The sequence below is a fragment of the Henriciella algicola genome (assembly GCF_003576245.1).
GTDB lineage: Bacteria > Pseudomonadota > Alphaproteobacteria > Caulobacterales > Hyphomonadaceae > Henriciella > Henriciella algicola.
Window position 1 is genome coordinate 1 of record NZ_QWGA01000002.1, and the last position, 54,276, is coordinate 54,276.

At 59.7% G+C, this 54,276-nt stretch carries 58 protein-coding genes and 1 tRNA gene (1 of these 59 only partly in view); 29 read left to right on the forward strand and 30 right to left on the reverse strand.

The window, feature by feature from the left end:
* Positions 1-5 precede the first annotated feature (5 nt).
* A complete protein-coding gene (gene tuf / locus D1222_RS00170; RefSeq protein WP_119452236.1) occupies positions 6-1,196 on the reverse strand; it encodes an elongation factor Tu in 1,191 nt (396 codons plus the stop codon).
* A gap of 198 nt (positions 1,197-1,394) precedes the next feature.
* On the opposite strand from tuf, the gene pgl reads away from it, so the two are divergent.
* Both pgl and pgi read left to right on the forward strand, forming a co-directional pair.
* Positions 1,395-2,099, forward strand: coding sequence for a 6-phosphogluconolactonase (gene pgl, locus D1222_RS00175; protein WP_182481815.1), 705 nt, complete (start codon positions 1,395-1,397; stop codon positions 2,097-2,099).
* 14 nt (positions 2,100-2,113) lie between these two features.
* Positions 2,114-3,661, forward strand: coding sequence for a glucose-6-phosphate isomerase (gene pgi, locus D1222_RS00180; RefSeq protein ID WP_119452240.1), 1,548 nt, complete (start codon positions 2,114-2,116; stop codon positions 3,659-3,661).
* A gap of 25 nt (positions 3,662-3,686) precedes the next feature.
* On the opposite strand, the gene nusG is transcribed toward pgi, so the two are convergent.
* From nusG to D1222_RS00200, 4 genes are all read right to left on the reverse strand, one after another.
* Positions 3,687-4,232 carry a transcription termination/antitermination protein NusG gene (gene nusG / locus D1222_RS00185; RefSeq protein ID WP_119452241.1) on the reverse strand — a complete coding sequence of 182 codons (546 nt, stop codon included), beginning with the start codon at positions 4,230-4,232 and terminating at the stop codon, positions 3,687-3,689.
* Positions 4,233-4,256: 24 nt separating this feature from the next.
* The gene (gene secE / locus D1222_RS00190; protein WP_119452242.1) at positions 4,257-4,472 is read right to left on the reverse strand and encodes a preprotein translocase subunit SecE; all 216 of its coding nucleotides are present in this window, start codon (positions 4,470-4,472) and stop codon (positions 4,257-4,259) included.
* 138 nt (positions 4,473-4,610) lie between these two features.
* The gene (locus tag D1222_RS00195; protein WP_119452243.1) at positions 4,611-5,489 is read right to left on the reverse strand and encodes an SMP-30/gluconolactonase/LRE family protein; all 879 of its coding nucleotides are present in this window, start codon (positions 5,487-5,489) and stop codon (positions 4,611-4,613) included.
* A gap of 123 nt (positions 5,490-5,612) precedes the next feature.
* Positions 5,613-5,786, reverse strand: coding sequence for a DUF1328 domain-containing protein (locus D1222_RS00200; RefSeq protein ID WP_119377902.1), 174 nt, complete (start codon positions 5,784-5,786; stop codon positions 5,613-5,615).
* 144 nt (positions 5,787-5,930) lie between these two features.
* Between D1222_RS00200 and D1222_RS00205 the strand changes: the two genes are divergently transcribed.
* The 4 genes from D1222_RS00205 to D1222_RS00220 all read left to right on the forward strand — a co-directional run bounded on the left by D1222_RS00205 (position 5,931) and on the right by D1222_RS00220 (position 8,446).
* The gene (locus D1222_RS00205) at positions 5,931-6,074 is read left to right on the forward strand and encodes an entericidin A/B family lipoprotein (protein WP_119452304.1); all 144 of its coding nucleotides are present in this window, start codon (positions 5,931-5,933) and stop codon (positions 6,072-6,074) included.
* 448 nt (positions 6,075-6,522) lie between these two features.
* Positions 6,523-6,789 carry a DUF7218 family protein gene (locus D1222_RS00210; protein ID WP_119452305.1) on the forward strand — a complete coding sequence of 89 codons (267 nt, stop codon included), beginning with the start codon at positions 6,523-6,525 and terminating at the stop codon, positions 6,787-6,789.
* On the forward strand, positions 6,786-7,640 hold the full coding sequence (locus D1222_RS00215; protein ID WP_119452244.1) for a diacylglycerol/lipid kinase family protein: 855 nt from the start codon (positions 6,786-6,788) through the stop codon (positions 7,638-7,640). Before D1222_RS00210 ends, D1222_RS00215 begins: the two co-directional genes overlap by 4 nt.
* The gene (locus D1222_RS00220) at positions 7,640-8,446 is read left to right on the forward strand and encodes a metallophosphoesterase family protein (RefSeq protein WP_119452245.1); all 807 of its coding nucleotides are present in this window, start codon (positions 7,640-7,642) and stop codon (positions 8,444-8,446) included. Before D1222_RS00215 ends, D1222_RS00220 begins: the two co-directional genes overlap by 1 nt.
* On the opposite strand, the gene D1222_RS00225 is transcribed toward D1222_RS00220, so the two are convergent.
* From D1222_RS00225 to D1222_RS00235, 3 genes are read right to left on the reverse strand one after another with little or no spacing between them, the layout of a single operon-like run.
* On the reverse strand, positions 8,443-10,098 hold the full coding sequence (locus D1222_RS00225) for a sensor histidine kinase (RefSeq protein ID WP_182481816.1): 1,656 nt from the start codon (positions 10,096-10,098) through the stop codon (positions 8,443-8,445). The genes D1222_RS00220 and D1222_RS00225 overlap by 4 nt on opposite strands.
* A 37-nt stretch (positions 10,099-10,135) precedes the next feature.
* Positions 10,136-10,744: a sigma-70 family RNA polymerase sigma factor gene (locus tag D1222_RS00230; RefSeq protein WP_119452247.1), complete on the reverse strand. Its 609-nt coding sequence runs from the start codon at positions 10,742-10,744 to the stop codon at positions 10,136-10,138.
* A gap of 8 nt (positions 10,745-10,752) precedes the next feature.
* Positions 10,753-10,950, reverse strand: a complete 198-nt coding sequence (locus D1222_RS00235; protein ID WP_119452248.1) for a NepR family anti-sigma factor — start codon at positions 10,948-10,950, stop codon at positions 10,753-10,755.
* Positions 10,951-11,088: 138 nt separating this feature from the next.
* Here D1222_RS00235 and D1222_RS00240 point away from each other — a divergent pair, with 138 nt between their 5' ends.
* Both D1222_RS00240 and D1222_RS00245 read left to right on the forward strand, forming a co-directional pair.
* Entirely contained in the window at positions 11,089-11,877 is a 789-nt protein-coding gene (locus D1222_RS00240) for a response regulator (RefSeq protein WP_119452249.1), read from the forward strand.
* Between the two features lie 46 nt (positions 11,878-11,923).
* Positions 11,924-13,150: a Glu/Leu/Phe/Val family dehydrogenase gene (locus D1222_RS00245; protein WP_119452250.1), complete on the forward strand. Its 1,227-nt coding sequence runs from the start codon at positions 11,924-11,926 to the stop codon at positions 13,148-13,150.
* Between the two features lie 14 nt (positions 13,151-13,164).
* Here D1222_RS00245 and D1222_RS00250 read toward each other — a convergent pair whose 3' ends face one another.
* The gene (locus tag D1222_RS00250) at positions 13,165-13,938 is read right to left on the reverse strand and encodes a Crp/Fnr family transcriptional regulator (RefSeq protein ID WP_119452251.1); all 774 of its coding nucleotides are present in this window, start codon (positions 13,936-13,938) and stop codon (positions 13,165-13,167) included.
* Between the two features lie 128 nt (positions 13,939-14,066).
* On the opposite strand from D1222_RS00250, the gene D1222_RS00255 reads away from it, so the two are divergent.
* From D1222_RS00255 to D1222_RS00270, 4 genes are all read left to right on the forward strand, one after another.
* The gene (locus D1222_RS00255; protein WP_119452252.1) at positions 14,067-14,411 is read left to right on the forward strand and encodes a DUF883 family protein; all 345 of its coding nucleotides are present in this window, start codon (positions 14,067-14,069) and stop codon (positions 14,409-14,411) included.
* Positions 14,412-14,423: 12 nt separating this feature from the next.
* Positions 14,424-14,822: a hypothetical protein gene (locus tag D1222_RS00260; protein WP_119452253.1), complete on the forward strand. Its 399-nt coding sequence runs from the start codon at positions 14,424-14,426 to the stop codon at positions 14,820-14,822.
* A 59-nt stretch (positions 14,823-14,881) separates the two neighbouring features.
* Positions 14,882-15,538, forward strand: coding sequence for a hypothetical protein (locus D1222_RS00265; protein WP_119452254.1), 657 nt, complete (start codon positions 14,882-14,884; stop codon positions 15,536-15,538).
* Positions 15,539-15,647: 109 nt separating this feature from the next.
* A complete protein-coding gene (locus D1222_RS00270) occupies positions 15,648-15,977 on the forward strand; it encodes a hypothetical protein (protein WP_119452255.1) in 330 nt (109 codons plus the stop codon).
* A 19-nt stretch (positions 15,978-15,996) separates the two neighbouring features.
* On the opposite strand, the gene D1222_RS00275 is transcribed toward D1222_RS00270, so the two are convergent.
* From D1222_RS00275 to D1222_RS00295, 5 genes are all read right to left on the reverse strand, one after another.
* Positions 15,997-16,083 (reverse strand) — tRNA-Leu (locus D1222_RS00275).
* Between the two features lie 69 nt (positions 16,084-16,152).
* Positions 16,153-17,367, reverse strand: a complete 1,215-nt coding sequence (locus D1222_RS00280) for an acetyl-CoA C-acetyltransferase (protein WP_119452256.1) — start codon at positions 17,365-17,367, stop codon at positions 16,153-16,155.
* A 98-nt stretch (positions 17,368-17,465) separates the two neighbouring features.
* A complete protein-coding gene (locus tag D1222_RS00285) occupies positions 17,466-18,011 on the reverse strand; it encodes a hypothetical protein (RefSeq protein WP_147371782.1) in 546 nt (181 codons plus the stop codon).
* Between the two features lie 36 nt (positions 18,012-18,047).
* Complete coding sequence (locus D1222_RS00290) at positions 18,048-18,395, reverse strand: hypothetical protein (protein WP_147371783.1); 348 nt, start codon at positions 18,393-18,395, stop codon at positions 18,048-18,050.
* Between the two features lie 88 nt (positions 18,396-18,483).
* Entirely contained in the window at positions 18,484-19,260 is a 777-nt protein-coding gene (locus D1222_RS00295) for an enoyl-CoA hydratase (protein WP_119452259.1), read from the reverse strand.
* Between the two features lie 81 nt (positions 19,261-19,341).
* Here D1222_RS00295 and D1222_RS00300 point away from each other — a divergent pair, with 81 nt between their 5' ends.
* Positions 19,342-21,024, forward strand: a complete 1,683-nt coding sequence (locus tag D1222_RS00300; protein WP_119452260.1) for an FAD-dependent oxidoreductase — start codon at positions 19,342-19,344, stop codon at positions 21,022-21,024.
* Here D1222_RS00300 and D1222_RS00305 read toward each other — a convergent pair.
* The 3 genes from D1222_RS00305 to D1222_RS00315 all read right to left on the reverse strand — a co-directional run bounded on the left by D1222_RS00305 (position 21,011) and on the right by D1222_RS00315 (position 23,707).
* Complete coding sequence (locus D1222_RS00305) at positions 21,011-21,502, reverse strand: hypothetical protein (RefSeq protein ID WP_147371784.1); 492 nt, start codon at positions 21,500-21,502, stop codon at positions 21,011-21,013. The genes D1222_RS00300 and D1222_RS00305 overlap by 14 nt on opposite strands.
* On the reverse strand, positions 21,499-22,266 hold the full coding sequence (locus D1222_RS00310) for a competence/damage-inducible protein A (protein ID WP_119452262.1): 768 nt from the start codon (positions 22,264-22,266) through the stop codon (positions 21,499-21,501). The genes D1222_RS00305 and D1222_RS00310 overlap by 4 nt, the downstream gene beginning before the upstream one ends.
* A gap of 73 nt (positions 22,267-22,339) precedes the next feature.
* Positions 22,340-23,707, reverse strand: coding sequence for a serine hydrolase domain-containing protein (locus D1222_RS00315; protein ID WP_147371785.1), 1,368 nt, complete (start codon positions 23,705-23,707; stop codon positions 22,340-22,342).
* 155 nt (positions 23,708-23,862) lie between these two features.
* Here D1222_RS00315 and D1222_RS00320 point away from each other — a divergent pair, with 155 nt between their 5' ends.
* On the forward strand, positions 23,863-24,297 hold the full coding sequence (locus D1222_RS00320; RefSeq protein ID WP_119452264.1) for an OsmC family protein: 435 nt from the start codon (positions 23,863-23,865) through the stop codon (positions 24,295-24,297).
* A gap of 53 nt (positions 24,298-24,350) precedes the next feature.
* Here the strand turns inward: D1222_RS00320 and D1222_RS00325 are convergent, their stop codons facing one another.
* Positions 24,351-25,202 (reverse strand): TauD/TfdA dioxygenase family protein, encoded by an 852-nt coding sequence (locus D1222_RS00325; protein ID WP_119452265.1) that lies wholly within the window; start codon positions 25,200-25,202, stop codon positions 24,351-24,353.
* 158 nt (positions 25,203-25,360) lie between these two features.
* On the opposite strand from D1222_RS00325, the gene map reads away from it, so the two are divergent.
* Positions 25,361-26,182 (forward strand): type I methionyl aminopeptidase, encoded by an 822-nt coding sequence (map, locus tag D1222_RS00330; RefSeq protein WP_119452266.1) that lies wholly within the window; start codon positions 25,361-25,363, stop codon positions 26,180-26,182.
* Between the two features lie 4 nt (positions 26,183-26,186).
* Here map and D1222_RS00335 read toward each other — a convergent pair whose 3' ends face one another.
* Positions 26,187-26,858: a cupin domain-containing protein gene (locus D1222_RS00335; protein ID WP_119452267.1), complete on the reverse strand. Its 672-nt coding sequence runs from the start codon at positions 26,856-26,858 to the stop codon at positions 26,187-26,189.
* 114 nt (positions 26,859-26,972) lie between these two features.
* On the opposite strand from D1222_RS00335, the gene D1222_RS00340 reads away from it, so the two are divergent.
* The 12 genes from D1222_RS00340 to rnhA all read left to right on the forward strand — a co-directional run bounded on the left by D1222_RS00340 (position 26,973) and on the right by rnhA (position 40,702).
* Positions 26,973-27,422 carry a GIY-YIG nuclease family protein gene (locus D1222_RS00340; RefSeq protein ID WP_119452268.1) on the forward strand — a complete coding sequence of 150 codons (450 nt, stop codon included), beginning with the start codon at positions 26,973-26,975 and terminating at the stop codon, positions 27,420-27,422.
* Positions 27,419-28,156 carry a RadC family protein gene (gene radC, locus D1222_RS00345; protein ID WP_119452269.1) on the forward strand — a complete coding sequence of 246 codons (738 nt, stop codon included), beginning with the start codon at positions 27,419-27,421 and terminating at the stop codon, positions 28,154-28,156. Before D1222_RS00340 ends, radC begins: the two co-directional genes overlap by 4 nt.
* A 155-nt stretch (positions 28,157-28,311) precedes the next feature.
* On the forward strand, positions 28,312-30,330 hold the full coding sequence (locus tag D1222_RS00350; protein WP_119452270.1) for a DEAD/DEAH box helicase: 2,019 nt from the start codon (positions 28,312-28,314) through the stop codon (positions 30,328-30,330).
* A 372-nt stretch (positions 30,331-30,702) separates the two neighbouring features.
* Complete coding sequence (locus D1222_RS00355; RefSeq protein ID WP_119452271.1) at positions 30,703-31,914, forward strand: RtcB family protein; 1,212 nt, start codon at positions 30,703-30,705, stop codon at positions 31,912-31,914.
* 177 nt (positions 31,915-32,091) lie between these two features.
* Positions 32,092-32,562, forward strand: a complete 471-nt coding sequence (locus D1222_RS00360; RefSeq protein ID WP_119452272.1) for a hypothetical protein — start codon at positions 32,092-32,094, stop codon at positions 32,560-32,562.
* Between the two features lie 88 nt (positions 32,563-32,650).
* A complete protein-coding gene (locus D1222_RS00365; RefSeq protein ID WP_119452273.1) occupies positions 32,651-33,625 on the forward strand; it encodes a glutathione S-transferase family protein in 975 nt (324 codons plus the stop codon).
* Positions 33,626-33,698: 73 nt separating this feature from the next.
* Positions 33,699-34,646: a cyclase family protein gene (locus tag D1222_RS00370; RefSeq protein ID WP_119452274.1), complete on the forward strand. Its 948-nt coding sequence runs from the start codon at positions 33,699-33,701 to the stop codon at positions 34,644-34,646.
* Between the two features lie 132 nt (positions 34,647-34,778).
* A complete protein-coding gene (locus tag D1222_RS00375) occupies positions 34,779-36,293 on the forward strand; it encodes a spinster family MFS transporter (protein ID WP_119452275.1) in 1,515 nt (504 codons plus the stop codon).
* Positions 36,294-36,484: 191 nt separating this feature from the next.
* Positions 36,485-37,969 (forward strand): spinster family MFS transporter, encoded by a 1,485-nt coding sequence (locus D1222_RS00380; RefSeq protein WP_119452276.1) that lies wholly within the window; start codon positions 36,485-36,487, stop codon positions 37,967-37,969.
* Positions 37,970-37,979: 10 nt separating this feature from the next.
* Positions 37,980-38,945 (forward strand): homoserine kinase, encoded by a 966-nt coding sequence (thrB, locus tag D1222_RS00385; protein WP_119452277.1) that lies wholly within the window; start codon positions 37,980-37,982, stop codon positions 38,943-38,945.
* Between the two features lie 88 nt (positions 38,946-39,033).
* Positions 39,034-39,618, forward strand: a complete 585-nt coding sequence (locus tag D1222_RS00390; RefSeq protein ID WP_119452278.1) for a hypothetical protein — start codon at positions 39,034-39,036, stop codon at positions 39,616-39,618.
* Positions 39,619-40,249: 631 nt separating this feature from the next.
* On the forward strand, positions 40,250-40,702 hold the full coding sequence (gene rnhA, locus D1222_RS00395) for a ribonuclease HI (protein ID WP_119452279.1): 453 nt from the start codon (positions 40,250-40,252) through the stop codon (positions 40,700-40,702).
* A gap of 69 nt (positions 40,703-40,771) precedes the next feature.
* Here rnhA and D1222_RS00400 read toward each other — a convergent pair whose 3' ends face one another.
* The 3 genes from D1222_RS00400 to D1222_RS00410 all read right to left on the reverse strand — a co-directional run bounded on the left by D1222_RS00400 (position 40,772) and on the right by D1222_RS00410 (position 46,942).
* On the reverse strand, positions 40,772-41,767 hold the full coding sequence (locus D1222_RS00400; RefSeq protein WP_119452280.1) for an NAD(P)H-dependent flavin oxidoreductase: 996 nt from the start codon (positions 41,765-41,767) through the stop codon (positions 40,772-40,774).
* 103 nt (positions 41,768-41,870) lie between these two features.
* Positions 41,871-43,703, reverse strand: a complete 1,833-nt coding sequence (locus tag D1222_RS00405) for a tetratricopeptide repeat-containing sulfotransferase family protein (RefSeq protein WP_119452281.1) — start codon at positions 43,701-43,703, stop codon at positions 41,871-41,873.
* Between the two features lie 74 nt (positions 43,704-43,777).
* Positions 43,778-46,942 carry a TonB-dependent receptor domain-containing protein gene (locus D1222_RS00410; RefSeq protein WP_119452282.1) on the reverse strand — a complete coding sequence of 1,055 codons (3,165 nt, stop codon included), beginning with the start codon at positions 46,940-46,942 and terminating at the stop codon, positions 43,778-43,780.
* 192 nt (positions 46,943-47,134) lie between these two features.
* Between D1222_RS00410 and D1222_RS00415 the strand changes: the two genes are divergently transcribed.
* A complete protein-coding gene (locus D1222_RS00415) occupies positions 47,135-47,863 on the forward strand; it encodes an alpha/beta fold hydrolase (RefSeq protein WP_119452283.1) in 729 nt (242 codons plus the stop codon).
* Positions 47,864-47,932: 69 nt separating this feature from the next.
* On the forward strand, positions 47,933-49,141 hold the full coding sequence (locus tag D1222_RS00420) for an acyl-CoA dehydrogenase family protein (protein WP_119452284.1): 1,209 nt from the start codon (positions 47,933-47,935) through the stop codon (positions 49,139-49,141).
* Between the two features lie 80 nt (positions 49,142-49,221).
* Here the strand turns inward: D1222_RS00420 and rplQ are convergent, their stop codons facing one another.
* From rplQ to rpmD, 8 genes are all read right to left on the reverse strand, one after another.
* Entirely contained in the window at positions 49,222-49,650 is a 429-nt protein-coding gene (gene rplQ / locus D1222_RS00425; RefSeq protein WP_119377943.1) for a 50S ribosomal protein L17, read from the reverse strand.
* Between the two features lie 36 nt (positions 49,651-49,686).
* Positions 49,687-50,706, reverse strand: a complete 1,020-nt coding sequence (locus tag D1222_RS00430) for a DNA-directed RNA polymerase subunit alpha (RefSeq protein ID WP_119452306.1) — start codon at positions 50,704-50,706, stop codon at positions 49,687-49,689.
* Positions 50,707-50,768: 62 nt separating this feature from the next.
* A complete protein-coding gene (gene rpsK, locus D1222_RS00435) occupies positions 50,769-51,158 on the reverse strand; it encodes a 30S ribosomal protein S11 (protein WP_084394315.1) in 390 nt (129 codons plus the stop codon).
* 12 nt (positions 51,159-51,170) lie between these two features.
* Positions 51,171-51,539 (reverse strand): 30S ribosomal protein S13, encoded by a 369-nt coding sequence (rpsM, locus tag D1222_RS00440; protein WP_119452285.1) that lies wholly within the window; start codon positions 51,537-51,539, stop codon positions 51,171-51,173.
* Positions 51,540-51,677: 138 nt separating this feature from the next.
* Positions 51,678-52,247 (reverse strand): adenylate kinase, encoded by a 570-nt coding sequence (locus D1222_RS00445; protein ID WP_119452286.1) that lies wholly within the window; start codon positions 52,245-52,247, stop codon positions 51,678-51,680.
* On the reverse strand, positions 52,244-53,617 hold the full coding sequence (secY, locus tag D1222_RS00450) for a preprotein translocase subunit SecY (RefSeq protein WP_182481818.1): 1,374 nt from the start codon (positions 53,615-53,617) through the stop codon (positions 52,244-52,246). The genes D1222_RS00445 and secY overlap by 4 nt, the downstream gene beginning before the upstream one ends.
* An 86-nt stretch (positions 53,618-53,703) precedes the next feature.
* On the reverse strand, positions 53,704-54,183 hold the full coding sequence (gene rplO, locus D1222_RS00455) for a 50S ribosomal protein L15 (RefSeq protein ID WP_119452288.1): 480 nt from the start codon (positions 54,181-54,183) through the stop codon (positions 53,704-53,706).
* 44 nt (positions 54,184-54,227) lie between these two features.
* A protein-coding gene (gene rpmD, locus D1222_RS00460; protein ID WP_119452307.1) for a 50S ribosomal protein L30 crosses the window boundary here: on the reverse strand, positions 54,228-54,276 show its 3' portion. 146 nt of this gene lie beyond the right edge of the window; the window shows 49 of its 195 coding nt (coding positions 147-195); its start codon lies off the right edge, out of view; its stop codon occupies positions 54,228-54,230.

A 54,276-nucleotide genomic window follows, 5' to 3' on the forward strand; every position in this document is an offset into this window, starting at 1 on the left:
AGGTCTTACTTGCTAACGCTTGAGACGACGCCTGCACCGACGGTGCGGCCGCCTTCGCGGATTGCGAAGCGAAGACCCTGGTCCATGGCGATCGGAGCGATGAGCTCGACTTCCATTTTCACATTATCGCCCGGCAGGACCATTTCCTTGTCCGCTGGAAGCTTCACAACACCCGTCACATCCGTCGTACGGAAGTAGAACTGTGGACGGTAGTTGGTGAAGAATGGCGTGTGACGGCCACCCTCTTCCTTGGTCAGGATGTAGGCTTCTGCCTCGAACGTCGTGTGCGGGGTGATCGAACCTGGCTTACAGAGAACCTGGCCACGCTCAACGCCCTCACGGTCGATACCGCGGATCAGTGCGCCGATATTGTCGCCAGCCTGGCCCTGGTCGAGCAGCTTGCGGAACATCTCAACGCCCGTAACGGTCGTCTTCTGCGTGTCGCGGATACCGACGATCTCGACTTCTTCACCAACCTTGATGATGCCCGTCTCGACGCGGCCGGTCACAACCGTACCACGGCCAGAGATCGAGAACACGTCCTCGACCGGCATCAGGAACGGCTTGTCCAGTGGACGGTCCGGGGTCGGGATGTACTCGTCGACAGCTTTCATCAGCTCAAGGATCTTCTCCTTGCCGATATTCTCGTCGCGGCCTTCGACAGCTGCGAGTGCAGAACCGGAAACGATCGGAATGTCGTCGCCCGGGAAGTCGTAGGACGACAGAAGCTCACGGACTTCCATCTCGACGAGCTCGAGGAGCTCTTCGTCGTCGACCTGGTCAACCTTGTTGAGGAACACGACCAGCGCAGGAACGCCGACCTGACGTGCAAGCAGGATGTGCTCGCGGGTCTGCGGCATCGGGCCGTCAGCTGCGTTCACAACCAGAATCGCGCCGTCCATCTGAGCGGCGCCCGTGATCATGTTCTTCACATAGTCAGCGTGGCCCGGGCAGTCGACGTGAGCATAGTGACGCTCGTCCGTCTCATACTCGACGTGCGCGGTGTTGATGGTGATGCCGCGTGCTTTTTCTTCAGGGGCGTTGTCGATGTCCGCATAGGACTTCGCTGCGCCGCCATAAACTTCTGCAAGCGTCATCGTGATCGCTGCCGTCAGCGTCGTCTTGCCATGGTCAACATGGCCGATCGTGCCGATGTTTACGTGCGGCTTGTTCCGCGCAAACTTCTCTTTGGCCATAACACGGCCTCCTCTAGCTACTGTCCGGCCCGCCGGACGGGGGGTGATGCTTCCTTTTGCCAGCGGGCCTTTGATTCCCGTTGAAGCGGGCGACATACACATGCGCGCGCGCGCTTTCAAGCACCCATGACAATTCAAGCGCAGGAGCCAGGCTTTGGTCTTGACAGCCAGCGGCTCAGGCAGTCTCCCTTCCCCCTTATGAGCCAGACAACAGCTTTCCACACATTCGGCACGCCAGAGACGCTCCACGTGGACGCAGCGCACTGGATCGAGACCCGCCTCGCCGACGCACTTGCCCGCCGCGGCAAGGCCAGCCTCATCTGTTCAGGCGGCTCCACGCCGGGCCCGGTCTACCGAGAGCTTTCGCAAATCGACCTCGACTGGTCGAAAGTCAGCGTCGGTCTCGCCGATGAGCGCTGGGTCGATGCGTCCGATGAAGCCTCGAATGAGCGCCTGGTCCGCGAAACACTGATCCAGAACAAGGCGGCCGAAGCAGCATTCATCCCAATGAAAGCCGCCGCCACCTCGCCCTTTGACGCAGTCGAGGAGGTGGACGCGCTCTACCGCCCGATTACCTCGCCCGTCGATGTGATGGTGCTTGGTATGGGCGCCGACGGCCACACGCTCTCATGGTTTGCGGACGCCAAAGGCCTTGATGAAGCCATGTCGCCGGATACGACACGGAACGTGGCCGCCATCGAAGCCCAGAAATTAAAGACGACCGGCGACCATACGCTGCGCATGACGCTGACCCTGCCGGTCGTCGCGCGTGCCCGTTACATCCTGCTCCTGATGAGCGGCGACAAGAAACGCACCGTGTTCGAGCGCCGCGATCGCTCCCATCCCGTTACACAGATGCGCCGGGCCGCGGGCGACGCGCTGACCATTTTCTCCTGTTCCTGATCCAAGGCTGACCAATGACACTGCATGACCATGCCGAGCGGCTGCGTGCCCTGCCCTTCCGCACCATATTGAGCGTCCGGGCCGCCACCAAACCGCTCTCAGCGGCTGGCTGGAACGTCGACCTGTCGCGCCACTATCTCGACACTGACGCAAACGCAGCGCTGTTTGCCTTTGCGGACGACATGAGGCTGAAGACCGCCATCGATCAGCTGTTCGATGGCGAGATGGTCAATCCATCCGAGGGACGCGCTGCGCTTCACTGGGCGCTACGGGCGAAGGAGCCGGAACACGAAACGGTCCGCGACGTTCGCCAGAGCGTCGTCGATGCAGAAACACTCGCGCAGGAAATTGCCTGGTCCAGCCGCAAGGGCGCGACTGGCGAGCGCTTCAAGGCCGTCGTGCATATCGGCATTGGCGGTTCTGACTTCGGCCCGCGCCTCATCGCAGATGCTTTCGAAGATCGCCGCCGCGAGGACATCGAGCTGCGCTATTGCGCCAATCTCGACCCGCTGGACCTCGACCTCGCCCTGAAGGGTCTCGACCCGGCGCAGACGCTGATCGTGGGCGTATCCAAATCCTTCGGCACGGAAGAAACGCTGTACAATCTCAGCCGCGCCCGCGATTGGGTAAAGGCTTCAATTCCAAAGGGTTGGAGCAAACACTTCGCGCTGATCACCGCGAATCGCGACCGTGCTCTGGACTGGCTCGATGGCGCCGATGGCCTGATTCTCAACCTGCCAGAAACGATTGGCGGGCGCTTCTCCATCTGGTCGGCCGGTTCGCTGGCATGCTCCATTGCACTGCAGTCCGATGTGATGGAAGATTTCCGCGCAGGTGCCGAAGCGATGGACCAGCACGTTGCAACCGCCGATATCGCGGACAATCTCGCGATTCGTCTCGCCCTGCTCGACTATTGGAACGCAACGATACTCGGCTTCGGCGCCCGCGCGCTGCTCGCCTATTCGCGCCGCCTGAGGCTTCTACCGGCCTACCTGCAGCAGCTTGAGATGGAATCGAACGGCAAGTCCGTGCGCCCTGACGGGCGGCCTGTATCAGGCCCGACGGCGCCCTTGCTCTGGGGCGGCGAAGGTACGATCGGTCAGCACTCCTACCATCAGTGGCTGCATCAGAGCCCGTCCATGGTACCTGCAGAGTTCATCCTCGCCCCCGGCGAGACGTCCGATTCAGATGGCGTGACGGGCCTCACGGCCCATGCGCTCGCGCAGGCAGAGGTTCTGGCGAATGGCCGGTCGCTTGCAGACGTTCAGGCTGATGAGCCGGACCTGCCGCTGGAAATTGCAGCGCAGAAAGTTCACGCAGGTGGGCGTCCATCAACGATCCTGCATGCCCCGCGCCTCAACCCGTATCGTCTCGGCAGCCTGATCGCCCTCTTCGAGCACCGCACCTATCTTGCGGGCAAGCTCTGGGGTCTCAACAGCTTCGACCAGTGGGGCGTGGAGCGCGGCAAGACCATGGCTGGACGGCTGAAGCCTGCCCTGCGCGGTGAGCGCCAGGCAAGCGACGCCATCACGGCAAAACTGATCGCCGCAATCCGTTCATAAGCTCTGATTGTACGGAGAAAATCCGTTAGCTGATCTTGTCGACCTGCGAGTAGTCGAGATCGACGGGCGTTGCGCGTCCGAAGATCGAAACCGAGACTTTCAGGCGGCCAGCAGCTTCGTCGACTTCTTCCACGCCGCCTTCAAAGCCCTGGAACGCGCCTTCATTGACGCGGACCTGCTCACCAATCTCGAACGAGACCTGCGGACGTGGACGTTCAGCGGCTGGCTCATCTGCCGTGCCGAGGATACGATCGACTTCGCGCTGTGGCACTGGAAGCGGGCGTTTACCACCTTCGGCCCCGAGGAAGCCTGACACTTTCGGCGTGTCACGAACAAGGTGATAGACGTCGTCGGTCAGGTTTGCCTTCAGCAGGACGTAGCCCGGAAAGTAGCGCTTCTCGACGGTCTTCTTCTTGCCGCGAACGACTTCAACGACTTCCTCAGTCGGAACTTCAATCTCTTCGATCAGCTCTGACAGGTTCTTGAGGTTCGCCTGATCGCGAATGGTCTGGGCGACCTTCTTCTCAAAGTTCGAGTAAGCGTGAACGATATACCATTTGGCCTCGGCCATGGGCGGGGCACTCCTTGAAAACTGTTAGGCGCCGAGACCGGTAATGAGGCCGATCAGTGCAGCGATGACCTGGTCTGACAGGAAAAGAAACAATGCGACGATGATCGACATGATTACGACCATGATGGTCGCCTGCACCGTTTCCTGCGGCGAGGTCCACGTCACCTTGCGGCCTTCCGCCTCGACCTGGCGGGCGAAGGTCACAGGGTCCACGCTTTTTTTCTTGTCCTTATCGGCCATCAAATACGTCCTGAAAGTCCGGGGAATTGTTACGGTCTCGACCGTATCGATGCACCGCCATACTCTTCCTTGCGCTGATTGTGAAGGCATGTGGGTGCAGGAAGTTCTGGGGGCAAGGTCGCAGCGCCTGTTGATGCGCTATTTCCCATGCCAGTTACGCACGCTCAGGCCTGCACAATCTGTCCGCATCGCGAACAATCCACCTGCGAATGGCTGGGTGTCCATTTGGAAGCCGGTCAGCCCCGTACGCGCTGTCGTGATGTAGAGCGTCCTGAGGTCGTTATCACCGAAACAGAGGCCCGTCGGGCGCACCGTAGCAAGAGACACAACCCTGTCGACCGCCCCGTCTGGCCGGTATCTGACGATACGCGCGCCGTCCCACTCCGCGTTCCAGACAAATCCTTCAGCATCAACGGCGCATCCATCTGGATACCCTGCCCCAGCGCTGGTCGTTGCAAACACACGGCGGCCTTCAAGAGCGCCATCTTCACGGACATCGAACGCCAGGATTTCCTGCTCGGTCGTGTCCGCCGTGTAGAAAACCCGGCCGTCAGGCGAAAAGCACCCAGTGGAAGGGATGATGACGGAAGGCGCATTGAGCTGTTCCAGCACCCGGTCGGCGCGCAGCCTGTACCAGACAGTCCTTGCCTGTTTCTCGGCGCTGTCCATCACGGCAAACCAGAAGCTTCCATCGGGCCCGCAGCCGCCGCAATTGATGCGTAGATCAGAGACGTCGCCGTCGAGTTTGGCAATCTGCCGATAGTCTTCGGTTTCGATATCGAAGAGGCCGACTTCCAGCCCGCCTGCCATGAGCAGCTGGCCGCCCGCCAGGCCAAGCGCGCTTGCCTTCAGCGGCAGGTCATAGCGCCGCGTATTGCCAGTTTTTGGCTTGAAACGGTGGAGCTTCGCGCGGTTCGGGTCGACCCAGAACAGGAGGCCTTCACTGGCGCTCCAGACCGGGCTCTGACCGAGCAGACAACTTGTGGGGGCGACGCATTGCGGATCAGCTGGCTTCATGCCTCGGCTGTAGCTGCGTTTGCGTTCCCGCAAAAGCCACTCGCTCAATTTCTGCAGCGCGCAAAAGAAAAGCGGCGCCGATTAAGGCACCGCTTTCCGGTAATTTCTGGTCTGTCTGACCGTCTACATCACACTTCGACCGCGGACTGCGCGAGCGATGAAGCTGATAACCAGCAGTGCGAGGAAAACGAAGAACAGGATCTGTGCGATACCTGCCGAAGCACCGGCGATGCCACCGAAACCGAAGACTGCGGCGATGATAGCCAGTACGAAAAATGTAAGTGCCCAACCAAGCATGATTGATCTCCTTAGTTACGTGTTACGGCCCGATGCCGTTGAGAAGAAAACGGGCATAGGGGCAAACCGGTTCCGCAAAATAATTTTGGAACCAGACCGCCGGAGACGTCGTTGCAGCTGGTCCGCGACAAGAAAGGATATGTCATGAAAAAGAACCCAATCATGATCGCAGGACTTGGCCTGATGGCGCTTCTGGCGGCGGGCTGCAACACTGTCGAAGGCGCTGGCGAAGACGTCGAAGCGACTGGCGAGGTGATCGAAGAATCTGCAGAAGAAGCTGGCGCGTAAGCCGAGCCGACATCTGAAAAACGAAAAGCCCGGCCAAAAATATTGGTCGGGCTTTTTCGTGTGCAGCAGACTTGGGGCGACCTACCTGACCGGTGTTACAGGCTGCTCAACAGGAATGTAAGACAGCAGATAGACCGTGGGACGAATGGTGGCTTTCATCGCCTTTGCCTTGCCCGTCCGCAGACACGACCAGAAGGCAACACAGGCGACGCCGATCATTGAGCACACCACGTCCAGCCTCGATATGCCGCCAAGGCGGCGGAATACGTGCGCCACGTCCCCCAGTGGTCCAACCGCTGGATCGTAAGGGCTTGAGGACACTGATTTTTGTGAGGCTGCGTTTTCCATACCGATCTTACGCCGCCAGCGACCGTCGGTTCCCGGCGGGAACGAAATTCCCCAGCTGGCGTTCGAAAATCATGCAATTAACAACGACTTCGAGGGCATGATGGCCAAAGACCACGGACCATCCATCAAGGATGATGAAACATATGAAGCGCTGGTCGATGAGGGGTACTCCAAATCCACCGCAGCGCGTATCGCAAACGCCAAGGCAAACTCTGATCAGGAGCCGTCCAAAAAGGGCGGCAAGGCCCAGGCTTATGAAGACTGGACCCGCGATGAGCTTTACGAGCGCGCTCAGGAGCTTGAGATCGAGGGCCGTTCCGACATGAACAAGGACGATCTGATCAAAGCATTGCGGGAGAGCCGATGAGCAAGATCTCCGCGCTGGTCAATCCACACTCTGGCAGTGTGCCCGAAGACGGGGTTGAAGCGCTTCGCAAAGCTCTCGAAGAGATCGGGCACACTGCCGATATCATCGAAATCGAGATCGACCAGCTCGTGGAGCAGGTCAAAAAGGCGATTGCCGACGAACCAGATATTCTGATTGTCTGGAGCGGCGACGGGACGATCGCATGCGCGTTTGAACACGCTGGACCAGACGGCCCCCTCATCCTGCCCTTACCCGGCGGCACGATGAATTTGTTTCACAAGCAGATCCATGGCGGTGCCTGCGAGTGGCAGGACTGTCTCACGCGTGCGCTGCAGGACGGCAAGGAAATCGACGTCCCCGCAGGCAAGGCCGGTGAGCGCACATTCTATGTCGCTGCAATGGCAGGCAACCTGACCGACCTTACCGGTCCGCGAGAGGCTATCCGCAAGGGCCACCTTCTGGAGGCGCTGGAAACACTCTCTGGTAGCGATGTTCTCGACCTTCGGACAAACATGACCTTCGACGTCGAGAAAAGCGACGGCACGACAGAAGCGGGCTTCGCGACCGCGGTGTCCGTTTTCGTTGGCACGCAGCAGGATGAGACGCTTGAGTTTGCGTACATCGATCCCGACAATCCACTTGAACTCGCTGCGGCGGGGTTTGGCGCCCTCTTTGACGATTGGCGCAATGCATCAGGTGTAAGCTGTTCTCACATCCGTTCCGGCAAGCTGGAGCATGAACGCGGGCTCGATCTGCGCGTAACGCTGGATGGGGAGCCAGTCCGCCTTAAGTCCGGGACTAGCTTCAAAAGGATCGCAAAAGCGGGGCGCGCCCTTAGCGCCAACTTGTAATGTCAAAAATTATCCAGGTCGCAGACATCCATTTCGGAACCGAGAACCCGCGCGCCATTGACGCCTTCAAGGCAACGGTGGACGCAATCGAACCCGACGCGATCGCCGTCTGCGGCGACCTTACCCAGCGCGGCAAACATGAAGAGTTCGAAGCGGCCCGAAAATGGCTCGATACGTTCTCGATGCCCAAACTCGTCGTCGCGGGCAACCACGACACGCCGCTTCTGAACCTGTATGAACGCGTCGTGTCGCCGTTTGAGCGTCATGATAGCTACTTCGATGAATTCAGTGATCCCGTACATCTGGATAATGCGGTGCTGACCGGCATTAACACGGCACGTGGCTGGCAAACCCGGAAAAACTGGGCTGAAGGCTCAGTGAATCTGGATGATCTTGATAATGCGATATCAACCGGCGACGAAGTGGCCGAGAAGACGGCCTTCCTGATCTGCCACCACCCTTTCCTGTCGCCGCCTGATGCGCCAATGCGCACCTCAACGCGCCGCGGCAACCGGGCCAGCAAACGTCTTGCGAAAAGCGGCTTCAGATATCTGCTGACAGGTCACGTTCACGTTCCGTCTGTAACGGTCGTGGATCATGAGGACGATGCTTATATAGCCGTCTCAGCAGGCACGCTGTCGACGCGCCTGCGCGCCAATCCAGCCAGCTTCAACCTGATCGATATTTCCGGTGAGGACTGCGCCGTGACGATCTTCAATCTGCATGGCGACCGGTTCGTCCCGCAAAAACCACACGTCCTGACGCCGAACTTCGAGCTGAAGGAAACGCATCTGAGCGTCGACTAGAAGTCGGTCGCTTTCATGACGCGTTCTGACGTCGGCATTCTAAGCTCCACCGTATAACCTTCGCCAGGCTGGGAGTGCGAGCTCATATCGGCGCGCAGCTGCTTTGCGAACGCCGTCATCAGACGGGACCCAAGCCCCGTCGATTTAGGCGCATCTTCCTGCTCTTGCACCCCAAAGCCGTCATCTATGACCGACAGCACGATATCGTCGCCGTCTTCCTTGAGCCTCACGAGGATCGTGCCGCCATTGTCGTCGAAGGCGTATTTCATGGCGTTGGTGACAGCTTCGAGGAGGAAGAGCGCGATCGGGATCGCATCGTCGGCCGGTCGGTCGATATCGGCGATGTCCTGCTTAATCGTCACGCGGATCTCGTCCATGCCCAGCGCGCCCGCCAGGTGAGATAGAAGCGCGTCGAGAAACGGCTGCATATGCACCGTCTCTAGACGCTCATGCTGGTAAAGCGTCTGGTGCACGATAGAGAGCGCATCGATCCTGTGACGGGCCGCTGAAATCACATTCCTCGCCGCTGGGTCAGAAACCTGACGGCGTTGCAGGTTGAGAAAGCTCGCCACGATCTGGAGATTGTTCTTCACGCGGTGGTGAATCTCTTTCACCGCAGAATCGCGCATCGCGATGGCAGAGCGCAGGGAACTGTCGCGTTCAGCAATTCGGTTCGCCATTCGATCGAACGTGCGCGCAAAGGACTGGATTTCATCAGGGGCGTTGTCGAATTCGTTGCCGATCCGGAAATTATAGTGCCCCTCACCATAGATCAGCGCGAGCCGGCGTAGCCTTGCGAGCCACTTCAGCACCAGTCCGTCGACGGCAAGCCATGCCGCGATCAGAGCCAGTGTGAACGACAGGAGCGGGATGCCGATCGATTCCAGCGGCTGCAGCGTGAACTCACTGAAAAGGCCCGGCGATGGCCGCGAGATAATCGCGTAGATGCGATTGTCGACGATGGCGCGGACGACCACGTCGACAGAGCCCTGATCCTCAACGTCGAGAACGAACAGTTCACCATCTTCGTCGCCAGTTGCGCTCTCGATCCATGCAGGATCTACGTTTGCGATCCGCGCACTGCCAAAGACCTGCCCACCGCTGTCCGACAGCGCCAGTTCGACATCTTCTGGCAGGTTGGTCAGCCTGATCGTTCGGATGAGCTCGTCAGTGCGGAGCGGGAATGCGATCGCGCCGCGAAAATCACCATCCGGGCCTTCAACGCGTCGCATGACAGAGAAGAGCCAAGCCTGGCTTTGCGGCCCAAAAAACGCGTCCGTGCGCACCTTCGTCTGTCCCTGCCGCAACAGCTCAAACGCTTCGAGTTGAACAACTCGCGCGCCGCTGACCTGGAGACCTGAGCAAGCGGCCAGGCCTTCAGCGTCAAAGAACGCAATGTTTGAAAGTTGCGGCACCCGCGGGGACAGCGTCGCATAGACGCCGCGGCAGTCGCCGTTCACGATGTCGGCTTCATAGATCTGCTGCAGCGTATCGACGGTCGAGAGGACCTGCTCGACTTCGTCAATCGCCCGGTCGGAAATCTCTACCAGATCATTCCGGCGTTCAGCGCGCGAATCCTGCGCATTCAGGTAGGAGCGAAAGCCAGCGAAGATCAGGATAGGAGTCAAAGCGGCTGCGATCGTGATCAACAATCGCAGCCTCAGGGAGCCCCGTCTGGAAGGCGCTCGACTAGTTCCTGGCGTCGGCGGTTGATCCACTAGAAAGCTCGTCAGCCTGTTTCATGATATCGTCGAAGGCTTCCGATGCCCGCAGCTTGCCATCACCGGAAAATCCACCCTGGGATTTATCAATGATTTCAGCAAGCGCCTTACGCGCACGGCTTACCCGGCTCTTGATCGTGCCTACGGCACATCCGCAGATCTCCGCGGTCTCTTCATAAGAGAGGCCACCTGCCCCAACCAGGATCAGGGCTTCGCGCTGATCTTCCGGAAGGACCGTCAGGCCTGTGCGAAGCGCCAGAAGATCCATCGCAGACGACGGATCGTCATTCGCGATCAGCGTGGCCTCTGCCACTTCTGGATCCAGCTGCTGGCGACGCCAGCTGCGGCGCTTTTCCGAATAGAAGAGATTGCGGAGGATCGTGAAGGTCCAAGCCTTTAGATTTGTTCCCTGCTGATAGCTCTCACGCGCTTTCCATGCCTTCAGCATGGCTTCCTGCGCGAGATCGTCAGCAGCAGTGGCATTTCCGCAAAGACTGCGCGCAAATGCGCGCAAGTGTGGAATGAGTCCGGCGAGTTCTGCTTTGAACGCCTCATCATCGAGTGTCGGCTTGGTCAAAACAGTCTCTATTGCTTGTTCTTGGTGTTGTCGGCCTGTTCGAGAAGATTCAAGAATTCCTCTGGAACAGCTTCCTCTGTGACCTCGTCATAGAGGCGGCGGAGCTGATCGCCGATCCGTTTCTGACGCAATTTGCGTGAACGGTCGTCGTCTGCGCTCCCTCCTGCGTGTTGGTCCATCGGTGTATGACTCGCTTTTTCGCTCATAAGTCCCCGGTGCTTATCTGAACACGTGTAAAGCCTTCGGAAACGCAAAGTTCCATTCGGAACAAACTTTTTTTCACTGGGTTGCAACTTTTGCGTCGAGCACAAGTTATAGACCGAACGTAATGTGCGAGGGTTAGCATGAGTCTTGTTGAGCAATTTGGTCCACACCTGCCGTTTCTGCGCCGTTATGCGCGGGCGCTGACGGGCAGTCAGGAAAGTGGTGATTCATACATCCGCGCGTCTCTGACCGCATTGGCAGAGGATCCTAGTCAGGTTAGCGAAGAGCTGCCGGCGCGCCAGGCGCTGTATCGTTTTTTCCATGTCATCTGGGGGTCTACCGGGGCCCGTCTTGAGCGCCCGGGCGGCGCCATGACACCGGAAACACGTCTACAGGCTCTCGCGCCGATTGAACGCCAGGCATTCCTTCTCACCGCACTGGAAGGATTTCAGGTCAGCGAAGCGGCAACGATCCTTGGCAAGACTGTCCAGCAGGTCGAAGAACTGATCGCCAAAGCTCATACCGATATCGAAGAGACACTTTCGACCAAGGTGCTGATTATCGAAGATGAGCCGGTTATCGCTGCTGACCTTGAAAGCCTTGTTGAAGAACTGGGTCACGAGGTCACGGGCAACGCGACGACGCATACTGAGGCCGTCGCAATGGCACGGGCCAACCCACCGGGACTGATCCTCTGTGACATTCAGCTTGCTGATAATTCCTCGGGTATTGAGGCAGCTCACGAGATTCTCGAGGAGCTCGACGTCCCGATCATCTTCATCACGGCTTTCCCAGAGCGCCTGCTCACGGGTGAACGTCCGGAGCCGACTTACCTGATCCCGAAACCGTTCCAAGAAAACACGGTCAAGGCAGCTATCGGTCAGGCCCTATTCTTCCATCCTTCCTCGGAGTCCGTCGCAGCGGAGTAATCGTTGCAAACCTTTCGGCGAACGGCTGCTTCAGCAGAGGAATGATATGTCTGACTTGCTGGAACTTGCGGTGCGCCGTCTGGAGAGGATTGTTGAAATTGATGAGGAGCTGGCAAATGTTTGTCGGCTCCTCAAACTGCCCGCGGAACTTATCGAACGAGAGCTTTCAATCAGCCGCGACGATGGCAAAACCAGCTTCATGCGGGCGTGGCGCTGTCGTTACAATACGCTCAAAGGTCCCACGAAAGGCGGCGTTCGTTTCTCCGCCAGCGCTGACCCCGACGAGGTAAATCGCCTCGCCTTTCTCATGACATTGAAATGCGCGCTCCTCGATCTGCCTTTTGGCGGTGCCAAGGGCGCTATTCGAATCGATCCAGACACCTTGTCGGACGATGAAAGACGCCAGCTGGCCATTGCATATGGTGAGCTGTTTTCGGACACGTTGCGCGCTGACAATGACATCGCAGCGCCCGACGTTGCCACAACACCCCATGACATGGAAAACATCGTCAAAGGGCTGGAGCCTGCGCACAATAGCGGCTCTGTCGGCGCCGTCACAGGCAAGCCCCTGGACATGGGCGGCCTCTCGATCCGCGAAGGGGCCACAGGACGTGGCGCAGTCTTTCTGTTGCGTACTCTTGGCGAAGAACTCGGCATTGATATTTCGAGTGCACGCATCGCCGTTCAGGGTATGGGGAAGGCAGGTTTAGAGTTTGCGCAGGATGCCGCCGACGCAGGCGCGATGATCATCGCCATGTCAGATAGTAGCGGGACGATCTCCAACGCTGATGGTCTCGATATTGAGAAGGTGGCCAAGCAGAAGGCAGCTGGCAAACTGAATTACAATGCAAGCTCTGACGACGTGCTGAGAGCTGATGTGGACATACTCTGCCTCGCGGCGATGTCGGATGTGATCAAGGCTGACAATGTCGATAATCTGTCCTGTAGAATGATTGTCGAGATTGCGAACGCGGCGATCACCGCAGATGCTGACGCGGCATTGGCGGAAAAGGGCATAATTGTCGGGCCTGATATTCTGTTCAATGCTGGCGGCGTGGCCGCGTCACACCTTGAGTGGCTCGCCTTCCGCAAAGGCGGCGAGGACAAGCTGGGTGACATTCAGGCGATGTGGGAAGACAGGCTGTCGGCCGCTGCCGGCTCGGTCTCTTCTACGGTCCACGAATGCGGCGGTAGCTGGCGTGAGGCCGCCCTGCTCTATGCATTGAGGGATCTCAACGCAGTTGCTGTCGGTCAGGGCCTGTTCGAAAGCTGAGTACTCGACCCCCTTTAGTCAGCGAGGCCTCTCTGCGCTTCGCCAGCATCCCTTACAGGCCGACCGGACGTGATGTGCAGCTTTTTCAGATGCAGATAGTCGGTATCGAAGTGCGATAGCCGCGCCAGCTTTGCGCGGTCCACGATCGTGATTTCGCCGCCGCGCCCTTCGGTGATCAGATCCGCCCGCCGCATGGCAGACATGGTCCGCGACACATGTACCGGCGTAAGACCGAGCGCGTCTGCAATATCGGCGCGCGTCAGCGGCACGGTGAGACGCTCGACCTCCATACCGGTCGCCCCGACAAAGCGGCGATGTAGTTCCAGCAGCAAATGCCCGATACGTTCTCGCGCTGAGCGACGGCCAATCCTGACGATCTGTTCGCGCAGGATGGATTCTTCCTGCACAGCTGACCACCAGAAGGCGGATGCGAGGCTCGCAGACGTCTGCAGCATATTCACGAACACGCTCGACGAGATCACGAGCACCTTGCACTCGGTGATGGCGGTCAGCGAATGGTCCGCCTTCAGATCGGCCAGCGACTGCAAATCGAACACGTCACCTGGAAGCATGAAATTGACGATCTGCCGGCGCCCATCCTCCAGCAGCCGGTAACGGATCGCCCACCCCTCCATGACGATGAACACCTGACGGATTTCATCACCTGCCTGCACGATGTCATCGCCAGCCAGATAGACCTGCTCATGATGGTCAAGCTCATCGAAAGGTAGCCAGTCATCCTCGCCGAGGCTCACATACTGGCCGAGCCGCTTCTTGAAAACGCTCATGAAAACAGCCCTCCTTTCCCAGCCGCAGAATTAGATCGCCCGACGCCCCAAATTCCATAGCTCTTGGAACGATTGCAAGGGCTTGGCGTTGATTACATGAGATTAATTGAAAACGCCGGGAGTTACCAATGGCTGGACGAACTGCAACAAAAGCAAATGGCGTCAAAGACGTCGCCGCTGAAGCTGCTGCAAAAGCGGCTGGCTCGGACTTTGAATCGCTGAAAGGCGACATTGCCCAACTTCAGAAGGACCTACAGTCCCTCGCCTCCAATTCGGGCAAATACATTCGCGAGCGTACCTCGAAGGAATACGATCGCGGCGTAAAAGTTTCAAAGGACTACGCTACGAAAGCAGGTGACGAAGCCGAGAAAGCTCGCGACTATATTGAGGACAAGGTGCGTGAAAACCCGCTCGCCTCCATCGGTATCGCATTCGGTACGGGTGTCCTGCTCGCCATGTTGAAGCGTAAGTAACAGCTTACCTTCATGGATGTAGCAAAACTGAGAATAATCGCTGGCGCTGGCGCGGTCTTTTTTGGCTTCGCCGGCGTCACGACGTTGACCGTGGCAGTCGTTGTCGCTCTCATGCCGGTCATTGGCCTGCTATGGGCAACTGTGTGTGTTGCCAGTCTTTTCCTGTTTGTCGCGTGCGTCTGCACGGTTGTGTTCCTCAAGCCAGGAAAATCGACTGAGGAAGAGCTCGACCAATTTGAGAATGCGACAGCTGACATGCTAGCCGATCTGCCATTCGATGCCATCGAAGCGCTGGTAGAAAAGCGTCCGATCGTAGCGGCGACGGCTGCGCTCGCGGCTGGATACTTCCTTATTTCGAGCCCTGACAGCGCGTCGAAAGGCTTGCAAAAACTGTTCGATCAACTGATCTAACGGCCTATGGCCAGTGCTCGAAAGAAGCCAATCAGATCTAAAATCTGGTCCGTCCTCAAATGTTGAGGACGGCCTTTCTCGTTGTTTCGGCGCTCACCACGGGCGTCAGCCTTGGCCGCAAGGCGATCGGCGACGCGGTAAACCGCAAAAAGCAGAAGATCATTCATCAGGCCGCCATTGAGGCGCGTGAGCGCATCAGAAGCCATGCGGTGGTCTTTTTTCAGGAAAACCTGATCCACTTTGTGCAGTCAGTTTTCATAAAGGCCTGCCTCTTGGTCCTTGTCTGGCTGGGCTTTCGGATCGGCATCTATTCTCATGCGGTCATGTCGGTCGCGACTGTTATCCTGCTCGCGATATTTATCGTACGCGACGCGATCGTCATCTTCCCCACTGCCAGACTGGTCCTGAGTAAGCTTCATGAGCATCACTGGCGCCCGAAGAAGGCCCTTGGAGAGACGGTCGCTGCGCTTGTCTTTGAACAGGTCCTTGAAGAGGCGGAAGAGTTTGATGCTGGGCGCACAACGCGGATCATCCTGTCGCTGGCTGGCCACAAGATGGATAACATGACGCGGGAGATCGCATCCGAAGTCGCGGACATAGCCCGCCAGACCAGCTGGCAGGATTTGCGCCCCTTCGTGCTGGCAGCGCTAGGAAAGTTCGCGATTCTTTCGGCCCTTTATTCGCTATTCGTTTTCATTCTGGTGAACACGGGCTGACCAACACCTGCACATTCTGCCGCTCATTAAGGGTAATTCACACAGCATATGCGGAACCGCTTAGCTGTGGCGACGTTTTTCTCTCAATCGAGGAAAGCAGAACAGTCACATGCGCAACGCCGTCAGATCACTCGCAATTGTCGCAGCCGCAGCGTTATTCGCAGCGCCAGCGATTGCAGAGCGCGTTCACCTGACGGCTGCTGAGTTGTCCGACGCTGAGACGGCGTGCCGCTCCGGACTGCCGCTCATTCCGGTCGAAGTCGACACAGACGTTGAAGTCGGTCAGTACGCTCTGCCACTGAAGGGTGAGAGCGGCGAGTTCAACTCCGCCCTCATCCTCGACGAAGAAACGTTGGATGCGCTGCCGGAGTGCCGCGCGCGTGTCGAGCAGGCTGACTTCCTGCCAGAGCGTCCGGCACGCCACACGGCGCTTTCCTAAAACTCGCGACAATCAGATGTGGTGCGGGCGGCCGGGCTTGAACCGGCAAGACCATACGGTCGAGGGATTTTAAGTCCCTTGCGTTTACCAATTTCGCCACGCCCGCAAGGCGCACTCCGACTGTCTAGTTTGCACCGGCGGCTTCAGGCAAGCACGCTTGCCTGTTCGCACCCCGTTAGTCTGTGACCCGCTCAAAGATCGCGGCCAGACCCTGACCGCCGCCAATGCACATTGTCTCAAGACCGTACCGTGCCTCGCGGCGCTCCATCTCGTAGAGCATCGTCGTCAGAATGCGCACGCCCGTCGCGCCAACCGGGTGACCAAGCGAAATGCCGGACCCGTTCGGGTTGAGGCGTTCATAGTCCTCTTTCTCAAAACCAAGCGCCTTGGTGCAGGCTAGCACCTGCGACGCAAACGCCTCGTTGAGCTCGATCACGTCGAGGTCGGAGAGCTTGAGGCCAGCCCGGTCCAGCGCCTTCTGGGTCGAAGGCACAGGGCCGATGCCCATGACTTCTGGACCAACGCCAGCGACCGACCATGACGTCAGACGCGCGAGAGGCTTCAGGCCATACTTCTCGGCGGCTTCACGCGTACAGACGATACAGGCTGCTGCGCCATCATTCTGACCCGATGCATTACCCGCCGTGACAGTTGCGTCCGGATCGACCTTGCCGCGCAGCGCGCGCAGCGTGGACAGCTTCTCAAGAGATGAGTCAGCGCGGATGTGCTCGTCCTTGTCGACGACGGTGTCGCCCTTGCGGCCTTTCACAGTGAACGGCACGATTTCCTGGTCGAACTTGCCGGACTTCTGCGCCGCGGCCGCTTTCATGTGGGAGTTGTAAGCGAACTCGTCCTGCGCCTCGCGGGTGATGCCATAGTCACGGCGGAGGTTCTCTGCCGTCTCGATCATGCCACCTTCGACCGGGTAGAACTTGCCGCCAGCGGTGTAGCGACCGCGCGTCAGGCCGTCATGCAGCATCAGGCCATCGCCCTTGATCTGCCAGCGCATATGGGTGGAGAAGAACGGCGCGTTCGACATGCTTTCTGCGCCGCCTGCGATCATCACATCACTTGCGCCCGTCGCGATTTGCATGATCGCATAGATGACGCCCTGCAGGCCCGAGCCACAACGGCGGTCGATCTGGATGCCGCCGGTCCCCGTGGTGAGGCCCGCGTCCAGCGCAACGACGCGGCCAAGCGCCGGCGCTTCCATGGACGGATAGCACTGGGCGAACACGCAATCATCGACCGCTTCTGCCGGCACGTCATTGCGGCTCATCAGCTCGCGAACGAGGAAGGAAGCCAGGTCATGCGCCTGCTCTGATTTGAGGCTGCCGCCGAAGCCGCCGACAGGCAGACGAAGCGGTGAACAGATGACGACATCACGCATGGTATTTCCTCCCGAAACTGGTCCACGCCATACAGCCAATCTCGGCCTTGCGTGCAACCCATACCGTGGAGAAATGCGCGGCTAAGCGATGCGGGACCCTAGCCAGAAACGATGATCCGCCCGCCATCGACATCAAAGCGGTCACGCGTCACCTGAACAAGGTCAGTTGCCGTACCAGTCGTGATACGCACCCACACCGCATCGACCTCTCCGTCTTCAGACTGGACCATTGCGACAGAGCCGATATCGTCGCCATAAGCGCTCTCGACGCGCATACCTGCTTTAGGCCCTGTCGGCGCGGCCGGTTCAGACCTAGCGACGTCAGACCGGATTTCGGCGCTCGCAAGGCGAAGCTCTGGACGGATGGAGCCGACTTCTGCAACCGCCGCCCTGCCGAACCGTGGCTCGCCGGGCTTTGCGACGGGCCCACCGAGCAGTTCGTCGGAGGCCATATATCGCTGTTCCAGATAGTCAGTCTGCCGCGCCCGGTCGCTGTCCGGCCAGCTGCCGACTTCATAGTCGGTCGCATAGCGGCCATTGGCGACATAGGTCTGCGCGTTCTGCGCCAAAACCGGAGCGGTCAAGGTGAGACCGGCAACAAGCGCCAGTGTGATCCTTGTGAGATGGGAACGCGGTACAGACATGCCGGATCAACGGCATGCCCGCAGGTTCGGTTCCCGCTAGTCGTCGACGCGCTCAATCTCGCTCTCGGCGAGGTCTTCTTCGGTGACAGGTTCCGGAATGCCGGTATCGATCAACGTACCGGTTTCTTCGGCGCTCTCTTCGTCGCGCATCCGCTGCCAGCGCTGGCGAAGCCGCTCGTCGGCCTCGCGGTCACGGTCGACATCTGCACGCAGATCGTCGAGCGAGCTACGCGGCCCAAAGCGGCTCTCGGACGTGAAGGAGGAATCAATGTCGTTCGAATAAGCGCCCGTTGCCCCCTTCTCATTGCTAGTCGCAATCTGTCCGGCCGCCGTCATCGAGAAGGCGAGCGGAAGTGAAGCAAGGACAAGAATACGGGTGAGCATCTGAAACTCCGAATAACAACCTTCACGCAGGAACTGGAGCATTTGCAGCACTTTCCAAGACAAAGCCAGCAAATTTGCCCTTTAGAGCCTATCCGTTTTGTCCGCGCCCGCGTTCTGTCACTGCCTTGCGCGCCTGCTCGACGCTGTCAGCGGTGACCGACTGGGCGTGCTCAGCAGAGCGTTTGACTTCCATCTTCATCGCATCGCCGAATGTGGTCGCGAAGCCGTCATCGATCAGCGCCTTGTACTTGCGCAGTAGCACGGCGTCACAGCTTGCCATCTCATGCGCCATCTTGATCGCTGCGGGAACGAGCGCGTCAGCCTTGTACACGCGGTTGACCAGGCCCCAGCGTTCTGCGGTCTCCGCATCGAGGAAGTTACCAGTGAAGGACAGCTCCTTGGCGCGGCTCATCCCGATCATGCGCGGCAGCTTCTGGCTAAGCCCCCAGCCCGGCACGATGCCGACGCGCGCATGCGTGTCAGCGAACTTCGCATTCTCCGATGCCAGCAGCACGTCGCACATCAGGGCAAGCTCAAACCCGCCCGTAATCGCGAAGCCGTTGATCGCGCCGATGATCGGCCAGGGGAAAGCGGCAAGTCCCTTGGAGAGGTCGATCTCGCCGCCATCTGCGCCGAGCGCAAAACCGGTCTGCCCGGCTTCCTTGAGGTCGACGCCAGCGGTGAAGGCGCGGCCTTCGCCCGTCAGCACCGCCGCGCGAACCGCGTCGTCCTTTGCAAGCTCGGTGAACACTTTCACGAGTTCGGCACGCAGGGCCCGGCTAAGCGCGTTCAGTGCATCCGGCCGGTTCATCGTTACGATCGCAACTGGGCCGTCTCTTTCCACGCGCACGATATTCTCGGACATCTGGCTTCCTCTCCATGGTCTTTGTTCTGCTTCGTCGCTAGAGACTTAAACTGGACCATCCGGAAACGCCAAGGCCAGACCATGGGTAAGCCCCCCGCAGATGTGAACTTCACCTTCTCGGACGAAGAACTTGAGACGCTGAAGCCCTTCGGCGATGTGCGCGCCCATGCGATGGGCGATCCGCTGATCGATGAGGGCGACGCCAATGTCGATTGCCTCATCACGCTATCCGGCCACACCAGCATCCTTGTTGAAACGCCAGAAGGCGAAAAGCGCCTTGGCTGGATGGAACGCGGCCAGTTTGCCGGCGACATCGCCATCCTGACCGGTCAGGCCTCGCTCTCGCGCGTTGAGATGGGAGAGGCGGGCGAAGTGCTCCATATCTCGCACGACAATTTCCAGCGCCTGCTCGTCGAGAACTCGCATTTCTCCGACATTTTCGTGCGCACGCTGACAGCTCGGCGGATCTTCTCGCACAATGCATCGCACGGCGCCGTCATCGTGATCGGCGACGCGCATGACCGCGACGTGTTCGTCGCCCGTGACACCCTCTCCAAGCATATGATCGCCCATCGCTGGCTCGACCCGGACAAGGATCCGCTGGCAAAGCGCATCATGGAAGCGCGCGAGATCGCAGCCGCTGACCTGCCCGTGGTGATCCGCGGACGCTCTCGCATCATGTCGCGCCCCGATGTCGGCGAATTGTCCGAAGCCTTTGGGCTAGACCTCGTACCCGACAATAGCTGCACCGATGTCGTCGTGGTGGGCGCAGGCCCGGCCGGTCTCGCCGCATCGGTCTATGCGGCTTCGGAAGGCCTGACTGTTGTCACGCTGGACAGTGATGGTCCTGGTGGCCAGGCAGGCACCTCGTCAAAGATCGAGAATTATCTCGGCTTCCCAATGGGAGTTTCAGGGCGCGAGCTTGCTTCGCGCGCTTCTATTCAGGCGCAGAAATTCGGCGCCCGTATCGCCTCACCTGCCAGCGCGGTCGATCTTGCCCGCGACGGCGACAATTACTGCATTTCGCTGAAGGATGGCCGCCGCCTCAAGGCCCGCGCCGTCGTCATCGCCACCGGCGCGCAATATAGCCGCCTGCCGATAGAGAACCTGGAACGGTTCGAAGGACGCGGCATCTATTATGGCGCAACGCCCATGGAGGCGCAGCTCTGCGGTGGCCAGGATGTCTGTATCGTCGGTGCGGGCAATTCAGCTGGTCAGGGCGCGGTCTTCCTCAGCCAGACGGCGCGCAACGTCCACGTCCTGTTCCGGCGCCCTAACATTCGCGACACCATGTCAGAATACCTCGTGCGCCGCCTCGAAGAGACGCCAAACATCCACCTTCACCCCGAGACTGAAATCGGCACGCTTCATGGCACAGGCAGCGAGGATCAGCTAACTGATCGCCTGACCCGGCTCAGCCTTCGCCACCGCGCCACCAAAGAGGTGAGCGAGCATGATATCGGTTTCGTCTTCCTCTTCATCGGGGCCCAGCCATTCACCGACTGGCTGCCCCAGCATATGAGCTGCGATGAGAAGGGGTTCGTGAAAACCGGGCCCGACCTTTCCAATCTCGATCTCGTGCGCGCAGGCTGGACCCTCGACCGGATGCCGACCCGCTATGAAACTTCATGGCCACGCGTCTACGCCGTCGGCGATGTGCGTATCGGGTCCGTCAAACGTGTCGCCTCCAGCGTGGGCGAAGGCTCCGTCGTCGTAAGCGACATTCACAAGGCGCTCGCGGAAACGACGCCTAGCGGTTCCTGAGTGCAAAACGCGCCAACGCCAGAAGGCCGAGAACGCCTGCCAGCAAGGCCGCGACACCGAACATGCCGAATTTCGCTGGCGTCAGATACGTCTTCAGCCAGAAGTGATTGCCCGCCCCCTGGAGCGCGATCATCTGAACCGTGTTTTCAGCCAGATCCAGAATGACGATCAGGAATGCTGGCACCATGGCGAGCCTTGCAAATCGCATAGGCGCAAAGCGCGCCGCCAGCCCGGCGAGGAATGCGCCGTAGGCAAGCGGATAGGCGGTATCGATGACGAACGTCGTCCAGAAATGGGCCGTACGGGCGCTTCCATCCATTTCCGCGAGCCGTGCTTCAGCGGCTGGCCCGGTCCAGATCATGTCGAGAAGTTCCCCGTCCACGGCTGGCGCGACAAGGCTGAAGCAGAACCCGATGGCGACCATCGCCAGACCGGACAGGATGATCATGGGCGTCCTGGCGAGATAGGGCCGGGTCAACTTGCTTCCCCTTCGATGACTTCGCTCTCGCCGCCAACGGACGCGGCCAGCTCGACAAGTTTTTGCGCCGCTGTAGTCAATGTGTCCTCATCTGCCGAGCGGGCAATGAGTGAGACGCCATGGTCGCTCACAGACCGGAACCATGGATAGGAGCCGAAGCTCACCTCTTCATAGGACTTGTCGAGTTCACTGAGCGCTTCGGCGATATCACCTTCACGAAGACCTGGCACGCGGACGGTCCTCGCATGCACCACCCTGCCATGCTCCAGCCTGTGTCCAATATCCTGCAGCATCCCCTGAACGATGGAAGGCACCCCTGCCAGCGTGAAGACATTACCTGTCTGGAAACCCGGCGCACCCGATACCGGGTTTTCGATCAGGCTCGCACCATCCGGTATCCGCGCCATGCGCTGGCGGGCTTCTGTGAACTCGGTGCCGATCTCGTCATAGCGTGCCTGCAGCATCGCCATCACGTCAGGGTGCTTGTCGATCCCGACGCCGAAGGCCGCAGCGATGGCGTCCGCGGTAATGTCGTCATGGGTCGGGCCGATCCCGCCCGTCGTGAAGACATAGGAGTATCGCTCGCGCAGCGCGTTGACTGCCTCGACGATGCGCGCCTGCACGTCCGGTACGATCCGTACTTCTTCGACCAGTATGCCGAGCGGCCTCAAATAGCCCGCAATCTGCTGGACATTGATGTCGCGCGTGCGCCCGGAGAGAAGCTCGTCCCCGATGAGACAGATGGCGGCGGTTGGTGCTGTCATGGATGTATCCTGCAAACGCTACGCCCTCCCCTCACCGCGTCGAAGCGGAAAGGGAAGCAGCTGAATTATCTCATTATTCCTGCAAAGCCTCATAGACCAGCGCCATCGATTGGGCACGTGGCTCGAACGGCATGTCCGGATTATTGCCGAAACGCTGGATCATGGCGATGAAGTACAGATCGTTCACCGGATCGATCCAGAACCATGTCCCGGCTGCCCCGCCCCAGTAATAGGTGCCAGCCCCTGCCGGGCTCGCCATGGCTTCCGGGTCTGAAATGATCCCCCAGTCCAGACCGAACTTGTGCGGCTCTGCCGTCATGGTGGCCCGCGCCGTACCATTGAAGCTGATGCCTAGCCCTTCTGGCAACTGGTCGCTTGTCATCAGCTCAACCGTCTCTGGCGAAATGATCTCTGCGCCATCGAGGCTCCCCCCATTCAGCATCATCTGGCTGAACCGCGCATAGTCGCCAATTGTCGCCACCAAACCGTGACCGCCCGACTCGAATGGCACCGTGTCCTGCCGGTAGAGATAGGGCAGCGCCGCCGGGCTCTCGCGCGTCTCAGGCACCGGCACGAACCGGCCCGCCTCAGGGGACCAGACCATGAGGTCAGCGAAGCGGTCATAGTCTGCGTCCGGCACGTAAAAGCCGGTATCGTTCATCCCGAGCGGGGTGAAGATATTTGCGTCGAGATAGTCGCCAAGGCTCATGCCAGAGAATTGCTCGATGAGATAACCCTGGATATCGACGCCGACCGAATAGGACCAACGCTCCCCAGGCTGGAAGAGAAGAGGCACCTCGGCAACCCGGTCGACGAGGACATCAAGCCCAGGCGAACTCAGGATTCTCTGTTCCCGGAACTGGCGGTTGGCATAGTCCTCACCGAACAGGCCATAGGCGAACCCTGCCGTGTGGCGCATTGCGTCGCGAATTGTCGGCTCACGCGCAAGCGGCTCGAGGATGGGTGTACCATCCTCATTCTCACCGGCCAGAACCTGCAAATTCTCAAATTCGGGGATATAGTCGCTCAGCGGATCGTCGAGGTCGAACTTGCCGTCTTCGTAAAGCTGCATCAGCGCGACGCCGGTCACCGGCTTTGACATGGAATAGATGCGCCAGATGGTGTCCTCGCCGAGCGGGGTCTGGTCTTCAACGTCACGAAGCCCGTGCGTCGCCGAATAGGCAATCTCACCATCCTTGACGAGCATCGCCTCGATGCCGGCGACCTGCCCCGCCTCGACATAGCCAGCGAGCAGCTCATCCAGCGCGGCAAGGCCTTCTTCACTGAAAGCGGCGCGCGTTTCGGTGGCGGCGTCTGCGCTTGCTGGCGACACTTCGGCTACATTTTCAGCAGGGTCAGCTGCATTTGTGCAAGCTGCCGCCAGAAACACCGCCAGTACACCGCCAATGCACCGTGACTGCACCATGATTTCGTTCTTCACGACGAATTCCTCCCAAGGATTTTCCGACTGTACCAAGCGCTAGTTTCCGCCTGCAGGCAACCTCCGCATGGGCCTCCACGTTTCACTCTTGACGCGCCACCTCGCCGCTCAAGGTGAGAGGTATCAACAGCTTCCCCAAAGGAAAGGACTTCAGAATGAAACGCCACGCCACAGCCCACTGGTCAGGCCCCCTCAAGGACGGCAAAGGCACCATCGACACCCAGAGCGGTGCCCTCTCGAGCCACGGCTATTCTTTCAAGGCCCGCTTCGAAGACGAAAGCGGCAAGGCCGGAACGAACCCGGAAGAGCTGCTGGCTGCGGCCCATGCAGGCTGCTTTGCCATGCAGCTCTCGGCTTTCCTCGCGATGAACGACACCCCTGCCGAAGACCTCGAGGCAAAGTCCGTCATCACGGTTGAGGAAGTCGACAGCGGCTTTGAGGTGAAGTCGTCTGCCCTCACCCTCACCGGCAAAGTGCCGGGGATCGACGAGGCGAAATTCCAGGAGCTTGCCAACAAGGCCAAGGAAGAATGCCCGATGTCAAAGGCACTTGGCGCCATCAAGGTGACGCTCGATGCCAAACTCGCCTGATCCGTTTCAGGGATAGTACAGCGGAAAGCGGGGCCCTTTGCGGCCCCGTTTTCTTATGCCTCAAAGTATGGCCCGTCGCCCGCAATCGTCACGCGCTCCATGACGCGCACATCCGGGAAATAGTCGCTCGCCGCATAATGCTGGCAGGCGCGATTATCCCAGAACGCGATAGAGCCCACCTCCCAGCGGAAACGGCACTGATACTCTGGCACCGCTGCCTGACTGTAGAGATGCTGCAGAAGCCAGTCGCTCTCTTCTTTCGACAAGTCCTTGATATGGCTCGTGAAAGCTGTGTTCACATAGATCAGGCGCTCGCCAGTTTCCGGGTGGGTACGGATGACCGGATGCTCTTGCGGCGGAAACTTGTCGTGCAGCTCCTTGGGGTCCTTGCCCAAACGCTTTGCGAAGACCCGGGCAATGTCATGCACCGCCGTCAGGCCGCAGCAGAATTCCTTCATCTTTTCTGAAAGGCCTTCATACGCCATCACCATGTCGGAAAAGAGCGTATCGCCACCCACCTGCGGCAGCTCGATTGCCCTTAGTATAGAGCCAAGCGACGGCTCCGCCCGCCATGTCACATCAGAATGCCAGAAGTTTTCCTGGCCCTTATTGCTGGCATTATGCGCAATACGAAGGACTTCGGCATTCTCCTGATCCTTCGGCGTCGCGGGGTGGATTTCAAGCTCACCAAACTTGCGGGCGAAGGCGATATGCTGCTCTCGCGTGATGTCCTGATCGCGGAAGAAGATCACTTTGTAGCGCAGCAGCGCCTTGCGGATCTCGCCGACCAGCGCGTCATCCATCGGCTCGGACAGGTCCACACCGTGAAGCTCTGCCCCGATCGCTGGCGACAGGCGCCGCGCCTCAAAGCGCGCAAATGCCTCTGCTCCGACATGTATGTTCATTCCGCTTCCTCCAGATCTTATATTTTGCCCAGTCTACGCCGAAAGCGACCACCGCGAAAGCAACATGCCAGAACCGCTGCAGTCTGGCGCCCTGCCGAGGTGGAAACTCAGGCCGAGTGCTGCCATATTGCGGGCCTAACCAGTTCTGAGGCCACCCCATGTCCGAAGCCGACCTGATCATGCCCGTGCGCAACGGCGAAATCCGCATCCATGACGAGGCGGGCTTTGAAGGCATGCGCAAGGCTGGCAGGCTCGTCGCCGAATGCCTCGATATGCTGGTGCCAGAGGTCAAACCCGGCGTCACGACAGCTCATCTGGACCATCTGATCCGCGAATTTGTCTACGATCACGGCGCGCAATCCGCCACCATCGGCTATCGCGGCTATCGCCACGCCTCGTGCATCTCGCTCAACCATGTGATCTGTCACGGCATTCCAGGCGACCGCCCTCTGAAGGATGGCGACATTGCCAATATCGATGTCACAGTCATCGTCAATGGCTGGCACGGCGACCATTCGCGCATGTATGCGGCCGGCACACCGAAGCGCAAAGCCGAGCGTCTGATGGATGTGACCTATGAATCGCTGATGGCAGGCATCGCGGCGGTGAAGCCCGGCAACCGTTTCGGCGATATCGGCGCGGCCATCTCAAAGATCGCCGCCAAGAACCGGCTTTCGGTGGTTGAGGATTTCTGCGGCCACGGCCTCGGCCAGCTTTTCCATGATGAGCCGAATGTCGTCCATTCAGCCCGCGCTGGCACAGGGCCCGAGCTGAAGCCCGGCATGTTCTTCACGATCGAGCCAATGCTCAATATCGGCCGCAAGGACGCGGCAATCCTGCCCGATGGCTGGACTGCCGTGACCCGCGACCGTCAGCTTTCGGCCCAGTTCGAGCACTCCGTCGGCGTCACCGAAGACGGTGTCGAGATTTTCACGAGCTCACCAAAGGGCTGGCACACCCCTCATACGGTGGAGCTCTAGCCTCCTACTCGGCTGGAGGCGGCGCATAATGGGGCGCTGCCGCCGCCGGCATCATCTCCATCGAAATTTCGATGCCGTGTTCTGCGGCGAGCTGGCCAATGACAGCGCCTGCCGCCTCAGGTGAAGCTGGCTTGGCTTCCGCGAGGCGCGGGCTCACGCTTTCAAGAAACTGCTCAAAAGACGCCCCGGTCGTCATCATGAGAAGCTGGGTTTCGGTGTCAGAGCCGTTCCAGAACATGTGCGCATTGCCGCGTTTGAGGGCTGCAAAGTCGCCTTCCGAAATGCGTTTGACCGAACCATCCGAGAGAATATCAAGCGTGCCCTGAAGCACATAGAAATACTCGTCCTCCCGCGAATGCGTGTGCGGCGGCGAACCCGGGCTCTTTGGCGGCAGAATGAACTCGTAGATCGTTACTTCGCCCATGCTTTCTTCAGACGACAGCAGCAGGCGCACCGGGTGGAACGGGTTCTCAACCGCCTCGCCTGTCTCCGCCAGCACAAGCTTGTCCGTGTGATGATCCTTGTGATGGGCGGCGTGCCCTTCATGCTCACCATGGTCCGCGTGCTCAATATGCGCGCCATGCGCCTGATGCTCAGCATGCGCGCTATGGTCTTGCGCGGCTGCGGACATGGCGGCTCCGAGCGTAAGCACGCCCCCTAGAATGATCCTGAACATAACTCCCCCCTGTTTTTTATATTGCACTCGTTTTTATCCGGCTTTCAAAACCAGACAAGCTTGACGAGATGGCGCGACCGGAACATTATAAGAACAAACCGGAAGAACGGGCAGATGGCTTTCTACGTTTACATCGTCACCAATCAGCGGAACGGCACGCTCTATATCGGCCATACCGACGATATCGAACGCCGTGCGCACGAACATCGAAATGGCGTTATTCGGGGCTTTGCGAGCAAATATGGCTGCCGACGCCTTGTCTGGTACGACACATTCGGGACGAGGGACGCCGCGCTGACACGTGAGCGGCAGATGAAGGCGTGGCGCCGTGAATGGAAGATTTCCCTGATTGAGAAAGACAATCCGGGCTGGCGGGATCTGGCTGACGATTGGCACCTTTTGGGCGTGCGTCACTATCGGATGCCTTATCCCCCAGCCGCCATGAATCCTGACTTTCGTCAGGAGGGCGGCCAATCCAGCGCGCACCCCAAACTCATATCCGCCACCCCAGCGAAAGCTGGGGCCCATGGCGGCTGGGGTGGCACGTCAAAGGTGGCGAGATGAAACGCGTTGAGGAAGCCCCGCTACTCGGAATAACGGCACCGACGCGCCATTTTGTCTCTGACAAGCCGCACTGGAAAGGCCATCGTGACCGGTTGCGCACGAAGCTGATTGAGCGCGGCGCCATCGCGCTTGAGGATTATGAACTACTCGAGACGCTGCTCTTCGCCTTCATTCCGCGCCGGGATGTCAAACCGATTTCAAAGGCGCTGCTGGCTCGTTTCGGATCGCTGAGCGCCGTTCTGTCGGCGCGCCCGGCTGACCTTATCAAGGTCGCTGGCGTTGGGGAGACTGTTGCGGCCTATCTCAAAGCCACCGCCGAGATTGGCGCGCGCGCAACCCGCGAGACGCTGGCTTCGCGCACCGTGATCTCGAGCTGGTCGGCGCTGACAGACTATGTAAAGCGCGAGCTTCAACATGAGGGCCGCGAGCAGTTTCGTGTCCTCTTCCTCGACCGCAAGAACCAGCTCATCGCTGATGAGATCATGGGACATGGAACGGTGGATCACGCGCCTGTCTATCCACGCGAGATAGCGCGGCGGGCGCTGGAACTTCAGGCGTCCAGCCTGATACTCGTTCACAACCATCCATCTGGCGACCCGACACCCTCACGCGCTGATATCGACATGACGCGCGCCATCATCGATGCACTCGACGCACTGGAAATCACCGTGCACGACCATCTCATCGCGGCGCGCGGCGGGGTGACCAGCTTCAAGGCCCAAGGGCTCATCTAGAGCGCTTGCATCTTTGCTGCTGGAAGGGATGGCTGTCAGCCTCAAAAACCGCTATGAGCCGCGCTTCGGCCCATGATGTGCACATAAGGTACACTCGACTGCGGCCGGGCCGCGATTTGGTTGCGGCCGACGACATTGACCGAAAGCCTCCCTAAATGACCGACCAATCCGCAATTGTCCCTGCACTGGGCCAAGCTCTTGCTGCGCGTGGATATGACCAGCTGACCCCTGTGCAATCTGCCATGCTCGACCCCGAGATTGCCGCGTCAGACCTGCTGGTTTCTGCGCAGACGGGTTCGGGCAAGACGGTCGCGTTCGGCATTGCTATGGCCCCTTCCCTGCTGATGGGGGCGGACCGGCTTCCACGTCCAGGCACACCGCTGGCGCTCGTTGTTGCGCCGACGCGAGAACTCGCTGTGCAGGTGCACCGCGAACTCGACTGGCTGTATGCCGAAGCAGGCGCACGCGTTGTATCCTGCGTGGGCGGTATGGATCCGCGCGAAGAACGCTCTGACCTGATGAAGGGCGCGCACATTGTCGTGGGCACGCCGGGCCGCCTAGTCGACCATCTCAATCGCGGCAGCCTCGTGCTCGACGACATCCGCGTCGTCGCCATGGATGAAGCCGATGAGATGCTGGACCTTGGCTTCCGCGAGGAGCTTGAAACCCTTCTCAGCGCTGCGCCGGAAGACCGCCGCACGCTTCTCTTCTCGGCGACCGTGTCAAAGCCGATCGCCCGCCTCGCTGAGACGTTCCAGCGTGATGCCGTGCGCATCAACACGATTTCCGACACCGACCAGCATGCCGATATCGACTACCGCGCGCACTCCATCGCGCCGTCGGATGTCGAGAATGCAATCATCAACGTCCTGCGCTTTCATGAAGCCAAGAATGCGCTTGTCTTCTGCAAGACGCGCGCGAATGTGAACCACCTCCTCGCGCGCTTTCACAATCGCGGCCTGAGCGTTGTTGCCCTGTCAGGTGAGCTCAGCCAGAGCGAGCGTACGCATGCGCTGCAGGCCCTGCGCGATGGGCGTGCCAATGTCTGCGTCGCGACCGATGTCGCCGCACGCGGCCTCGACCTGCCGGACCTTGACCTCGTCATTCATGCAGACCTGCCGACCAACCGCGAAGCCCTGCTGCACCGGTCCGGGCGCACGGGCCGCGCTGGTCGCAAGGGCGTCAGCGTCCTGATCGTGCCGTTCAAGGCGCGCCGCCGGATCGAGCGCCTGCTGCAGGATGCCCGCGTCGAGGCGAGCTGGACCGATGCCCCCGGCGCCGACGATATCCGCAAGCGCGATGATGAGCGCTTACTCAACCACCCGTCCCTGACCGAAACGGCCAGCACCAGCGACCATGAGATGGCGCGCATGCTGATCGACATTCACGGCGCCGAACAGGTCGCCGCTGCCTTCGTCGCGCATCATCGCGCGCGGCGCTCTGCCCCTGAAGAACTCATGGACGTGCCGGAGTACCGCCCCGCCGATAGGCGTGAGCGCCCGCCGCGCGGCGATGGGCCTCGCGGTGATGGACCGCGCCGTGAGCGCACAGAGCGCCGCGAACCGCGCGCTGAACGCAACGATTTTGAAGACAGTGTCTGGATCAATCTTTCCGTTGGCCGCAAATCCGGCGCGGACCCTCGCTGGCTGCTGCCGATGCTCTGCAAGGCTGGCGGCCTTCACCGGACTGATGTGGGCGCAATCCGCATCGAGGACGCACATACGCGCGTCGAGCTGAAAGCTGAAAGCGCGCCGGGCTTCCTGGAACGTGTCGGGCCTGATGGCCGGCTTGAGAAATCAATCTCTGCCTGGCGCGAGGGCGAGAAGCCGGCCGGCTGGACTGAAGGCTCTGCCCCTGCCCGCCGGGAACGCCGCGATGATCGCGATTCAGACCGCGCAGCCAAGAAGCGGTCTGGCCCGCCATCCGGCCCACGCTCTGACAAGCGCCCCGGCAAGTTCGCTGGAAGGCCTCGCGCCGAAGGAAAGCCTCGCTTTGAAGGCAAGCCGCGTAGCGACGGCAAACCAGCCCGCAAGCCGCGGCCCGTCCCGCCGTCGCAGCTGGAAGATCGCGCGCCCGAACGGCCAAAGTCGAAAAAGCCTGCCAAGCCAAAGCCGCGCCGCTTTGACCCGACGGCCGAAAAGCCGCCAAAGCGCCGCAAGCTAAAGCAGGACTAGCCTGATTGGCTGACAGCGGCCTGTGACCTTCGGGACACAGGCGCGCGCCCTCAGATAGAATTCTTAGGCGCCCGACATTGACGCCGGGACCGAGAGCTGACATCTGCCGCGCCTCATTCAACTCCATGGAGTGCCCGATGACCTATCGGCCATTCAATTTCAAAGCATTGCCCGTCGCCTGGCCGCAGGTCGGCGAAGGTATGCCTATGGAGGATGTTGAGTGAGGGGCTGACCGTCAGCCTACCGGGCAACCGGATTACACGCACCCTCCACGCGCTTCAGCCTGGAGGGTTTTTCTTTCTCTCGATCCGACAGGCTGCCGTGTGGAGGGCTCTCTAAGAAAAGGAGGGCTCGTCTGACGAGCACAGTACAATGAGTGATTTTGAAGTGATCGAAACCGCACGCGGCGGAGCGATCAAGGCCTGGGTCAAGGGCGTGCCAGTCGAAGACAAGGCGCGCGAGCAGCTGGAGAATGTGGCGGGGCTTCCCTTCGTTCATTCCCACCTCGCCGTCATGCCAGACGTGCATTTCGGGCGCGGCGCCACTGTGGGATCTGTGATCCCGACCAAGGGCGCCATCATCCCGGCTGCGGTCGGGGTGGATATCGGATGCGGCATGATGGCGATTCGCACCAGCCTGCGCGCAGAGCACCTGCCGGATAGCCTCAAGGGCATCCGCCGGGCGATCGAACGCGCTGTGCCAGTGGGGAACGGGCGCGGTGGCAGCCATAAATACGTGCCCGCCACCGTGGAATCGCGCCTCAAGGCATCCAACCTCATGGACCGGTTTGACCGCATCCATGAGCGGCACGCCAAGATCGCGTCGAAGACCTACACTACGCAGCTCGGTACGCTGGGCGGGGGTAATCACTTTATCGAGCTCTGCCTCGATGAAGCAGATGCCGTGTGGGTGATGCTGCATTCCGGCTCACGCGGGACGGGGAACCGCATCGGGACCTACTTCATCGAAGAGGCCCGCCGTGCGCTCGAAACCCGTGTGCTCGGCTATCATGTGCCGGACCGCGACCTTGCCTTCTTTGTGGAAGGTGAGCCGCTGTTCGACGACTACGTCGAGGCTGTGGGCTGGGCGCAGGATTATGCGCGCCTGAACCGTGAAGTGATGATGGCCCGCGTGCTGATGGCGCTGCGGGAAACCTTCGAAAGCTTCACGACCGACAAGCACGCGGTGAACTGCCACCACAATTATGTGGAGAAGGAACGCCACTTCGGCGCCGATGTCTGGGTGACCCGCAAGGGCGCCGTGCGGGCAGGCGCTGGAGAACTTGGCATCATCCCGGGATCGATGGGGGCAAAGTCCTTCATCGTGCGCGGGAAAGGGAATGTGGACAGCTTCTGCTCCTGCTCTCACGGGGCCGGGCGGGCGATGTCGCGTACCGAAGCCAAGCGGCGCTTCACCGTGGATGACCACGTGGCCGCCACCGAAGGCGTTGAGTGCCGCAAGGATGCCGGCGTCGTGGACGAAACGCCGATGGCCTATAAGGACATCGACGCTGTAATGGCCGCGCAGGCCTCTCTGGTGGAGGTGGAACACACCCTGCGCCAGGTGGTCTGTGTGAAGGGGTAAGTGGTGAACGCTGAACGTCTGCAGCCATCCGGTGAAACGCCGGACACCACCCCAACGCCGGGCCATGCCCCGCTTCCATGAAGGCGGCGCTATCCATCTGGATGGCGCCGCCTTTTTCGTGGCAGGATAGCGCGAACCGGTTCAGACTGGCTGGACGATATAAACGGGGATCGGCTCATGAACTGGACGCTGTTCGACTTTGTTTTGGCAGGCTTTCTTCTGGCCGCGCTGGCCCTCGCGGTCTTTCTTCTTCTGCGCCTCAAACGCAGCCGCGCCTACAGGGGCGGGCTCTTCCTGTTCATCGCCACGAGTGTGCTGCTGATCCTCGTAAATGGCGCGGTCGGCATCATTGACGGGTCGGAGCATGACGCGAACATGCTCTACGTCGCCGCCCTAGGTGCAGCCTGGCTGGGCGGCGCGGTCATGCGGTTTCGATCTAACTGGCTGTCTCGCTTCCTGAGCGTCCTTGCGCTGTCCTATGTCTTTATCGCCGCGGCTGCCGTCATCCTTGGCTGGGGACAGGCGGGCGCCGCATGGCCATGGGACGTGCTGGTCGGGAGCGCCGTCTTCGCTATCCTCTGGCAGGTCAGCGCCTGGCTGTTCGGCCTCGACGCTGACATTCGCACGCTGAAAGGCACCAGCGCCTGACACGGCGCTGGAAATCCAGCCCCTGCCCCATAATTCCAGGTCCGAAACCGCGCAAAAAAGCGCGCCATATCGATGACAGGAGCGACTTATGGGCCTGCTGAATAACGGCATCTGGCAAGACAAATGGTACGACACTGACAGCACGGGCGGACGCTTCGAGCGCCATGAGAGCCAGTTTCGCAACTGGATCACGCCTGATGGGTCCGCAGGTCCGGATGGCAAGGCGGGCTTCAAGGCGGAAGCTGGCCGGTATCACCTCTATGTCGCCTATGCCTGTCCGTGGGCGCACCGCGCGCTTGTCTTCCGCAAGCTCAAAGGCCTGGAGGACATGATCGACGTCTCCTACACGCACTGGTTCATGGGCGAGAATGGATGGACGTTCAAAGACGACCCGGACGGCATCGTTGGCGACAAGCTCTTCGGCTCTGACTTCATGTATGAGATCTACCTGAAGGCAGACCCGCACTATACCGGGCGCGTCACCGTCCCGACGCTCTGGGACAAGCAGCAGAACACCATCGTCAGCAATGAGTCGGCCGACATCATCCGCATGTTCAACTCCGCTTTTGACGGCGTCGGTGCAGCCGATGGCGACTATTACCCGGCTGAGAAACAAGCCGAAATCGATGACATCAATGAACGCGTCTACCACACTGTAAACAATGGTGTTTACAAGGCCGGATTTGCGACCGCGCAGGACGCCTATGAAGAGGCTGTCTTTCCGTTGTTCGAGTCGCTGGACTGGCTGGACGAGAAGCTCGGCAAGTCACGCTTTCTGACCGGCGATACACCAACTGAGGCGGACTGGCGTCTCTGGACGACGCTTTACCGTTTCGACCTCGTCTATCACGGTCACTTCAAGTGCAACATCCTGCGCCTCGTCGACTACTCCAATCTCTGGCCCTATGCGCGCGACCTCTATCAGTGGCCGGGTATCGCAGAGACGGTGAACCCGATGCATGCCCAGCGCCACTATTATGAGAGCCACGACATGGTGAACCCGACCCGTGTCGTTCCGGCCGGGCCGGACATCGACTGGGAGAAGCCGCACGGACGCGGCTGACCCGGCGTCCTGCTGGACAGGTCGAAGGGCAATCGCCACACTTCCGGGCATACAAAAACTCCGGGAGGTTCTCATGAAATCGATCTGTCTGGCACTCGGTGCCGTTGCCCTGTCCGCCGCGCCGTCATTCGCGCAAGAGACCGCCTCGGAAGCGGACTGGTATCCATCTGAATACGGTGCAGACGACCGCCTTGGCGCTGTCGCCAATCTCAGCGAAGAGAAAACGGCGGCCGCCGCCAGGCTAATCCAGACCGGCAAGACGTATGCGCTGGGTCAGATCACCAGCCGTGACACACCCGCCTATGCGCCGCGCCGCTACGATGTCTATGTCATGCAACCGTCTGACGGGTCGGGCACCCCACTCGGTGAGAACAAGGCAGTCGGCAATGACGACCTCGTCCAGACTTTCGTCGGTATCGGCAGCCAGATCGACGGCCTCGGCCATATGGGCATCGACCACCTCTACTATAATGGCGTGCACGTTTCAGAGTTCGTCACGCCAGCTGGCCTGACGCAGATGGGCACGCAGGACATCCCGCCCATCGTTACGCGCGGTATTCTTCTCGATATGACCGCCGTCTTCGGAGAAAGCCCGGTTCCTGATGGCACGGCGTTCAATCGCCCCGAAATCGAGCAAGCCGCCGAGCGCGCAGGCGTGACGATCGAGAAAGGCGACGTCGTTCTCTTCCATACAGGTGCCATGGAGGCCCATGGCGATTCAACAGAACTGATGGCGACCCATCCCGGGCTTGGCGTTGAAGGCGCAACCTATCTTGCTGATCTTGGCGTGGTCGCAATCGGTGCTGATTCAACGGCGCTGGAGGCAATCCCGTTTGAGAACCCGGCGCGTCCGTTCGAAGTTCACCAGACCCTTCTGGCAAAGCGGGGCGTCTACATTCTCGAGAACATGGTGACGAGTGAACTGGCCGCAGATGGTGCGACCGAGTTCTTTTTCTCGCTCGGTATTCCGCGCCTCAATGGCACGGTTCAGGCCATCATCAACCCTGTCGCTATTCGCTAGGCCATGAGGCAACGCATTGCGAAGTGTCGCCGCCATGACCCGAGATCATGGTCGGGCGGCACTTGCATGCACAGCTCAACTGCACGACAACAGGGATGAGTCGCCCGTAGAGAGGCGATATGGGAGGCATTTATGAGCGATACGGCAGCGACCGCTGGCCAGGGCCACATCACCGGCTTCGGTACCAAGGGATACAGGTCATTCGTCCTGATCTCCCTCATGTTGGTCTACACGCTGAACTTTATTGACCGCACGCTCATTACGGTCGTCGCCCAGCCGATCATCAACGAATTCAACCTGTCTGACACGCAGTGGGGGCTCCTGTCAGGCCCTCCATTCGCGCTCTTCTACGCGCTGATGGGCATCCCGATTGCCATGTGGGCTGACCGGGCGAACCGGGTGATGATCATCTCGCTCTGTATCGTCGTCTGGTCGGTCATGACAGCTCTTTGCGGGATTGCATCAGGCTTTATCTGGCTGCTTGTTTTCCGCGTCGGCGTCGCCGTCGGTGAGGCCGGGTGTACGCCGCCAGCCAACTCTATCATCACCGATTACTATCCGCCCAAAAGCCGCGCTGGAGCGCTCGGCATCTATTCGATGGGCGTGACCATTGGCGGTGTGCTGGCCCAGCTATTCGGCGGCACGATTGCTGGCATCCAGGGTGAAGACTTTGGCGCCTGGCTCGGGTCTCTGGGTCTCGGCGGCCTTTTCTCCGGTATTGATTGGTCGACCGTTGGCGGATGGCGCATTGCTTTTGTTGTTGTCGGCTTGCCAGGCGTCCTGATCGCAATCCTGCTCTTCTTCACGATCAAGGAGCCACCGCGTGGCTATTCCGACCCGCCAACCGAGGTCGACACCACAAAGAAAGTCGGCTTCTTCGACGCGTTCCGCGAGTTTTCTCCAAAGCCAACCTTCTGGTGGCTGTCGATGGGCGCGGCTCTCGTTGCCTTTGTCGGATATGGCCTGATCAGCTTTCAGGCGCCATTCTTCCAGCGCGTACACGGCATCGGCGTGCGAGATGCAGCGGTACTCTACGGCGCCCCGCTCGCTGCTGTGGCCGCTGGCGGTACCTTCCTCGGCGGCTTCCTTTCCGAGAAGCTCGAAGGCCGGTTCCCGAGCGCGGCAGCCTGGGTCCCGGGGGTCGGTCTCCTCATCTCCGTGCCAACTTATGTCGGGGCATTCTTTGCGCCGACAATCGGCTTGGCATTTGCCCTATGGATCGTCGCGGCAATCGCGCACTACGCCTATCTCGGCGCGCAATACACTGTCGGCACCGGTATCGTGAGCCCGAAATCGCGCGCGACGACGATCTCGGTCCTGCTCCTCATTGTGAGCCTGATCGGCAACGGTATTGGCCCGCTCTTCGTGGGCGCCATGTCCGACTTCTTCATGTCGGGCCAGATCGCAGCGGCAGGCCTTGCTGACGCAGCCGCCGATTTCAATCCGCGCCTCTGTGGCACTGATCCCGCTTCGCTCGGTGAGAACGGCCCCGCTCTCTGTCAGGCCTATGCGGACGGTCTTCGCTATTCGATGGCCGCCACGGCGTGCTTCATGGCGCTAGCCGCCGTTTGTTACTTCATGGCCGCGCGCTATTTCGGACGCGACCGCTACAATCCGGTGGTGCCAGCCGCGGGCATGCATACCTGATACGAGCATCATCATTCGGGCCGCCTGACCTCAGGGAGGCGGCCCGGAAAATGCTTCACCTGTGAAATTTCTTCAGCGACTCCACCGAATTCTCTGGAATCCGGACGCCCATTTTGCTTTTGTGGCGGGAATCGAGAGCAGGCCTGCCCAATCCGATATCCGGGCAGAGTTTAGCGATGAGGGAGAGATACATGTCGACAGTCGACCAAGCGGCCAGCGCCGTTAGTGCACCGAATTCTGGTTTTGGCACAAAGGGTTACCGATCCTTTGTTCTTGGCTCGCTGCTGCTCGTCTACGTATTCAACTTCATCGACCGCTCGATCATCAACATCCTGACAGAGCCGATCAAGGCATCCTTCGGGGTCGAAGACTGGCAGATGGGCCTGCTGGGCGGCCCGGCCTTCGCGATCCTCTATACCATGCTTGGTATTCCAATCGCCCGCTTCGCCGAGCGCTTCCACCGGGTCTGGATTATCGCAGTCGCCGTTTTCGTCTGGAGCTTGATGACCGCGCTCTGCGGTGTCGCTACGTCATTCCTGGTGCTTTTCCTTTTCCGCGTCGGCGTCAGTGTCGGTGAAGCGGGTTGTACCCCGCCCGCACAGTCGCTGATCGCAGACTATTTTGTGCCCAAGAGCCGCGCGACCGCGGTGTCCATCTACGCGCTCGGCGTGCCACTCGGCGGCATGTTCGCCGCTGTCTTTGCCGGCTTCATTGTCGGCAATCTCGATGGCCCATCGCTCGCCGCGCTGTTCGAGGCCTGGGGCTGGAACTGGATGCTTGGCCTTCTCGACTGGCAAGCCGTGGAAGGCTGGCGCGTTGCGTTCATCCTCGTGGGCATTCCGGGGATCATACTCGCCTTTGTCGTCAAGCTGACCATCCAGGAGCCACCACGCGGTTATACCGACCCGCCATCGGCCCAGAAGCTGGAAAAAGCCAGCATGAAGGACGTTTTCAAGATCCTGTCTGGCAAGCCAACCTTCTGGCATATCGTGGCCGGTGCAACGGTGGCGTCTTTCGTCGGCTATGGCGTTGCCCAGTTCACCACATCATTCCTCGTCCGCACGCATGGCCTCAGCCTTGAGACGGCAGCGATCCTGTTCGGTGTCATCATTGGCCTGATGGCAGCGCTCGGCGTGTTCCTGTCGGGTTACCTTGCTGACCAGATGGCGGCCCGTCACCCTCGCGCGCTCTGCTGGATGCCTGCGCTCGGCATGGGCGCATCTGTCCCGCTCTATGCGCTTGGCTATCTTGCGCCGACTGTGTGGCTCGCCCTGCCGCCGCTTATGGCTGCGGCGACGCTTCACTACTTCTATCTCGGCCCGATGTACGCCATCGTTGGCGGCGTTGTAGACAGCCGCATGCGCGCGACATCCGTTGCGGTTACCCTCTTTATCGTGAACCTGCTTGGTTATGGTCTTGGACCACCGCTCATCGGTATCCTGTCGACCTTCCTGAAAAGCGTGTTCCTGTCTGGCAATGATCTCGGCATGACGCTCGAGACCTGTAAGGTGGTTGCAGACCTGACCGCCGACGCCGCCGCAACATGCGCTAGCGCCAACAGCGAAGGCCTGCGCTGGTCGATCATCGCCTTCTGTTCGCTCTATGCCTGGGCAGCAGTTCATTATCTTCTGGCTGGCCGCACGCTGATGCGTGACATGATGCCGAAGGAACTCTAGCCGACCTGATATGGCGGTATACACCCAGGTCTCCGACGATGCGCTTGAGGCTTTCCTGGACGGCTACGACATTGGCCGCCCAAGAAGCTTCAAGGGTATCGCGGAAGGGGTAGAAAACTCCAACTACTATCTCGAGACAGATCAGGGCCGGTTCATCCTGACCCTGTTTGAGCGTAGGGCGGACCCAAAGGATCTGCCCTATTTCGTTGCCCTGAAGCAGCACCTCGCCGCGCGCGGCTTTCCATGCCCGGCACCCGTGCCTGCCAGCGATGGCGAGCCGCTTCAGACGCTAGAGGGGCGCCCTGCCCTCATCGTTACCTTCCTCGATGGCCTGTCGCCCAAACGCCCCAATGCCGCGCAATGCCGGTCCATGGGCGAAGCGCTTGCGCGCATGCATGCTGCGCTCGCTGACTTCGATCAGGTGCGCGAAAACGCACTTGGCCCCGCAAGCTGGCCGCTTCTATGGGAAGGCCGCAGCCAGACCGCCGAAGAGCTACAGCCCGGTCTCGCAGCGCTGATAGAGGATGACTTGGCAGAGACGGCAAAGGCCCGCCCGCAGAGCCCGCATCTGCCGCGCGGGACGATCCATGCCGACCTCTTTCCGGACAACGCCTTCTTCCTCGACGACAAATTCTCCGGTGCCATCGACTTCTATTTCGCGTGTACTGATGCCCTCGCTTACGATCTGGCGGTCTGCCTCAACTCATGGGCTTTCGAGGATGGACGCGAGTATAATTACTCCAAGGGCGCCGCGATGATTGCAGGCTATGAAAGCGTCCGCCCGCTGAAGGAAGCAGAGCGCACCGTCCTTCCGCTTCTTTGCCGGGGTGCAGCGCTTCGCTTCTTCATGACGCGCCTTGTCGACTGGACCGACACGCCCGCCGACGCGCTGGTGCGCCCCAAAAACCCGCTCGAATATGCCGACCGGCTCGCCTTTCACCGCCAAGCCAAATCAGTCACCGATTATGGCGGCTAGGCAAATTGCCCCGCCGCCGGCCTGATTTCGCCGTGCTCTGCGATAATCGTGGCTTATGGTGATTTAGGACAGCTAGGGGGAACGTTGAATGGCGAGTTTTGGGCCGAATGGCGCGGTGGTTCGCGAGGCGGATGAAGCGAATGTCCGAGACTATAGCACGGCCGCGCCGACCAGGATCAAGCGCGTCCTTTTAGGCGTCTTTCTATGTGGGATTGCCGCGAGCCTCCTCGTTGCGCTGATCGCAGGTATCTCTCTCTTCGGGATCACTATTGTGACCGAGATTTCTGGATCGACGACCTATGGCATGTCCTCAGGAGACGGCTTTCTCGCCGGCGCATTTCTCAGCCTCGCATTCTGTAGCCTCAACTGGTTCTTTTTCTACATCGTCGTCCCGGTCACGTGGATTGTTCTTGCGTTCTCCGTAGGCCGGTTTCCGAGGCGAGGGATTGGGCGGCCAGCCGCCTATCTGCGATGGAGCGCAATATGGGGCGCCGTACTGGCGGGCGGCATCTCCAGCCTGTTCACGCTCAACATCTCGCTCACTGCCTGGCTGGGCGCATTGATCACTGGAGGCAGCGTTGGTGCACTCGCCGGTATCATTTGCGGGTGGTTGTTCATTGCAATCGTCCGGCCCGCGCGCCAGCTTGCTGACAAGACAGCGGATGTATTCTAGCGCGGTCGCCGGCAGGCAAGCGAAACTTGGTCTTTCGATGCGCTTATTATCTTAGGTTGACTGAGCAATTTCTTTAACATTAAGTAGCGTTACCAACCCTCAGGATGAGGAGAAGAAATTCATGCGGTTTTGTGTTGCAGGTATCGTGAGTATTTTTATATCCACCGGATTGTTTGCTAATGCTCAAGCGACTTGTTTTGGACCTGCGTGTCCGCCTTCGGAATCCGACGGAATTGGCGGAGAAGGTTTTTTCGAGACATACCGAGATTATTGGCCAATGGACTTGTATCAAGCGCAGACACAATGGTCGCTTACGCAAACAACGTCGTTTCAAACACGAGAGCAATGTGTGGAAGACTGCAAACAGGCTTACCTAGATGATCTTGAAATTTGCCGAAATACACACGGCGTGCCGACACCCAACGAGGATCCGGGAATCTCTCAATCTAGGATCAATTGTGCTGATGCGATGCGTCAGCGAGAAATTCAATGTATCAGTCCCGCCTCGTTGTTAAATTGCCCTGTAAGTTAAGGGATCGGTGCAGCAATAGGGCGTTCTGCATTTAAGGAGTTGCATGGGGTTGCAGCCTCATCTTGACGGATCTGAACCGTTGAGGGTACCGCGTACCGGATGTCGAAGCTCGTTGAAATCTGGACAGACGGTGCCTGCAGCGGCAATCCCGGCCCCGGCGGCTGGGGCGCACTGCTCAAATCTGGCGGCCATGAAAAAGAGCTGATGGGCGGCGAATATGAGACCACCAATAACCGGATGGAGCTCATGGCCGCGATCGAAGGGCTCAACGCGCTGAAGCGTCCGTCCAAGGTCCGCCTGCACACTGATTCGACCTATGTGAAAGATGGCCTGACCAAGTGGATCCATGGCTGGAAGCGCAACGGCTGGAAGACGGCATCGAAAAAGCCCGTCAAGAACAAGGACCTCTGGCAGGCTCTTGAGACAGCCTGCAAGCCTCACGACATTGAATGGATCTGGGTAAAGGGGCACGCTGGCGACGAAGGTAATGAACGCGCCGATGAGCTGGCCCGCCTCGCCGCACGCCAGAAGAAAGACGCCTCAGCGCTCTAAGGCTCCCCCCAAAAAAAGAGGCGGCACCGATTGTCGGCACCGCCTCCCATCTATTAGCTGTCAGCTCGATCAGGCGTTGGCCGACGCCTTCGTGCCGAGGAAGCCGCGAAGGCGGTCCTCGATGATGTCGTGAGCCTCTTTCATGATCCGGTCGATCAGCTCCTTACAGGTTGGGATGTCGTAGATCAGGCCCGCAACCATGCCGCATGACCAGGCGCCAGCATCCATCTCGCCTTCCTTCATGATCTTCGGATAGACGCCAGCGACTTCCTCGATGATGTCCTCGAACTTGATGTCGGAGCCGAGGCGCTGTTCCTTCTCGAGAAGGCGCTCAACGCCGGCATTGTTCAGCACGCGCTCTGTGTTACGCAGAGGGCGCATGACGAGGCGGGTGTCGAGCTCGGTCGCAGCGACGATGGCCTGCTTCACATTCTCATGCACAGGCGCTTCTTTCGTCGCGATGAAGCGAGTGCCCATATTCATGCCTTGCGCGCCCATGGCGAGCGAGGCAACCAGTGAGCGGCCGTCAGCCTGACCACCGGACGAGACGAATGGAATCTCCAGTTCATCGGCAGCGCGCGGCAGGAGGATCATGTTCGGCACATCGTCTTCACCGGGGTGGCCGCCGCACTCGAAACCGTCAACGGAGACAGCGTCACAGCCGATCGACTGCGCCTTCAGCGCGTGGCGAACAGCGGTACATTTGTGGATGACCTTGATGCCATTGTCCTTGAGGATCGGCAGGACCTGCGCCGGGTTGTTGCCCGCCGTCTCGACCGCTTTCACGCCGCCTTCGATGATGGCCTTGATATAGCCAGGATAATCCGGCGGGTTCACCGATGGCAGGAAGGTGAGGTTCACGCCGAACGGCTTGTCGGTCATGTCCTTGCAGCGCGCGATCTCATTGGCGAGATCGGCAGGCGTTTTCTGCGTCAGCGCCGTGATGATGCCGAGGCCGCCGGCATTGGACACGGCCGCAGCCATCTCGGCGAAACCGACATAGTGCATACCGCCCTGGATGATGGGATGTTCGATGCCGAACATTTCGGTGATCGCTGTCTTCATTGAATTTATCCTCCGGCAAAATCAGTTGGGCGCAACTTGCCAAAGAAGCACCGACCGCGGCAAGCCTGCCGACGGGGAAAGACGCTGATGAGTGCGATTATCTTCAGAAGACGCTGCTGAACCGGGCCAGTGTCTTCGGACCCAGACTTTCCTTCAGCGGCGCGAGCTGGTGCTCCACCGCCCGCCATTGGCCAATGCCATCATTGTTGAGCGGCTGGCGGACCTGCTCACTGCTGGCGGTGCGCACAGCCCGCTCATTCTCATGGAAAGAAAGACAGGCTGGCTCAAAGCCTATGCCGATATCCTCCAACAGGCGGGTGATGACCTTTTCAGGTTCGGCGACCAGCTCTTCATAGATGACGCGGTGCACCCGGCCGGGGAGCACCGCGTCCCAATGGACCATCAAGTCGAGATAGCCATTATAGTAAGCGCCTATGTCACGGAGGTCGTAGCTATAGCCGACGCCGGCCGCGAAATACTGTTTGTAGAGGCTAAGCCCGCAGTCGAGCGGATTGCGCCGGATGTCGATGATAACCGCATGCGGCAGGATTTTGTGGATCAGGCCGATATGCTCGAAGTTGTGGGGCAGCTTGTCGGTGACGTAGGCAGCGCCCTCTTTTCGGAAGACCGCGCTGTCGTCGACGTATTGCTGCCCCAATGCCGCGAGGTCGTCCGCTGAAAGCTCGCCCACTTTGTTCAGGTAATCGCCGCCGAGCGCCTCGGCGCAGAGCTTGTGCGCCCGTCGCTTAACCGATGGCAGGACGGGCAGCTCCATTGTCCCCTCGACATTGGAATGGCTCGCGAGGATCTGCTCGAGCAGCGTCGAGCCGGAGCGCGGCAGACCGAGGATGAAAATCGGCGTGGGCCCCGTGGCTAAATGATCGGCCTGCGTTTCAAGCGCGGCCGTATCAAAACCCCGCTTCAGGCGTTCAATGGCGTCCGAGAATTCCGTGCGGTCAAAACCGAGCCCGAAAGCGCGGCCTTCGTTCTGCGCGAAAGCGAGCTGCAAGGCATTTGCCTTGGCATAGGCTTCCATTGCTTGTTGCTGATCTCCGGGCACATCGCTTGCCCGCGCGAGCGCAAAGGCCACTTGCGCCTTTTGCTGGCGATTTACGCTGGACGAGGCGAGGAGGTCTCGCATGGCCGCCCGCGCGTCATCAGTGAACTTGTAGGTCTTCAGGTCTGCAAGCCCCCACCACGCCGCAGTCTGACCGGGGTGAAGGCGTAGGCTTTCATGAAACGCCTTAACGGACGCTGCCTTGTCGCCGAGTATCCTGTGAAGCTGGCCGCGCAGGAGATTGATTTCACTCAGCTTTCGTGAATCGTTTCCTGCGAGCATTTCGGCGCGCTCGCAGAGCTCCAGCGCCTCTTCATTCTGGCCATAGCGCAGAAGCACCGTCAGGAGCCGGTGGACTGCCGCAAATCCGTTGTCGAGCCGGGCGAGTTCGTGTGCCGCCTCAATAGCCCCTGCATAATTGCCCGTATCCTCCAGTGCGCTGATGTGCAATTCACGAAGGACGGGGTTTGCCGGCGCGTGCTGGAAACTGATCGACAAATGTGTCGCCGCGGCCTCATGATCACCGCGTGCACGCGCGAGGTGGGCCAGGGAGAATACAGCGCGCGGATGGCCCGGCACCTCGGCCAGCATAGCCTCTGCCATGGCGCGCGCGTCTTCATAGCGACGCGACTGGATCGCCTGTTGTATGCGCGCAAAGCCATCCGGCATCGGATCTGCCCGCTCTGCCTCGCGCATGGCGGCAATAGCAGCGGAATATTCACCAGCATCGTAGTGAAGACTGGAGAGGCGCAGCCAGAGTGCAAAGGCCCGCGGCTCTCGCTTTAGTGCGGCTTTTAACTGGACAATGGCCTCCTCGCCCTGCCCCGCACCGGCAAGCCGGTCGACAGTTTCCAGAAGTGCGTCAGTCGTTTCAGGCATGACAGTTCGAATAACAAGAAATGCGGAGGCTTTCGCCTCCGCATTCCAATTTATCTTCAGGTCTGACTAATGCCCTAGTGGGTGTAGGTCAGGCCGAGGAAGAAGAAGCGACCACGTGGACCGACCGGCCATGCCGTCTGCGTCGAGAATGGCTCCTTGTCTGCAATATTGTTCACGCCGCCATAGAAGGTGAACTGGTCGCTGAACTCATAGGATGCGTTCACGTCGAAGATGTAGCTCTCATCGAAGAAGCCAGCATTGCCGTAGAGCGCCTGATTGCCATAGAGCCCAAGCACGTCTTCGACCTCATCGACGGCCTGACGGCTGATATACTGGGTCTGGAAGCCGACGGCCAGTGGACCGCGTGCCCAGGTCAGGTTCAGATTACCCGAAAGCTCAGGCAGGAACAGCTCTTCGATCTCCGGGTCGATTTCTTCCGGATCGAGCGGGTTGAAGTACCGGTCCAGCTTCTCCTGATAGGAGCCAACCAGGGTCGCGCCGAACGTATTCTCTCCTACATCGAACGTGTAGTTCGCGGAGAAGTCGACACCGCTTGCCTCGATCTTTGCGAAGTTGATCTGGCCGGTTTCAAGACCGTTCAGGCCACCATCAGCGCGGCGGGTGTAGAGGCTACAGAATTCCAGACCTGGGTAGTTCGTCGAGTCGAGACAGCCATCGAGAATGTCGCCAGACGCCACAGCCGAGATGGCGTCCTCAATCGACACATCCCAGTAGTCCACTGTCATGGAGAAGCCCGGCAGGAAGCGAGGCTGGAACACTGCACCAATCGTGTAGGTTTCGGCCGTCTCCACATCGAGATCCGGATTACCGCCTGATACGCCTGAGAAGCGTCCCGTCAGCGGGTTCACCCAGATATAGTTGCCCGATCCATCAAGGATCTGGCTTTGTGGGACGCCGGCGGCGAGAAGGTCAGCCACACAGTTTGCCTGACGTACGCTGGAACCAGCGCCGACATTGCCCGGATCACAAGGGTCGGCGGTTGCCGAAACGGTGATCGGAAGACGCGGATCGAACAGTTCGGAGATGTTGGGTGCGCGCACAGCTTCAGAGACGGTGCCGCGGAAGCTGATGTCCTCGATCGGCGCCCACGTACCACCAACTTTCCAGGTGGTCGCTTCACCCAGCGTCGAATAGCTGGCGAGGCGAACAGCACCGTCCAGTGTCAGCTCTCTTGCGAACGGCCGGTCTTCGAAGATCGGCAGGCGGACTTCGGCGAAGGCGTCGTAGACGTCATAGCCGCCGCCCGTATTGAACTGCTGGGTATTGTCGATGCTGGTGAATGAGAACAGCCACGGGCTGATCTGGCTGACCTGCGCGCCCGGCGTGAAGGACGTCGTTGGCGGCAGGATGCCGAGCGTCAGTGGATCCAGCGTGCTGGAGCTGCGCTCATCGCGGAATTCGAGACCAGCAGCATAGCCGAGCGGGCCGTCGAGAACATAGTCCATGACATCGAAGTTACCGGTCGCGATCAGCGAGATCACCGTCTGCTCCAGTTTCAGCTCATCGCGCAGGTTTGACGTCACGAAGTCACGCGCAGCCTGGCTGGTCGAGTAGGTGCCGAACGGATTGAGCGGCGCACACGAACCGTCGCCCGGAGTGAATGAGTAATAGGCATTCGACGAATAGAAGCCGTCAGCGTAGCCGTTGCCGCCTGCGAAATAGTCGATTTCGTAGAAGGCGTTCGGATCGAGGTCAGAACGACAGACAATGTTGCCATTGCCGTCTTCGACAGCATCGATGGCAGCAAATACGCGGTCTAGATACAGGCCGGTATATTCATCGGTGCGCTTGAACTCGCCGCGATTGATCGAGCCTTCGATCAGGTGGCCGTCGGCAGGCTCCCATTCAAAGCCCGCGACGAAGCGAAGCGTCTCGCGCTCATACGTCGATGGGTTGTCATCGCTGAAATCGAGCGGGTCCTGCGTCAGCAAGAGGCCGCCTGTCACAGCAACGACCGGATCGAGCTGCGATGGGATGAACGGGTTGTCCGCCTGGATGAATAGTGTGTCGTAGAAGGTATCCTGCTCTGCGAACGTCGTCGACTCGGCGTTCACATACTTACCTTCAAAGAAGACAGAGAAGGTTGGCGCCAGCTCATAATTGGCGTTGAGGTTCAGAACGACCTTGTCAGTTTCCGGATAAAGCGTATCGCGGTTGAAGCTGATCGCACCGCCATCGCCGCCAATGCCCCAGAGACCGTTCAGGACGATGCCGTCCTGGTTCACGCGGATCGAACCATCAGGGTTTGTCAGCCAGCAGCCTGCAAGGAAGCCAACGCGGCCGCCCTCAGATTCCTGACAGTCCGGCGTGCCGTTGCCGTTAATGTCGACATAGAGCGTGTTGCGGCCGCCGAAAGTCGGCGCGATGGAGCCTTCCTGCGAAGTCAGCCAGAAGGTCGGGTTGTTGATCACGGCCCGTGGTGGCGCATTTGGATCGGTCAGAGCCGCCGGGTTTGCACGCGGCTCAACGCTGGCGATGCCATTGTCACGAGACCAGTCACGGTCGCCATAGGTGATGGCCGAATCGTCTTCATAGGTCAGCGCGAGAACAACGTTACCCTTGCCATTGTCAAAGTTCTGACCGGCCAGAAGGTCAAAGGTGAAGTTCTCACCGTCGCCTTCGCCGGACACACCGCCGCGGAGATCAAGCTGGAGGCCTTCAAAGTCGTCCTTGAGAACGAAGTTCACAACACCGGTAACAGCGTCGGCACCATAGACGGCCGATGCACCGCCAGTCGTGACTTCAACGCGTTCAACCAGTGAACGCGGGATCGTGCCGACATCGACAGCCTGCGTGCCGCGGAAACCGGCCACGTGGCGGCGTCCATTGACGAGGGTCAGCGTCCGCTCCTGTCCGAGACCGCGCAGGTTCAAAGCGTTGGCGCCGGTATCTGACTGTTCTGCCGTCGTCGATGAAATAAGCGCCGGGATATCATTCACGACGTCGGCGAGGTTCAGTTCACCCGACAGCTTGATTGCGTCTTCCCCAAGCGACTGAACCGGAACCGACGAAATCAGATTGGGGTCAGACGGAATGCGCGAACCCGTGACGGTTACCGTCTGCTGGACTGCGGCCTCTTCCTCGACTTCCGGGATTGTCTCGACTTCATCCTGCGCAAACGCTGCCGGACCTGCAAAGGCAAACACCGTTGTCGCTGCGACTCCAGACAGCAACAGACGCTGGAAACCTGCTTCTGTTCTTTGACGAACAAGGCTCATACTCTCTCTCCTCACACTCACGAGATGAGCGAACGATGCTCGGCAATATTAAATTCCGTCAATGAAACCGCACGATTTCGAGACCGAAAAGACGAAGTGTCCAGAATTCGGTCATTTCCGCCTTTATTGTGGACAGGGGTCCTCGGCGGTATTGGTGAGAGATACGGGCCTGGTGGAAGGGGAAGACTGCAAATGAAGACGATTCTCGTGCACGGCGTGCCGGACACGCCGGCGATGTGGCAGCCGCTGATTGATGCACTTGGCAGTGACATCTCGGCGGACTTGTCGGCCCCTGCCCTTCCCGGGTTCATGTCGCCGGTGCCGCCTGGCTTTGACTGCACCAAGGAAGCCTATGTCGACTGGCTCATCTCCCAGATCGAAGCAGCTGGTGAGCCAGTGAATTTGGTTGGGCATGACTGGGGGGCACTGCTCGTCGTCCGGGCCGCATCGCTTCGCCCGGACCTCGTTCGCAGCTGGGCCGTCGCTAACGCCCTGCCAGAGCGTAGCTACAAATGGCACCAGACCGCCCGGATCTGGCAGACGCCGCTGCTGGGCGAGATGTTCATGGCGCTTACGGGTAAAGACAGGCTCGCGCGCTCGCTTGCCTCAGCCGGTATGCCAGAGGCCCTCGCCCGTCATGAGGCTGATCACTGGTCGCCACATATGAGGAAAGCCATCCTGCAGCTCTACCGCTCGGCCAAGAACATCGCTGAGGAGTGGACAGGCGATCTGCACAAACTTCCCGGCAGAGGACTCGTCTTCTGGGGTGATGACGATCCGTTCGTGCCTGTCGAGGCGGCAGAACGCTTCTGCGCCGAAACCAACACGCCGCTGCACCGGAACGCCAGTACGGGTCACTGGTCGGTCGTTGAGAAGGCGCCAGAGTTTGCAGCGCTCCTCCAAGCGCACTGGAAAAGCTGACGCGCGGTCACGGCTTGCACGCGGGAGTGGGCTTGCGATGATGGAGTTCGTCCACCATCGGAGGCTCAGATGCAGCTTACATTCAGCCGCGAAGAAGAAGCGTTTCGTCAGGAGGTCCGCGACTTCCTTGTCGACAAGCTGACACCAGAGCTGCGACGCTACGCATCGCGCATGACGAGCGTTTATGCCGACAAGGAAACCGCTCTCGAATGGCAGGCGATACTTGTTGAGCAAGGCTGGGCTGCTCCTTCCTGGCCGGTGGAATATGGCGGCTGCGACTGGAGCGTCGCCCAGCACTATATCTTTGACGTCGAAATGGCGCGCGCGGGTGCGCCGCCGCTGTCGCCCATGGGCATTGGCATGTGCGGCCCGGCCCTCATCGGTCACGGCTCGAAAGAGCAGAAAAACCATTACCTGCCCCGCATCCTCTCAGGTGAGGATTTCTGGTGTCAGGGCTATTCCGAGCCCCATGCCGGCTCCGACCTCGCCGCGCTCACAATGAGCGCCGAGGATGATGGCGACGCCTTCATCTGTTCGGGTTCGAAAATCTGGACCACTCATGCCCATGAAGCGAACATGATGTTCTGCCTCATTCGCACGGACGCGTCCGGCAAACCTCAGACCGGCATCACCTTCGTCCTGATCGACATGAACGCGCCCGGCGTCACTGTTGACCCGATCATCATGCTGTCGGGCGAGCACATCCAGAATGCCGTCTTCTTCGACAAGGTCCGCGTCCCGAAAGCCAATGTGGTGGGCGAGATCAACAAGGGCTGGACTGTCGCCAAATATCTGCTGGAATTTGAGCGTGGCGGCTCCTCCTATGGTCCCCGTCTCTTACAGAGAATTGCGGGGCTACGCCGCACCGCCCACGCGCTGGACCGTATGACGCCTGACCTCGATGCACATCTAACGCAGGCCGAAATAGATGCGTCGACGCTTGAGGCTGCCGAGCTGATGATGATGGCAGAGCTGGCAGGCGGCGGAACGCCGGGCCTGAAGGCATCCATGATGAAGGTTCGCGGGACCGAACTCAGCCAGCGCCTCACCGAAGTCGGCCTCGACCTCGCAGGCATCCATGCGCAACCATTCCAGCCAGAACATACAGAAACAGGGGGGCCTGTTGTGACCCACGCGCCTTCCAATCAGGGTCTAGTGGGGCCGGAGAGCCTCGTCACGGTGTCAGCGAAGTATCTCAACGACCGGGCAGGATCGATCTATGCTGGCTCAAACGAGATCCAGCGCAACATTCTCTCCAAGGGCCAACTCGGCCTCTAGCCCGCACAATTTATAACGCTAAAGAAAAGCCCCGCCGGATAGACCAGCGGGGCTTTAAATTTCTGCAGGAATGGAAAGACCTATTCGTAGTCTTCCATCGCCTCGAGCTCAGCCTCGTGGCGGGCGCGGTCTTCCTTGCCCTTGGCTTCCTCGTCGCGGTCGACCAGCTCAATCACAGCAACCGGTGCGTTGTCGCCATGGCGGAAGCCGGCTTTCAGCACGCGGGTGTAACCGCCATTACGATCCTTGTAGCGCTCACCGAAAACTTCGAAGAGCTTTGCCACGGCGTCCTTGCTGCGGACCTGGGCGATTGCCCGGCGGCGCGAAGCAAGGTCGCCTTTCTTGGCAAGCGTCACGAGCTTGTCCATGATCGGCTTCAGCTCCTTTGCCTTCGGGAGCGTCGTCACAATCTGCTCATGCTGGATCAGCGAAGCCGCCATGTTCGCGAACATCGCCTTACGATGCGCGCTGGTGCGGTTCAGCTTGCGGTGTGCAATTGCGTGGGCCATTTGCTTGGTCTCCTGCGCGCCCTCCCGGGCGGACGTTTAGAGGTGATCGTCGTATTTCTTGGCAAGTGCCTCGATGTCTTCTGGTGGCCAATCTGGCACTTCCATGCCAAGATGCAGCCCCATACCAGCGAGGACTTCCTTGATTTCGTTCAGCGACTTGCGGCCGAAGTTCGGGGTGCGAAGCATTTCGGCTTCCGACTTCTGGATAAGGTCGCCAATGTAAACAATGTTGTCGTTCTTCAGGCAGTTTGCCGAACGCACAGACAGCTCGAGCTCGTCGACCTTCTTGAGAAGGACCGGGTTGAAACCAAGGTCGGTTTCTTCGCTCGACGATGTGCTCTCGGTCTCTGGCTCATCGAAGGTGATGAAGAGCTGGAGCTGGTCCTGAAGAATGCGCGCTGCGTAGGCAACGGCGTCTTCCGGCGTGATCGAACCATCGGTTTCGACGGACAGGCTGAGCTTGTCATAGTCAAGAACCGTACCCTCGCGGGTGTCTTCGACCTGGTAGCCAACGCGGCGCACTGGCGAATAGATCGCATCGACCGGAATAAAACCGATCGGGGCGTCTTCCGGACGGCTCTGATCGGCAGGCACATAGCCCTTGCCGGTCGCAACCGTGAATTCCATTCGGACCGAAGCACCATCGTCAAGCGTACAAATGACGAGATCCGGGTTGAGGATCTTCACGTCACCGGACGTTTCGATCTGGCCGGCTTTCACTTCCCCCTTGCCATCAGCCTTCAGGATCATGCGCTTCGGCGTATCCGAGACCATGTCGATGGCGATTTGCTTGAGGTTCAGAACGATCGTCGTGACGTCTTCGCGCACGCCCGGAATGGACGAGAACTCATGAACGACACCGTCGATCTGGACGCCGGTGATGGCAGCGCCCTGAAGCGAAGAAAGAAGAACGCGGCGGAGCGCGTTGCCAAGCGTCGTGCCGAAGCCGCGCTCGAGTGGCTCGATCACCAGCTTGGCGTGGCGGCGCGGGTCGCGGCCTGCCTCAACCTTCGGGCGGTTCGGGCGGATCAGTTCTTTCCAGTTACGGTCATTCACACTGGTCGCAGTATCGGCCATTCATGGCCTCCTTGGTCTTGCTACAGGACAGTCGCTAGGGCCTAGACGCGGCGGCGTTTTGGCGGGCGGCAGCCATTGTGCGGAATTGGGGTCGTATCGCGGATAGACGTGATGGTCAGACCGGCAGCCTGCAGGGCGCGCAGTGCGCTCTCACGACCGGAACCCGGGCCACGCACGTTGACTTCAACAGTCTGGAGGCCGTGCTCCTGCGCCTTCTTGGCAGCATCTTCAGCGGCAACCTGAGCAGCATAAGGGGTCGACTTACGTGAACCCTTGAAGCCCATCGCTCCAGCGGAAGACCAGGAAATCGTGTTTCCCTGAGCGTCGCTGATGGTGACCATCGTGTTGTTGAAGCTGGAGTTCACATGCACGACGCCCGAAGAAATGTTCTTACGGGCGCGGCGGCGAACGCGGGTCGTATCACGAGCCATATCGGTCCTGTCCTATTTCTTCTTGCCGGCAATCGGCTTTGCCGGGCCCTTACGGGTGCGGGCGTTGGTATGGGTGCGCTGACCGCGGACCGGAAGGCGTTTGCGGTGGCGCAGGCCACGGTAGCAGCCAAGATCCATCAGGCGCTTGATGTTCATCGAAACTTCACGGCGCAGGTCACCTTCAACGAGGTAATCAGCATCGATCGTCTCGCGAATCTGGATGACTTCTGCGTCGGTCAGGTCAGCGACACGGCGATGCGATTCGATACCGATCTTGTCGGTGATCTCACGTGCCTTTGCCGGACCGATGCCGTGAATGTAACGAAGCGCGATTTCGACACGCTTATTCGTCGGAATGTTTACGCCTGCAATACGGGCCATTGGGCCTCTCTCCTGAACTGCCGAAAGCGGGTCCGGCGCGAAACGAAAAACAACGCTCCGCGCGCGCGAACCCGACCTCTTAACGAAGTGCGTCGTTATAGACGTGCAATTCCCCGCGTCAACTGGGGAATTGCGGCTTTATGCGGTCTCTTTCAGCGCCTTTTCAACGCCTTCCGTAACCGTCTCTATACTGGCCATTCCATCGACTTCGCGAAGGATTCCGCGCTCTGCATAGAATGGCAGAAGCGGGGCCGTATCCTGATTGTATTTCTCCAGCCTGGCGGCAAACGTCGCCGGGTTGTCATCCTTGCGACCCTGCTCTTCGAACCGCTTGGTCACGCGGGCCATGAGCTGGTCCTCGTCAACCACGAGACGGATCACGCGGTCGAGCTTGGTGCCACGCGACTCAAGCAGCTGGTCCAGAGCCTTGGCCTGGCCAAGGGTGCGCGGGAAGCCATCAAAGATGAAGCCTGCAGCGCCCTTGTTCTGATTCAGCTGATCATCGATCAGGTCGATGACGATCTCATCGGAAACTAGCCCGCCCTCGTCCATGATTTTTGCAACCCGGTTGCCGAGCTCTGAGCCCGACGCGCGTGCGGCGCGAAGCATGTCGCCCGTGGAAAGTTGTACATAGCCATGTTCCTCAACGAGGCGCTTGGCCTGGGTACCCTTGCCCGCAGCGGGTGGTCCGAAAAGAATGAGATTCATCGTCTGCGTTTGCCTCCCAGCCGCGATTTCTTGATCAGCCCTTCATACTGGTGCGCGATCAGATGCGACTGTATCTGTGTCACTGTATCCATCGTCACCGATACAACGATCAGTAGCGACGTGCCACCGATGTAGAAAGGAATTTCCGGCATATATCGGCGAAGAACTTCCGGAAGCAGACAGACGAAGACGAGATAGATCGCACCGATCGTGGTCAGGCGGGTCAGCACATAGTCGAAATAGGCTGCCGTGTTCTTGCCTGGGCGAATCCCCGGGACGAAGCCGCCATACTTGCGCAGATTGTCTGCCGTCTCCTGCGGATTGAACATGATGGACGTGTAGAAGAAGCAGAAGAATGCGACGAGCACGCCATAGGTGATGATGTAGGTCCAGCTGCCTGGCGAGAAGTTGATCGCCAGCCATTGCAGGATACCCGGGTCGCCCGCGGCAACCATCTGACCATCCGGGCCAACGCCGGTGTTGCCGCCTACGAGACCAACAGCCGTCATCGGAAGCATCAGGATCGCGATCGCGAAGATCGGCGGAATCACGCCCGACGTGTTGAGCTTCAGCGGCATGAACGAGGATTGGCCCTGGCTCATCTTGTTGCCCTGCTGGCGCTTTGGATACTGGATCAGGATCCGGCGCTGCGAGCGCTCGATGAACACGATGAACAAGACGAGCGCGATCACGAGCACGAGAATGCCGAGAACGAAGACCACGTTGATCCCCTGCTCGCGGCCGCCCGAGAACAGGTTGAAGATTGCCTTTGGCATCTCGGCGATAATGCCCGCGAAGATGATGAGCGAGATACCGTTACCTATACCGCGCGCAGTGATCTGCTCACCCATCCACATCAGGAACATTGTGCCACCGACAAAGGTCGATACGGCGGTGAGGATGAAGAACCATTGGGCGATGCCTTCATAGGCAACGCTGGAAAGGCCCATCGCAATGCCGAAGCCCTGGAAGAACGCAAAGCCGACCGTCAGATAGCGAGTATACTGGTTGATCTGCTTGCGGCCCGCCTCGCCTTCCTTCTTCAGCTTTTCAAGCGAAGGAATGGCCGATGTCATCATCTGCACGATGATGGACGCGGTAATGTAGGGCATCACGTTGAGCGCAAACACGCTCATCCGCTCAACAGCACCACCGGCAAACATGTTGAGAGAGCCGAGCATGCCGCCCGACTGTCTCTGGAAGAGTTGCTCAAACTGGGAAGGGTCGACGCCCGGCACCGGAATGTACGTGCCGAGGCGATAGAGGACCAGGATGAAAAGCGTGAACAGGATACGCGCCTGAAGGTCCTTTGCCTTTGCAAAGGTACCGAAGTTCATATTGCGCGCCATTTGCTCTGCGGCTGTGGCCAAAGGACCCTCCTACCCGAAATGAAATCGCCGCCAACATTGGCGGCGAGATCGTGTTTGTGAAGGTGTATAGACGAAAAAGACCCGTCTTACTCAGCTTTTTCAGCAGCTGCAGCCCCGGTTACCGTTACGGAGCCACCTGCTTTTTCCACCGCTTCAATTGCGGCCTTGCTGGCGCCGGTCACCGTGATCTTTGCATTCTTGGGTGCATCACCCTTTGCAAGAAGACGGACACCGTCCTTCGTGCGGCGGACAACACCGGACGCAACCAGCGTCTCTTCGGTAATGTCATTGGCTTTCAGCTTGCCGGCTTCGATCGCCTTGGTCAGACGACCAAGATTGACCCAGGCATGCGTCTTTGAGCTGCGGGCCGTGAAGCCGCGCTTTGGCAGACGCATATAGATCGGCATCTGGCCGCCTTCAAAGCCATTGAGGGCCACGCCGGAGCGTGCCTTCTGACCTTTGACACCACGTCCGCCAGTCTTGCCCTTGCCGGAGCCGACGCCGCGGCCAACACGATGGCGGCTGTGGGTGGAGCCCGCATTTGGAGAGAGTTCGTTGAGTTTCATCGCTCTATTCCTGACTGGCGTTTGAAAGGGTCGCCCCTATACGCCTACTCTTCTACGACTTCAATAAGGTGTGACACCTTGGTGATCATGCCC

Bases quoted from the DNA above. Each gene is read 5' to 3' on its own strand.
- D1222_RS00380 (WP_119452276.1), top strand. From the start codon at position 36,485: ATGTCGACAGTCGACCAAGCGGCCAGCGCCGTTAGTGCACCGAATTCT.
- D1222_RS00235 (WP_119452248.1), bottom strand. From the start codon at position 10,950: ATGAGCGAAAAAGCGAGTCATACACCGATGGACCAACACGCAGGAGGG.
- tuf (WP_119452236.1), bottom strand. From the start codon at position 1,196: ATGGCCAAAGAGAAGTTTGCGCGGAACAAGCCGCACGTAAACATCGGC.
- D1222_RS00415 (WP_119452283.1), top strand. From the start codon at position 47,135: ATGAAGACGATTCTCGTGCACGGCGTGCCGGACACGCCGGCGATGTGG.
- D1222_RS00290 (WP_147371783.1), bottom strand. From the start codon at position 18,395: ATGCTCACCCGTATTCTTGTCCTTGCTTCACTTCCGCTCGCCTTCTCG.
- D1222_RS00420 (WP_119452284.1), top strand. From the start codon at position 47,933: ATGCAGCTTACATTCAGCCGCGAAGAAGAAGCGTTTCGTCAGGAGGTC.
- D1222_RS00265 (WP_119452254.1), top strand. From the start codon at position 14,882: ATGTTGAGGACGGCCTTTCTCGTTGTTTCGGCGCTCACCACGGGCGTC.
- D1222_RS00255 (WP_119452252.1), top strand. From the start codon at position 14,067: ATGGCTGGACGAACTGCAACAAAAGCAAATGGCGTCAAAGACGTCGCC.
- D1222_RS00260 (WP_119452253.1), top strand. From the start codon at position 14,424: ATGGATGTAGCAAAACTGAGAATAATCGCTGGCGCTGGCGCGGTCTTT.
- D1222_RS00300 (WP_119452260.1), top strand. From the start codon at position 19,342: ATGGGTAAGCCCCCCGCAGATGTGAACTTCACCTTCTCGGACGAAGAA.
- map (WP_119452266.1), top strand. From the start codon at position 25,361: ATGTCCGAAGCCGACCTGATCATGCCCGTGCGCAACGGCGAAATCCGC.
- D1222_RS00245 (WP_119452250.1), top strand. From the start codon at position 11,924: ATGTCTGACTTGCTGGAACTTGCGGTGCGCCGTCTGGAGAGGATTGTT.
- D1222_RS00365 (WP_119452273.1), top strand. From the start codon at position 32,651: ATGGGCCTGCTGAATAACGGCATCTGGCAAGACAAATGGTACGACACT.
- D1222_RS00280 (WP_119452256.1), bottom strand. From the start codon at position 17,367: ATGCGTGATGTCGTCATCTGTTCACCGCTTCGTCTGCCTGTCGGCGGC.
- radC (WP_119452269.1), top strand. From the start codon at position 27,419: ATGAAACGCGTTGAGGAAGCCCCGCTACTCGGAATAACGGCACCGACG.
- pgi (WP_119452240.1), top strand. From the start codon at position 2,114: ATGACACTGCATGACCATGCCGAGCGGCTGCGTGCCCTGCCCTTCCGC.
- secE (WP_119452242.1), bottom strand. From the start codon at position 4,472: ATGGCCGATAAGGACAAGAAAAAAAGCGTGGACCCTGTGACCTTCGCC.
- D1222_RS00195 (WP_119452243.1), bottom strand. From the start codon at position 5,489: ATGAAGCCAGCTGATCCGCAATGCGTCGCCCCCACAAGTTGTCTGCTC.
- rplQ (WP_119377943.1), bottom strand. From the start codon at position 49,650: ATGGCCCACGCAATTGCACACCGCAAGCTGAACCGCACCAGCGCGCAT.
- nusG (WP_119452241.1), bottom strand. From the start codon at position 4,232: ATGGCCGAGGCCAAATGGTATATCGTTCACGCTTACTCGAACTTTGAG.
- thrB (WP_119452277.1), top strand. From the start codon at position 37,980: ATGGCGGTATACACCCAGGTCTCCGACGATGCGCTTGAGGCTTTCCTG.
- D1222_RS00335 (WP_119452267.1), bottom strand. From the start codon at position 26,858: ATGTTCAGGATCATTCTAGGGGGCGTGCTTACGCTCGGAGCCGCCATG.
- D1222_RS00350 (WP_119452270.1), top strand. From the start codon at position 28,312: ATGACCGACCAATCCGCAATTGTCCCTGCACTGGGCCAAGCTCTTGCT.
- rnhA (WP_119452279.1), top strand. From the start codon at position 40,250: ATGTCGAAGCTCGTTGAAATCTGGACAGACGGTGCCTGCAGCGGCAAT.
- D1222_RS00240 (WP_119452249.1), top strand. From the start codon at position 11,089: ATGAGTCTTGTTGAGCAATTTGGTCCACACCTGCCGTTTCTGCGCCGT.
- D1222_RS00355 (WP_119452271.1), top strand. From the start codon at position 30,703: ATGAGTGATTTTGAAGTGATCGAAACCGCACGCGGCGGAGCGATCAAG.
- D1222_RS00200 (WP_119377902.1), bottom strand. From the start codon at position 5,786: ATGCTTGGTTGGGCACTTACATTTTTCGTACTGGCTATCATCGCCGCA.
- rpsK (WP_084394315.1), bottom strand. From the start codon at position 51,158: ATGGCTCGTGATACGACCCGCGTTCGCCGCCGCGCCCGTAAGAACATT.
- D1222_RS00285 (WP_147371782.1), bottom strand. From the start codon at position 18,011: ATGTCTGTACCGCGTTCCCATCTCACAAGGATCACACTGGCGCTTGTT.
- D1222_RS00215 (WP_119452244.1), top strand. From the start codon at position 6,786: ATGAGCAAGATCTCCGCGCTGGTCAATCCACACTCTGGCAGTGTGCCC.
- D1222_RS00390 (WP_119452278.1), top strand. From the start codon at position 39,034: ATGGCGAGTTTTGGGCCGAATGGCGCGGTGGTTCGCGAGGCGGATGAA.
- D1222_RS00410 (WP_119452282.1), bottom strand. From the start codon at position 46,942: ATGAGCCTTGTTCGTCAAAGAACAGAAGCAGGTTTCCAGCGTCTGTTG.
- pgl (WP_182481815.1), top strand. From the start codon at position 1,395: ATGAGCCAGACAACAGCTTTCCACACATTCGGCACGCCAGAGACGCTC.
- rplO (WP_119452288.1), bottom strand. From the start codon at position 54,183: ATGAAACTCAACGAACTCTCTCCAAATGCGGGCTCCACCCACAGCCGC.
- D1222_RS00370 (WP_119452274.1), top strand. From the start codon at position 33,699: ATGAAATCGATCTGTCTGGCACTCGGTGCCGTTGCCCTGTCCGCCGCG.
- D1222_RS00205 (WP_119452304.1), top strand. From the start codon at position 5,931: ATGAAAAAGAACCCAATCATGATCGCAGGACTTGGCCTGATGGCGCTT.
- D1222_RS00360 (WP_119452272.1), top strand. From the start codon at position 32,092: ATGAACTGGACGCTGTTCGACTTTGTTTTGGCAGGCTTTCTTCTGGCC.
- D1222_RS00220 (WP_119452245.1), top strand. From the start codon at position 7,640: ATGTCAAAAATTATCCAGGTCGCAGACATCCATTTCGGAACCGAGAAC.
- D1222_RS00250 (WP_119452251.1), bottom strand. From the start codon at position 13,938: ATGAGCGTTTTCAAGAAGCGGCTCGGCCAGTATGTGAGCCTCGGCGAG.
- D1222_RS00445 (WP_119452286.1), bottom strand. From the start codon at position 52,247: ATGAATCTCATTCTTTTCGGACCACCCGCTGCGGGCAAGGGTACCCAG.
- D1222_RS00405 (WP_119452281.1), bottom strand. From the start codon at position 43,703: ATGCCTGAAACGACTGACGCACTTCTGGAAACTGTCGACCGGCTTGCC.
- D1222_RS00340 (WP_119452268.1), top strand. From the start codon at position 26,973: ATGGCTTTCTACGTTTACATCGTCACCAATCAGCGGAACGGCACGCTC.
- rpsM (WP_119452285.1), bottom strand. From the start codon at position 51,539: ATGGCCCGTATTGCAGGCGTAAACATTCCGACGAATAAGCGTGTCGAA.
- D1222_RS00325 (WP_119452265.1), bottom strand. From the start codon at position 25,202: ATGAACATACATGTCGGAGCAGAGGCATTTGCGCGCTTTGAGGCGCGG.
- D1222_RS00270 (WP_119452255.1), top strand. From the start codon at position 15,648: ATGCGCAACGCCGTCAGATCACTCGCAATTGTCGCAGCCGCAGCGTTA.
- D1222_RS00375 (WP_119452275.1), top strand. From the start codon at position 34,779: ATGAGCGATACGGCAGCGACCGCTGGCCAGGGCCACATCACCGGCTTC.
- D1222_RS00310 (WP_119452262.1), bottom strand. From the start codon at position 22,266: ATGACAGCACCAACCGCCGCCATCTGTCTCATCGGGGACGAGCTTCTC.
- D1222_RS00320 (WP_119452264.1), top strand. From the start codon at position 23,863: ATGAAACGCCACGCCACAGCCCACTGGTCAGGCCCCCTCAAGGACGGC.
- D1222_RS00400 (WP_119452280.1), bottom strand. From the start codon at position 41,767: ATGAAGACAGCGATCACCGAAATGTTCGGCATCGAACATCCCATCATC.
- D1222_RS00295 (WP_119452259.1), bottom strand. From the start codon at position 19,260: ATGTCCGAGAATATCGTGCGCGTGGAAAGAGACGGCCCAGTTGCGATC.
- D1222_RS00210 (WP_119452305.1), top strand. From the start codon at position 6,523: ATGGCCAAAGACCACGGACCATCCATCAAGGATGATGAAACATATGAA.